A 57,671-nucleotide genomic window follows, 5' to 3' on the forward strand; every position below is an offset into this window, starting at 1 on the left:
CCGTGCAGCGCGCCATCGAGCGCACCGACCGCCTGCCCCGGGACACCGACGGCAGCGTGCCGCCGGTGCTGGTGATCAGCTTCAAGCCGAACGACTGAGCTGCGTCGGGGTCAGGTCTTGCCTGAGTCCTTGGACCGTCGCCCCGGCTCAGGTCTTGAACCGCGACTGCAGCACCTGGTCCGCCGAGAACCGTCCCGCGCCCCACAGCAGCAGGCCCAGCAGCAGACTGCCCCACCACTGATGGCCGGCCAGGGCCGCGGGCGCGATCTCGGCCAGGCTCAGCACGGCCATCACGTTCAGCACCGACAGCCCGGCCGCCGCGAAGCGCGTGGCCAGGCCCACAAGCAGCAGTACCGGCAGCAGCACCTCGCCCGCCGTACCGGCATAGGCCGCCAGCACGGGCGGCAGCAGGGGCACCTTGTATTCGTCCTGGAACAGGGCCAGGGTGGTGTCCCAGTCGCGCAGCTTGGTCAGGCCGGACAGGAAGAACACCCGCGCCACATAGACCCGCGCCAGCAGCAGGGCCAGGGACTGGCCCCAGCGGAACAAGGGCGCCGGCCAGGGCTGCTCGACATCGGGGCCGACGTGGCAGGCGCTAGCGCCCAGGCGGCGCAGGAATTGCTTCAGGGTGTTCATCGTTGTTGTCCTCTTTGCCGTCCTCGGCCTCGACGGGTAGGACGGCCATCAGCCATTGCTCTCGCAGCGCCTGTTGGAGAAAGGAAGTGAAGTCCAGCCCTTCGTTTTCGTCGGCCTGTGAGGCCATCAGGGCGGTCTCCAGGCTGTCACCGGCCAGCACGCTGCGCATGAAGGCGGCCTCGGCCGCCTGCAATTGAGTCGCCCGGCCGCGCCAATCCTTACGCCATACCAGCACCGCCGGCATGCCCGCGGCCACAGGGTGCAGCCAGGCGCGGTGCGAGGCCAGCAGGGACAGGGCTTCGTCCGACACCGACAGCAGGAGCAGCCCGGGGCGCAGGACCAGACGCAGCTGTCGGGGATCGCCATGCAGCAGGGCCAGGGAAGCGGCATCCAGGGCCGCGTCCGGCGCGCGCTCGGCCTGGTGCAGGGACCACTCCAGCGCGGCCATGTCGGCCAGCGCGTCGTCTGCGCTTTGCCTTAGAAAGCCGGGCAGCGCGGCACCCCACTCGCCCAGGTCCCCGCAGGCCGGTGGACAGACCTTCCAGAAGGACCAGGCCAGGCTGCCGAACTGCGACCCCAGCAGGCCAGCCAGCTGAGGAAAGGCGCCGGCCAGCGCCCGCTCGGACAGGGCGATGGCATTGCCGCGATAGGCCTGCAGGCCCTGCCGAAGGGCAGCTTGCGCGTCCGTGGGCAGCACGCCGCGCAGGCCCAGGGCCGCGAGCGAGCCGCCGTCGCCCTGCAGGAGGGCCGTCAGCAGCGCGGCCTGGCGTTCAATTTCAGTGGACATGGCTCGATTGCGGCGCGGAGTTCGCACGGCGAAGGACTTCGGCGGCGATCCCATCGGCACGGCGCGCCTCGGCCAGCAGCAGATCCAGGGCGGGCAGGCGGGTGTCCCATTCGACCAGTGTGGGGATGGCCTGACCGAAATGCCACAGGGTCTGGCGATAGAGCCGCCACACCGGGTCGGCGACCTGGTCGCCGTGGTCGTCCACGATCAGCCCCTGCTGCCGGCTGTGCCCGGCCAGATGGATCTCGCCCGGCACGACATGCAGGGCTTGCACCCAGTCCAGGCAGTCCTGCTGCGCCGCTTCCTTGGCGCCGCCATGCCTGTTGAGGGCGTTGACCATGAGGTTGTTGAGGTCCAGCAGCAGGCCGCAGCCGCTGCGGCGGCACAGGGCGTCCAGGAACTCGACCTCGGCCATGGGACCTTCATCGGCCTCGGGCGTCCATTCGAGGTAGGCGCTGAGGTTCTCGACGAGCAAGGGCTGCCGCAGCCGCTCCTGCACCTGCTGTACATGGCTGACCATGCGGTCCAGCGATCGGCGGCTGAAAGGCACGGGCAGCAGGTCGGCCCCATGCAAGACCTGACCCTCCAGCGGCACGCGGGCGAAGCTGGCATGGTCGGAGATGCGCAGAGGCTGCACCCGCTCGGCCAGGCGCGCCAGACGGTCCAGGTGCCAGGCATCGAGCCCGCAGGCCGAGCCCAGGGAGAGGCCCACGCCGTGCAGGCTCACGGGGTAGTGCTCCCGCGCCAGCATCAGGGTCTGCAGGGCTGCGCCGCCGGGCTGGAAATAGTTCTCCGAGTGCACCTCGATGAAGGGCAGCGGCGGTCGCCGCTCCAGCAACTCGGCCTCATGCCCGTGGCGCCAGCCGATGCCACACAGCGCCGGATCTGCGCCCAGGGTCTGCACGGCTTACTTCTTCATCTTGGCGCGGGCTTCCTCGCTGCTCAGGCCGCCCTGGCTCTTGCAGCTGCCCTTGGCCACATAACGCCACTCCTCCGGGGCATTGTTGGTGGTGGCCTGGCCGGCGCAGCTGTGGCTGCCGTTGAGGTTGGCACAGTCGTTCTGGCCGGCCTTGGCGATGCCGTAGCACTTCTCCTTGGCGCCCTTGTCCTCGGCCTGGGCCTGCTGGACGAGACCCAAGGCGAGGGCGGCGGCGAGGGCGGTGCTGAGAGTCTTGTGATGCGACATGATGCTTCCTTGTTGGCTTGTCGGTTGACGGGATGTCGTGGGACGGACCGCGGGCCACAGCGAGGCTCACCGCGTGGCGGCCATCATCGGCCCACGCGGGGTGTGTCGCAAGAGGGCTGACAGTCCTTACACTGCGCGGCACACATTTCTTGCCCACCCCTGCCCTCGCCCCTCATCCCACCATGAGCATCGCCCCCGCCGAGCTGGAGAGCCTGCGCCCGCAGCTGCTCAAGTACGCCCGCCTGCAACTGCGCAACGAAGCCTGGGCTGAAGACGCCGTGTCCGAGACCCTGCTGGCAGCGCTTGAGCGGCCCGAGGGCTTTGGCGGCCGCTCCCAGCTCAAGACCTGGCTGGTGGGCGTGCTCAAGCACAAGCTGGTGGACCAGATCCGGCGCAACTGCCGCGAGCTTTCGAGCAGCCGCGAGGACGAGGAAGACCTCGACGAGCAGCTCTTCGACAGCACCGGCCATTGGCGCGAGACCCCGGGCGACTGGGGCAGCGACCCAGAGGCCGCCCTGCGCCAGATGGACTTCATGCGCGTGCTGGAGGCCTGCGTGGACAAGCTCCCCGGCCAGCAAGGCCGGCTCTTCATGATGCGCGAATGGCTGGAACTGGACACCGAGGAGATCTGTAAGGTCCTGGCCATCAGCCCGACCAATCTCTGGGTGATGCTTCACCGAGCGCGGCTGCGGCTGCGTGAATGTCTGGAACTCAACTGGTTTGCCGGCGCCGGCCCGGGAGCCGCCGCATGAAACTGCTCAGAACGCTGTTCATTCCCATCCTGCGCCTGGTGCTGCCCAATTGCCGCCAGGTCACCGAGATGCTGCTGCTCGCCCAGGATCGGCCGCCCCGCCTGCGCGAGCGCTTGCTGGTGGCCGTGCACATGCCCCTGTGCGCGGCCTGCCCGCGCTTTCGCCAGCAGGTCCGGCTGATGAAGAAGGCCAGTCAGCGCTGGCGGAGCTACAGCGAGGACGAAGGCCTTGACTGAGGCCCGCCTTGTCCTTCCAGCGAGGACGAAGGCCTTGACCGAGGCCCGCCTTGTCCTTCCAGCGAGGACGAAGGCCTTGACCGAGGCCCGCCTTGTCCTTCCAGCGAGGACGAAGGCCTTGACCGAGGCCCGCCTTGTCCTTCCAGCGAGGACGAAGGCCCCAGCGGCTGCAGCCTGACAAGGGGGGCCAGTTCTTGCCCCCGACCGGCCACGCACGGCGGCAGCAATGCAACAGCCAACCCTGGCGCGGTCTGTTTCGGCTATCCGCCCCCGGCCCTTGCGATTAGCATGCGGCCTAGGTGGGTCCGTCCGGCCATGCCGCCTGTGTGCGCCGCGGCCTCTGCCCCTGGAGTCCCTGAGATGAACGACCTGTCCGCGACGATTGACTGGCCCGAACCCGGGTCCGGATCGGACGCGGGGCTTGATCCCGTGTTTGCCTGGCCCACGCCGCCCTACGCCGCCTACGCACCGATCGCCCCGAGCGAGGCCCCCCAGCCCTGCGAGATCCTGGGCCTCAACAACAGCCGCACCCAGGGCCAACTGCTGCAGATGCAGGCCCGTGAGCGGGTGGCCCAGCTGCTGGTGCCGCCAGCGCGCAGCCCGGTGGGGCTCAAGTTCAGCCAGTTCCGAGCCCTGAAGCTGCTGCAGACCATTCCTGCGGCGCCCAAGCAGCTGGACCAGCCGCCCGCGGCCCTGGACCTGGACCAGCGCCCCCGCGTGGAATTCAAGGTGCACTTCACCGGCGGCGGCGAGCTCAAGGGCATGACCATCGGCCACCACGAGAACACCATGGGGCTGTTCCTCTTCGTGCCGGTCAGCGAGTTCGACGACGGCGTCCGCTGCGTCTTCATCCCCCGCGAATGCATCGCCAGCCACGACATCGGCGAGCGCCTGGGCGATGTGCTGGTGAAGGACCAGCTCGCCAGCGTGGAGGACATCGAGGCCGTGGCCCAGGAGCAGCAGAAGCTGCGCAGCCAGCGCGTGGGCGACATCCTCCTGGCCCGCCAGATCGTCACGCCCGAGCAACTGCTGCAGGCCATCGAGCAGCAGGCCAAGATGCCCATGGTGCGCATCGGCGAGGCCCTGCTGGCCATGGAGCTGATCAGCTACGACCAGCTGGAAGACGCCCTGGCCCAGCAGCGCAGCGACCGCTCCGTGCCGCTGGGTGAACTGCTGGTGCGCAAGGGCATCGTGACCCGCCAGCAGCTGCAGTCCGCCCTGGCGCGCAAGATGGGCTATCCGCTGGTGGATCTGGAACGCTTCCCGGTCGAGCCTGATGCGGTGCGCAAGCTGCCCTTCTCGGTGGCCCGGCGCCTGGAGGTCCTGCCCCTGGTCCTGCGCGACGGGCGTCTGATCGTCGCCATGGAGGACCCGACCCGGCGCGACGCCCTGGACGAGATCGAGTTCGTCACCCAGCTGAAGGTGGCGCCCGCCCTGACCAAGGTCGGCAGCCTGCAGTTCGCCCTGCCCAGCACCTATGACCGCTTCGGCAGCGAGAGCATCTCGCAGCGCGAGATCCCACTGCCGGGCCTGCAGCCCGACTTCGAGTTCGACAACACCGACAAGCTGATCGAGAGCCTGGAGCGCGAGGTTCAGGAGCGCGGCAGCCGGGACGACGAGCCCCAGATCGAGCAGTCTGACAACTCCCTGGTGCGCCTGATCAACACCATGATCATCGAGGCCAGCCAGCAGGGCGTCTCCGACATCCACATCGAGACCCACCCCGGCCGCGAGAAGCTCAAGATCCGCTTCCGCCGGGACGGTCACCTCCAGCCCTACCTGGAGCTGCCGCACACCTACCGCAACGCCATGATCGCCCGCATCAAGATCATGTGCGACCTGGACATCTCCGAGCGCCGCAAGCCCCAGGACGGCAAAATCAACTTCGCCCGCTTCTCGCCGCAGCACCGACTGGAGCTGCGCGTGGCCACCATCCCGACCAACAACGGCCTGGAGGACGTGGTGATGCGCCTGCTGTCCTCGGCCCGGCCCATCCCCATGGAAAGGCTGGGGCTCTCGCCCGACAACATGGCCCGGCTGACGGCGGCCATCGAGCGCCCCTACGGCATGGTGCTGTGCGTGGGCCCCACGGGCTCAGGCAAGACCACCACCCTGCACTCGGTGCTCTCGCGCATCAACACGCCCGAGCGCAAGATCTGGACGGCCGAGGACCCGGTGGAAATCACCCAGGCCGGGCTGCGCCAGGTCCAGGTGAACCCCAAGATCGACTGGACCTTCGCCAAGGCCCTGCGCGCCTTCCTGCGGGCCGACCCGGACGTGATCATGGTGGGCGAGATCCGCGACGAGGAGACAGCCCGGATCGCCATCGAGGCCTCGCTGACAGGCCACCTGGTGCTGTCCACCCTGCACACCAACAGCGCGCCCGAGACCATCACCCGGCTGCTGGACATGGGCATGGATCCCTTCAACTTCGCCGACTCCCTGCTGGCGGTGCTGGCCCAGCGCCTGGTGCGGCGGCTGTGCCCGCACTGCCTCAAGGGCTCGCCCCTGCCGGCGGCCGACCTGGAGGAGCTGCAGGAGGACTATCTGCACGCCTTCGCACCAGACATTCGCCCCGGCCGTGACGATCTGCTCGCCCAGTGGCGCCAGCTTCATGGCAGCGGGGGCCAGCTGATGCACTATCACAGCGCTGGCTGCCCCCAGTGTGAGAACACCGGGTTCCGAGGCCGGGCCGGGCTGCACGAGCTGCTGAGCGTCTCGCGCGAAATCCGCCGCCTGGTCCAGACCGGCAGCCGCGCCGAGGAGATCCAGACCCAGGCCATGAAGGAAGGTATGCGCACCCTGCGCCAGGACGGCATCGTCAAGGTGCTGCAGGGCGTCACCAGCCTGGCCGAGGTCCGCGCCACCAGCAATGCATGAACCCGATGGACAGTCCCCGCACCACACCTGCCTCCGCCAACGCCTCCGACACTGAACGCAACAGCGGCCGCCCGCAGAAACTGCGGTTGGGGGATGTGCTGGTCCAGCAGGAGCTGATCACCGAGGAGCAGCTGAAGCAGGCGCTGGAGATGCAGCGCAGCAGCGGCAAGAAGCTGGGCCGCCTGCTGATCGACGCCGGCCTGATCACCGAGGAAGCCCTGGCCCACGTGCTGGCCCGCCAGCTGCGCATCCCCTTCGTCAACCTCAAGACTTTTCCTCTCAAGACCGAGCTGGTGCGCCTGCTGCCCGAGACGCCGGCCCGCCGCTTCCGGGCCCTGGTGCTGGAGGAGCGCAACGACACCCTGCTGGTGGCACTGGCCGACCCACTGGACCTCTTCGCCTACGACGAGCTCTCGCGCCTGCTGAAGCGCCGCATCGCGATGGCCGTGGTGGCCGAGAGCCAGCTGCCCGCAGCCTTTGACCGCCACTACCGTCGCAGCGAGGAGATCTCCGGCCTGGCCAAGGCCCTGGAGAAGGACATCGGCGATGCCGTCGATTTCGGCGCCCTGCAGGCCAGCGTCGGCCAGGAGGGCGCGCCGGTGGTGCGCCTGCTGCAATCGGTGTTTGAGGACGCCAGCCAGGCCGGCGCCTCCGACGTCCACATCGAGCCCCAGGAGACCGAGCTGCTGATCCGCACCCGCGTCGATGGCCAGTTGCAGATCCAGACCCAGGCCGACAAGCGCATCGCCCCCGCCCTGGCCCAGCGCCTGAAGCTGATGGCCTCGCTGGACATCTCCGAGAAGCGCCTGCCGCAGGACGGCCGCTTCACCCTGCGCCTGCGGGAGCGGACCGTGGACGTGCGCCTCTCCACCCTGCCCGGCCAGTACGGCGAGTCCGTGGTGATGCGCCTGCTGGGGCAAGGCAATGCCGTGCGCCGCCTGCATCAGCTGGACATGCCCGAGGACATGCTGGCCCGCTTCCGCGAGATCCTCTCGCAGCAGGCGGGCATGGTGCTGGTCACCGGGCCCACCGGCTCCGGCAAGACGACCACGCTCTACGCCGCCCTGGCCGAGCTGGACGCCGAGAAGAGCAAGATCATCACCGTGGAAGACCCGGTCGAGTACCGCCTGCCCGGGCTGACCCAGGTCCAGGTGAACGACAAGATCGAGCTGGACTTCGCCCGCGTGCTGCGCGCCTGCCTGCGCCAGGACCCGGACGTGATCCTGGTCGGCGAGATGCGGGACGCCCAGACGGTGGAGATCGGCCTGCGCGCCGCGATCACCGGCCACATGGTGCTGTCCACCCTGCACACGCGAGACAGCCTCAGCACCCCCTTCCGCCTGCTGGACATGGGCGCGCCGCCCTTCATGGTGGCCAGTTCCCTGCAGGCGGTGTTTGCCCAGCGCCTGCTGCGCGCCGTCTGCACGCAGTGCGCCGAGCCGCATGCGCCCAATGCACAGGAACGCGCGTGGCTTGAGGCCGTGGCGGGCGACGAGGCCGGCGCGGTGCGCAGCCTGCGGGGCCATGGCTGCTCCCACTGCAATGGCACGGGCTACCAGGGCCGCAAGGGCATCTACGAGATGCTGGAGATGAACGCCGAAATGGCACTGGCCGTGCAGCGCGGTGACGCCGGCGCCTTCATGGGCGCCGCACGCGAAGCCCTGCGCGGCAAGACCCTGGCGGACCGCAGCCTGGCCCTGGTCAAGGCGGGCAGGACCACCTTGGCCGAGGCTATGCGCATCGGCTTCGACCAGGGCGACTCAGCATGAGGAGCTTTGCCTGGCAGGGGCGCAACAACCGCGGCGAGCTCGTCCAAGGGCACACCGACGCCGACAGCAGCGACGCCGTGGCCGCCCAGCTGATGGCCGGCGGTGTGATTCCCGTCCGCATCGAGGCCAGCGCGCAGAAGAGCCTGTCCGACAACAGCCCATCCTGGTGGGAGCAGCTGCGCCGCGCGCCGGTCAGCATGGACGATTGCCTCATCCTCACTCGCCAGCTCTACACGCTGCAGAAGGCCGGCGTGCCCATCCTTCGCTCCCTGGCCGGCCTGCAGGCCTCGACCGCCCAGGCCAGCCTGATCCATCTGCTGCAGGACCTTCGAGCCAGCCTGGACCAGGGTCGCGAGCTGTCCGCGGCCATGGCGCGACATCCCGGCATCTTCAACTCCTTCTACATCGCCATGATGCAGATCGGCGAGATGACCGGCCGCATGCCCGATGTGCTGCTGCGCCTGGCCCAGCACCTGGAGTACGAGCTGGACACGCGGGCCCGCATCAAGCAGGCGCTGCGCTACCCGATGATGGTGCTGGCGGCCATCGCCATCGCCATCGTGGTGCTCAACATCTTCGTGCTGCCCACTTTCGCCACGGTCTTCGCCGGCTTCAAGGCCGAGCTGCCCCTGATGACCCGCGTGCTGCTGGGATTCTCGGCCTGGATGCTGCGCTGGTGGCCCCTGCTGCTGGCGGGCGCCGTGGGCCTGATGCTGCTGGTCCGGGCCTGGCTGGCCACCGAGGAAGGCCGCTACCGCTGGGACCGCCTCAAGCTGCGCCTGCCCATTGCCGGCCCCATCGTACTCAAGGCCACGCTGGCCCGCTTCGCCCGCAGCTTCGCGCTGGCCACCAAGAGCGGCGTGCCGATCAGCCAGGCCATGAACGTGGTGGCGCAGACGGTGGACAACGCCTTCATCGCCAGCCGCGTGGCGCAGATGCGTGACGGCGTGGAGCGGGGCGAGAGCATCTCGCGCTGCGCCACGGCCGCCGGCGTCTTCACCCCCATCGTGCTGCAGATGATCGCCGTGGGCGAGGAGACCGGCGAGCTGGACCAACTGCTGCTGGAGATCGCCGAGATGTACGAGCGCGAGACCGACTACGCCATCAAGGGCCTTTCGTCCGCCATCGAGCCGCTGCTGCTGCTGGTCATCGGCGTGATGGTCTTCGTGCTGGCGCTGGGCGTGTTCATGCCCTTGTGGAGCCTGGGCCAGGCGGCCATGGGGCGGAGCTGAGGCCCGCGCCCCAGCATCCATCCCGGCCTCCCGGCGCCTTCAGGTCTGCGCCTGCCACTTCGTCAGCACCTGCCCCAGCACCGGGGCATGGTGCGCGCTGATCAGGCCCTCATGCGAGCCCGGCACCTCGAAGACCTGCAGGGCGCCGGCGTGCCGCTGGCCCCAACCATGGTCGGGCGCCGCTGGCCCGTCCTGCTGCTGTGCCTTGAACAGCGCCAGCCGGCCCCGGTAGCGAGGCCCCTGCCCTGCCTGCGCCAGCGTGGCCAGGCAGGCCTCATGCTGCTGGCGCCGCTGGAGATAAGCCCGCACGAAGGCCTGGTCCTGGACCTCGATGATGCGGTGATCCGCCAGCCGCGTGGCCAGGTGGAAGATGCGCTCGGACTCGCTCATCTGCGCCAGCCCTTCGGGCTCCAGGTCCAGGGTGCAGCCCAGGTAGTCCTCGAACTTCGAGAAAATCCGATGCACATGATCGGCATCGAAGGGTGACTGCCCCACCACTGGCGCGGGGATGCGGTCGGGGTGGCTGTCGAGCAGGCCCACGCCTTCGACGGTCTCGCCGGCCTGCTCCAGCAGGGCGGCCAGCCGCAGCGCGATCAGGCCACCGATGGAATGCCCCAGGAGCCGGTAAGGCCCCCGCGGCTGGACCTGACGGATGGCCTGCAGATAGGCCGCGCACAAGGACTCCACGCCATCCAGCGGGGCCAGTTGCCGGGCCTGCAGATCCAGCGGCTCCAGGGCATACAGGGCGTGGCCGGGCATGGCCTGGGCCAGGGCCTGGAAGCCCAGCGCATGGCCATGCACCCCCGGCACGCAGAACACGGGTAGCAGGCCGGCCTGCCCCTTCGGTCCCAGGGCCACCACCGGCGAGGGCAGCCGCCGCTCCAGGCCTTGCTGCCCCTCCAGGTGGCGGGCCAGCTCGCGCACGCTGCGATGCCTGAACAGCGCCTCCACCGGCACGGCCATGTCGAACTCCCGCTGCAGGAAGGCAATCATCCGGATCACACCCAGCGAGTTGCCGCCCAAGCTGAAGAAATCGTCGTCACAGCCGATGGCCTGTGGCGGCAGTCCCAGCAACTGGCACCACTGCGCATGCAGGCGGACCTCGGTGGTGCTCAGCGGGCCTCGCTTCCCCCCGGCCGGTGCCAGGCGACCTGCCCCCTCCTGCTCGCCCAGGCAAGCCAGGGCCTGGCGGTCCACCTTGCCATTGGGGGTCAGGGGCAGCGCAGCCAGCCAGACCAGGGTCTGGGGCACCATGTAGTCCGCCACCCGCTGCGCCAGCAGTGCGCGCAGCGCCGCCAGGTCCGGCTCCACCTCGCAGGCGATGAAGGCCTGCAACTGCTTCTGCGTGGGTTCTCCCTGGGCCAGCACGACGGCATGGCGCACGCCGGGCAACTGGCTCAGCTGCGCCTCGACCTCGCCCAGCTCCACGCGGTAGCCGCGGATCTTGACCTGGAAGTCACAGCGGGCGATGTACTGCAGCTCGCCGTTCTCCAGCCGGCGCACCAGGTCGCCCGTCCTGTACAGGCGCGCGCCCGCCTCGGGGCTGAAGGGATCGGGGATGAAGCTGGCCGCCGTCAGGGTCGGGCGGTTCAGGTAGCCGCGCGCCACCCCCGCTCCGCCGATGTACAGCTCGCCCACGACGCCCAGGGGCACCGGCCGCAGGCGGGCGTCCAGCACATGGGCACGGGTGTTGGCGATGGGCCGGCCGATGGGCGGCGGCCCCGACTGCTCGGGGCGGCAGGCATGGGTCGTGGCGCAGACCGTGATCTCCGTGGGTCCGTAGGCATTGACGAAGCGCCGCCCCTGCGACCAGCGCCGGCTCTGGGCCTCCGGCAGAGCCTCGCCGCCGGCCATCAGGTAGCGCAGGGTCGGCAGCGTGAGATCCTCGGGCAGCGCCGCCAGGAAGGCCGGCGACAGGCAGGCGTGCGTGATCTGCTCCCGCGCCACGTAGCCGGCAAAGGCAGCGCCGGACAGCAGGGCATCCCGCTGCATCACGTGCAGACTGGCGCCGGCGCACAGGGACATGCCGAAGTCCATGGGGAAGACGTCGAAGCTGAAAGACAGCGCCTGCGCCAGCCGGCTGTGCCCGTCCACAGCGCCCCGCGCGATCATGTCGGTGCTGAGGTTGCACCAGCCGCGGTGCTCGATCATCACGCCCTTGGGCACGCCCGTGGAGCCGGAGGTGTAGATGACATAAGCCAGATGCCCGGCCCGCACGGGCACGCCGTGGGGGTTCTCGGGCGAGGCCTGCGCCCATTGCGCCGCATCGCGGTCCAGGTCCAGGCAGGCCGCACCGGGCGGCAGCAGCGAGGCCAGACTGGCGCTGGTTGGCGTGTGCACCAGCACCACGCGGGGCTCGCAGTCCCGCAGGATGTCACCGATGCGGCGGGCCGGGAGATGCGGATCCATGGGCACGAAGGCCCCGCCTGCCTTGAGCGTGGCCAGCACGGCGACGGCCATGTCCGCGCAGCGGTCCAGGCAGACGGCCACGCGCTCATCAGGCCCCACGCCCAGCTGGATCAGCCGGTGAGCCAGTCGGTTGGCCCGGGCGTTGAGCTGCGCATAGCTCAGGCGGACCGCACCGCTGACCACGGCCGGGGCTTGCGGCGTGCGCAGCACCTGCGCTTCGACCAGCGCATGCAGGCAGGCCTCCGAGGGCCAAGCGGCGGCGGTGGCGTTCCAGTCCTGCAGTTGCAGGCGCCGCTCTTCCTCGCCGATCATGTCGAGGTCCTGCAGCAGCGTGCCTGGCGCCGTGGCCAGGGCCTGCACCAGTTGCTCCAGCACCGTCACCAGATAGCCGCACAGGCGCTGGGCATCGATGCCGCCATGGACCTGGGCGCTGAGCCGGAAGCCGTCGCCCAAGTCGTCCACGCACAGGCCCACCGGGTAGTTGCTGCGCTCCGGGCTTGACAGCACCTCGACCCCGGGGCCGAACAGGCTGGTGGCGTCGGCGCTGCGGCTCGAGTGCCGGTAGTTCAGCAATGCCGTGAACAGCGGCGCCGGTGCGGCCACGCCGCTGCAGCGCTGGGCCAGGGCCAGCGAGGCGTGCTCATGGCGCATCAGGCTGTTGAGCAGGCGGTGCACCGCCTGTGCGCCATCCCTGACCGTCTGAGCCCCCAGCTCGACCACCATGGGCAGGGTGTTGATGAAGAGGCCCAGGGCCCGGTCGGCACCCTCGCCGCCCTGCATGCGCCCGAAGAGCACCGTGCCGAAGACCACGCGCTCCTGCTGGGCCAAGCGGCCCAGCACCAGGGCCCAGGCCAGGTGCATCAAGGTGGCGGCCGAGACTCCCAGGCGGCTCGCGCCCTGCCGCAAGCGCTGCGCCAGGTCCGGCGTGAGCTCGCGGACGCCTTCTTGCGCCACGGCGCCCGGCGGGATCTCCAGCAGGCCATAGGGCGCCGTCGCTTCGTTGATGTCCTGGAGCAGGGTCCGGAAGAAGGCCTGGTGCTCGGCCTCCATCACGCCGGCGCGCGACTGGGCCACGAAGTCCCGGAAGGGCCGGGGTCGCGGGAGGGCTTGCCCGCGCATGCAGGCCATCACCTCGGCCACCATCTGTTCCATGGTGGTGTGGTCCACGACCAGGTGGTGCAGCAGGGCCTGCATCAGCCAGCGCCCGTTCGCGGGATCCTCGGCGACGACGGCGCGCATCATCGGGGCCTGGCGGATGTCCAGGCGGCAGTGGGCCGGGTCCAGGTGCGCGCTCAGGCGCCGAGCCACGTCGCGGTCCCCCTCTCCCGCCGCGGGCAGCATCTCCAGCTGCAGGGGCGCCTGGCGCCAGACCACCTGCACCGGCTGCGACGCCTCCTCCCAGAGGATGGACGTACGCAGCACGTCGTGGCGCCGCACCACCTCCGCCATGGCCGCCACAAAGGCGTCCAGGCGCTCGCGGCTGTCGAAGGCCATCAGCATGGGCAGGCCGTAGACATCACCCGCCGTGCGGGACAGGTAATGGAACAGCAGGCCCTCCTGCAGGGGTGCCAGTGGGTAGATGTCCTGCACATTCGCCGCTGCGCCCGGCACGCGGGAGGTGATGCGGTCGATCTCGTCCTGCGACAGGCGCAGCAACGGCAGCATCTCGGGCGTGATGCGGCTGCAACCTTCCGGGATGAGCGGCTCCGGCACAAGCTGCGGGCGGGCGCCGCGGGACACGGCCGCCGCCATCTGTGCAAGGGTGGGTGCGCCCAGCAGTTCGCGGATGTCGATATGAAGGCCGGCCTGGCGCAGGCCCTGCATGAGCGACAGGGCCAGCAACGAATGGCCGCCCAGCTCGAAGAAATTGTCATGGCGGCCCATGGGCGGGCACTGCAGCACTGCAGACCAGAGCTGCTGAAGCAGGATCTCCGTCTCGCCCTGCGGGGCTTCAAAGGCGCGCTGCACGGCGGCCTCGGCCTGAGGGGCCGGCAGGGCCTGGCGGTCGAGCTTGCCATTGCTGCTGAGGGCGAAGGACGCCATGTGCACGAAGGCGCTGGGCACCATGTAGTCGGGCAGCGCGCATGACAGGGCAGCGCGCAGCACAGCGGGGTCCAGCGGTACGCCGCCCGTGCAGGTGTAGTAGGCCACCAGGCGCGGCCCGCCGGCCTGGTCCTCGCGGGCCAGTACCACGGCCTCGCGCACGCCGTCCACGGCGCAGAGGCTGGCCTCGATCTCGCCCAACTCGATGCGCAGGCCGCGCAGCTTCACCTGGAAGTCATTGCGCCCCAGGTACTGGATCCGGCCATCCGGCAGGAAACGCGCCAGGTCGCCCGTCCGGTACATGCGGGCGTCGTCCTGCGGGGCGAACGGGTCCGCCAGGAAGCGCTCGGCACTCAGCTCAGGGCGGTTCCAGTAGCCCCGGCCTACCTGCACCCCACCCAGGTACAACTCGCCGGTCACGCCAATGGGAACGGGCTGCAGGCGGGCATCGAGGATGTAGGTCCGGGTGTTGGCGATGGGCCGCCCGATGGGGATGAAGTCCTGGGTCGCGCCGGGTCTGCAATGCCAGGCCGTGACGTCCACCGCGGCCTCGGTGGGACCGTAGAGATTGTGCAGCTCGACCTCCGCAAAGCGCTCATGGAAGCGGGACACGAGGGCGGCCGGCAGGGCCTCGCCGCTGCAGAAGACGCGCCGCAAGCCGGGATAGTGCCTGCGCTCGGTCTGGTCGAGGAAGACCTGCAGCATGGAGGGCACGAAATGCAGGCAGCTGATGGCCTCCTCGAGCAGCAGCTCGCTCAGGTACAGCGGGTCCTTGTGGCCCCCGGGCCGCGCCAGCACCAGGCGCGCACCGCAGATCAGGGGCAGGAAGAACTCCCACACCGACACGTCGAAGCCATAGGGAGTCTTCTGCAGGATGCGGTCCTGCGGCGTGATGGCATAGGCCTCGCGCATCCACAGCAGGCGGTTCACCACGGCACGGTGCTCGTTCATGGCGCCCTTGGGCCGCCCGGTGGAGCCGGAGGTGTAGATCACATAGGCCAGGTGACGCGAGCCCAGGCCCAGCGCGGCGGGCGGCAGGTCCTGCGTGCCGAGAGCGGCCCAGGCGGCGGCGTCCCGGTCCAGGTCCAGCATCGGACCTTGGGCCTGAGGCGCCAACAGGTCTCGCGTGGCCCCGTGAACCAGGGTCAGCACGGGCTGGCAGTCTTGCCGCATGTAGGCCAGGCGCTCAGCGGGGTAGTCGGGGTCCAGTGGTACATAGGCCCCACCGGCTTTGAGCGTGGCCAACAGGGCCAGCACCAGCTGATGGCCGCGGGCCAGGCACAGGGCGACGCGCTGGTCCGGCCCCACGCCCAGGCTGCGCAGGTGCCGCGCCAGCTGGTTGGCCGCGCCATTGAGGGCTTCGTAGCTGAGCGTCAGGGTGCCATCGACCAGGGCCACGCGCGAGGGTGTCCGCCGGGCCTGCTGCTCGACGAGCTCGTGAATGCACAGCTGCTCGGGGAACGGGGTTTGGGTCGCGTTCCAGTCCTGCAGCAGGAGGCGGCGTTCGTCCTCGCCCAGCAGTGGAAGATTGGCAATCTGCGCCTCGTCGTTGGCCACCATGGCCTGCAGCAGCTGCCGCCAGCAGCGGGCATGCCGCTCCATGGAGCCGGCGTCGAACAGCGCACAGGCGTATTCGAGCTCGCCCACGATGCCGTCCGCCCCGTCCTGCAGCAGCAGGGACAGGTCCAGCTTGGCGCTGCGCGGCCAGTTGGGAGTCAGGGGCGTGGCGCGCACGCCGGTCATGGCCAGGGCCTCGCTGGAGGCCGGCTGCCAGGCGAAGAGGCACTGGAACAGCGGCGTGTGCGCCGTGCTGCGCGGCGGCTGCAGGCGCTCGACCACCTGCTCGAAAGGCAGGTCCTGGTGGGCCTGCGCCTCCAGGACCAGGGTCTGCGTCTCGCGCAACAGAGTCCCCACCGTGGCCGAGCCGTCCAGGCGCAAGCGCAGGGCCAGGGTGTTGACGAAGCAGCCAATGAGGGACTCCGTGTCCCGGTGCTGGCGCCCCGCGACCGGCGTCCCGATGACCAGGTCCGACTGGCCCGACAGGCGGCTCAGCAGCAGCGCCCAGCTTGCGAGCAGGGTCACATACAAGGTACAGCCATGGCGCAGGGCCAGTTCACGCAGCTGCGCGCTAAGCCCTGAGCCCAGGGCAAGGGGCAGCGCCGCGCCCTCGAAGCGTTGTGCATGGGGGCGCGGCCGGTCTGTGGGCAGCTCGATCAGGACCGGGCTGCCCTGCAGCTGCTGCGTCCAGTAGCGGGCCTGCGCTTCAAGTGCCTCGCTGGACACCAGCTGCTGCTGCCAGGCCGCGTAGTCGGCGAACTGCAGAGGCAAGGCCGGGAGGGGATCGCTGCCCAGATCGGCATCGGCCTGCACATAGGCCGCGTAGAGAGCCACCAGCTCGCGCATCAGCAGATCCAGGGACCAGCCGTCGGACACGATGTGGTGTAGGGCCACGATGAGGGTGTGCTCGTACTCGGCCGTCTGGACCAGACTGGCCCGCAGCAGAGGGCCGTTCTCCAGGTCGAAGGCGGCGCAGGCCACGCGGTCCAGCTCCGCCTGCAGCTGGGCCTGGCTCTGTGCCTGGCTCAGTGTCTTTGCGCGCAGGTCCAGGCAGCGCAGCAGTGGGCGTGCTCCGCTTTGCTGGGGCGGCCGGATCTGCTGGACCACGCGCCCCGCGTCCACCACGAAACCGGTGCGCAGGCTCTCGTGGCGCGCCACCACCCGCTCAAAAGCGGCACAGAGGGCCCCGTGGTCGATCTCGCCATGCAGGCTCACACCGCCCACGATGGCATAGGCCCGAGCCACCTCCGGCAGCTGCGAGAGGAACCAGAGCCGCTGCTGGGTGGGCGAGGCAGGCAAGACCTGACCCCGGTCGGCGCAGGGGATGGCCTGCACCAGAGCGCGGGCTGCCCGCCGCACCGCCCCGGCGAAGCTGGCCAGGGTGGGATGGGCGAATAGGTCGTTGATCACGACATGGACGTTCAGGGCCGAGCGCACACGCGACACCAGCTGCACCGCCAGCAGCGAATGGCCGCCGCGCTCGAAGAAGTTGTCATGGCGGCCCAGCTCGGTACAGCGCAGCACCTCGCACCAGAGGCGGCTCAATTGCTGCTCCAGCGCGCCCTGAGGAGCCTGATCCGGCGCCAGGGCCTCGCCTTGCTCATCGGGCACCGGCAGTGCGTGGCGGTCGAGCTTGCCGTTGGGCAGGCGCGGCAAGGCGTCCAGAAGCAGGAAGCGGCCAGGCACCATGTAGTCCGGCAAGTCCTGCGACAGCGCCGCGCGCAGGGCCTCGACGTCCACCGAGGCCCCCGCAGCCGGCACCACATAGGCCAGGAGGCTGGATGCCTCGTGCAGCACCACCAGGGCCTCGCGCAAGCCGGGCTGTGCCAGCAGGCGGTTCTCGATCTCGCCCAACTCGATGCGCAGGCCGCGCAGCTTGACCTGGAAGTCCAGGCGTCCGAGGTACTCGAGCTGTCCGTCAGCGCGCCAGCGCGCGCGGTCTGCGCTGCGGTACAGGCGCGGGGCCGGCTGCCCGGCGGGCGCTGCCACGAAGGGATCGGGCAGGAAGCGCTGGGCCGTCAGCTCGGGCTGGTTCAGGTAGCCCGGGCCAACGCCCTCCCCGGCGATGCACAGCTCGCCCGCGGCCCCCAGTGGCACCGGCTGCTGCCGCTCGTCCAGGACGTAGGCGCGGGTGTTGAGCAGCGGCCGGCCCAGCACCGGCAGCGGGCCGGCATCGCGGATGCGGCACATCACCGTGTCAACCGTCGTTTCCGTAGGGCCGTAGACATTGAAGATATCGCAGCCCTCACAGGCCTGCAGGCGCATCCACAGGGCCTGATCAATGGCCTCGCCGCCCACCAGCAGCACGCGCGGCAGCTTCAGGCCGGGGCGGGCCTCCAGCAGGGCCGCCAGCAGGCCGGGCGTGAAGTCCAGCCCCTGCAACTCCCAGCCGACGATGCACTGCGCCAGGCGGTCCATGTCCAGGCGCTGGTCTTTGGAGAGCAGGTGCAGGCTGGCGCCGTAGCCCAGCATCAGCCACTGCTGCACGGAGGCATCGAAGGCCAGCGAGGCGTTGAGGCCCAGGCGCAGGCCTGCCAAAGCATCGGCGCCACCATAGGCCTGGCAGGCCAGCGCATGCGCCAGGTGGGCGGCCTGGCGGTGCTCGATCGCCACGCCCTTGGGCTGCCCCGTGGAACCCGAGGTGTAGATGAGGTAGGCCAACCGGGACGGGTCCGCGCCGTTGTCGGCCCGGACAGGGTTGGTCTCGGGCCACCGCAGGGCCTGCAGCGCATGGGCATCCAGGTCAATGGCCTGCTCCGCGCCGAGCTGGGCCACCAGGGCCTGGGTCCGCCCGTGGTACAGCAGCACGCCAGCCTGGCTGTCGGCCAGCATGTGGCGCAGGCGCGCCGGCGGGTAGTCGGGATCCAGCGGCACATAGGCTGCGCCGGCCTTGAGCGTGGCCATGAGGGCCACCATCTGGTCCACACCCCGGTCCAGGCACAACGCCACGCGCTGCTGCGGCTTCAGCCCCGCGGCAAGCAGTCGATGAGCCAGGCGGTTGGCCGCCGAATTGAAGGAGGCGAAGTCCAGCGCCCGGACCTCATCGCGCAAGGCCAGGGCCTTCGGGCTGCGCGCGACCTGCCGCTCGAACAGCTCATGGATGCAGGCGTCCCGCTCATGCGGCGAGGCCGTGGCGTTCCAGTCGAACAGCACTCGCTGGCGCTGCGCCGGGCTGAGCGCGCTGTAGGACGCCAGCGGAGCGGCCGGGCGGCCGGTGCACTCGTCCAGCAGCGCGTCCCAGGCCTCCAGCCAGGCCTCTGCGGTCTCGCGGGCAAAGAGGGCCGTGGCATGGCTGAGCGTGGCCTGCAGGGTCTTGCGCCCGGCGGCGTCCATGCGCTCGCGCAGGCTCAGCATCAGGTCCATCTTGACGCTGGGGTTCTCCAGCACCAGGCGCTGCAGGCGCAGGCCGCCCATGGCCAGGACGGGCGGCTCGGCCAGCTGCAGGTCCAGCAGACAGTCGAAAATCGGGTTGCGCGACAGCTCGCGCGGCGCCACGCGGCTGGCGATGTCCTCCAGCTGGAAATGCGGATGCTCCAGGGCCTCCAGGCAGGTCTGGCGCACGGCTTGCGCGTACACGTCCAGAGGCATCTGCGCCTGCGGCCGGCAGCGGATGGGCAGCGTGCCCACGAACATGCCCACGGTCTGGTGCCAGGCTTCATCGCCGCGGCCGGCATGGGGCGTACCGACCACGAGGTCCTCCTGGCCAGAGAGCTTGGCCAGCAGCAGGCTGAACACCACCAGATGGCCCATGTGCGGCGTCAAGCCCTGCTGCCGGCACCAGGCGTCGAAGCGGGCCAGGCGGTCCGCGTCCAGCGTGCGGTGGACTTCGGCGCCGGCGTAGGAGGCCTGCGCGGTGCGGGAAAAGTCGGTGCTCAGCGCTAGGCGCGGAGCATCGGCCAGTTGGGCAAGCCAGTGCGCGGTGTCCGCCTCACGCCGGGGGTGCTCGGCGGCCCAGGCAGAGAAGTCCCTGTATTGCAGCGGTTCCGGCCCCAGGGACTGCCCGTCCATCAGCTGGGCGAGTTCGGCCAGCAGGAGCCCCAAGGACAGGCCATCGCAGACGCTGTGGTGGATGTCGATGCACAGCAGCCCACCCTCCCCCTCCTCGAACTCAAGCAGTTGGGCCCGCAGGAGCAGGTCTTGCTGCAGGTCGAAGGGCCGGATGAAGCGATGCACGGCGTCCAGCACCGCCTCGCGCCGCACGCGCCCCAGGCCCAGCTCGAAGGCGGAGGCCTCCACGGGCACTTGCATCAGCAGGCCCTCCTCCAGGCGGAAACGGGTGCGCAGGGCCTCGTGCCGCTCCAGCAGGCGGGTGATGGCCAGGCGCCAGGCCGGCACGTCCACGGGCCCGTCGAAGACAAAGGCCTGCGGCATGTTGTAGGCGATGCCGGGGGACGGCAGCATCTGATCGACGAAGAACAGGCGCTGCTGCGCCGCGGAGGCCGGGAAGCTAGCCAGCCGCGGCTGGCGCACGATGCCTGCCGGGAGTGCGGCCTGGGACGAGGCCTGGGTCAGGGCTTCCACATGCTCGGCCAGCGCCTGCAGCCGGGTGTGGGTGAACAAGGCATCCAGCCCGACTTGCTTGCCGAAGGCTCTTTTCAGCTGCAGGGACATCTCGATCGCCAGCAGGGAATGACCGCCCAGCTCGAAGAAGTCATGCTCGCGACCGATCGGGCCCGCCGCGGGGAAGAAGCCCTGCCAGATGCGGGCGATGGCCGCCTCGGTCGCATCGACCGGCTCGACGTAGCAGCTGGCGGGCGCCAGGCGGTCCAGGTGCTCGGCCAGCTTGCGGCGGTCCAGCTTGCCGTTGACCGTCATGGGAATCTCGTCGATCACGGCGATCAGCGCAGGGACCATGTAGGCCGGCAGGAAGGCGGACAGCGCCTGCCTGAGCTGCGCGATCCCGGCCTCGCCGAAGTGCTCGGCGCCGTGCTCGGGCTGGACCACGGCGCATAGGGTCTTGTCGCCCCGCGCATCGACCCGGTCGAAGACGGACACCGCCTTGACCGGCGCCTTCTTGAGGATCCAGCTCTCGACCTCCCCGCATTCGATGCGGTGGCCGCGGATCTTCACCTGGTGGTCCGTGCGCCCCAGGTACTCCAGCTCGCCCCGCGAGGTCCAGCGGGCCAGGTCGCCCGAGCGATACATGCGCGGTCCGGCGCCGAAGGGGTTGTCCAGGTAGCGCTGGGCATTGAGCTCCGGCCGGTTCAGGTAGCCGCGGGTCACGCCCCAGCCGCCCACGTAGATCTCGCCGATCACGCCAGGCGGGCACAGCTGCTGGTGCGGGTCCAGCAGGTAGATGGTGTGGCTGTCCAGCGAGACACCGATGTTGGAGCACTGGCCGTTGGCGATGTCCTCGTCGCTCAGGCGCTTGTAGCTGGTGTGCACCGTGGTCTCGGTGATGCCGTACATATTGATCAGCACGGTCTCGGGGTACTTCTCGCGCCACCGGGCCAGGCGCCCCGGCAGCAGGGCTTCCCCGGCGAAGTTCACCCAGCGCAGGGCCAGTCGGTCCTCGCAGTCGGCATCGACATCGATGAAGCGATAGAAGGCCGTGGGCGTCTGGTTCAGCACCGTGATGCCTTCGTCGCGCACCAGGCGGCGAACGGCCAGGGTGTCGCGCGTGGTCTTCTTCGGGATGATCAGCAGGCTGCTGCCATTGAGCAGGGCGCCGAAGATCTCCCAGACCGACACATCGAAGGCATAGGAGTGGAACAGGGCCCAGCGGTCCTCGGGCGAGAAGTCCAGCTTGGGGTTGCCGTACAGCAGGGCGTAGAGGCAACGGTGCTCGACCATCACGCCCTTGGGGCTGCCCGTGGTCCCCGAGGTGTAGATCAGGTAAAGCAGGTCCGAGGGCTCGTTGCATTCCGCCAGCACCGCGTCAGCGGGGCCATGAGCGCCGATGTCCTCGATCAGCGGCAGACCCTTGGCACGCAGTGCCTCGAACAGGGCGGCCTTGTCCTGAACCACAGGAGGCTGAGTGATCAGGCAGCGGGGCTGGCAATCCGAGAGGATGAAGTCCAGGCGCTCGTCGGGGCAGTCCGGCTCTATGGGCACATAGGCCGCGCCCGCCTTGATGACGGCCAGCAGGGCCACCACCATGTCGAAGGATCGATCCATCAGCAGCGCCACGAACTCGTTGCGGCCGACGCCCTGCTCGCGCAGATGCGCCGCCAGCCCGTTCACCCGACGCGCCAGCTCGTGGTAGCTCAGGCGCCGGCCCTCGTGGACCAGGGCGGTGCGTTCGCCCATGCGAGCTGCCGTCTCTTCGAAGACGCTGCCGATGGGGCGCATGTCCTGCAAGCCTATCGTGGCCGGCCAGGCGCAAAGCTGCGCCGCCTGGGCGGCACTCAGCAGGGACATCTCGCGCAGCCGCGCCTGCGGCTTGGCCACGATGTGGGTGATGAGCTGCAGCAGCTGATCGCGCCAGCGCTCCAGCGTCTCGCGCCGGAACAAGGCCGTGGCGTAGTCCAGCTTGAAGACAATGTCCTCGCCGCGCTCGAGCGCCTCCAGGGACAGGTCGAACTGGGAGCGCGCACGATCGAAGGCCTGGGGCGTGAACTGCAGCGCATGCTCGCCGAAGCTGTCCAGCGTGCGCACCTGCAGCACGAACAGGGTGTCGAACAGGGGATTGCGCGCAGCATTACGCCGGATGCCCAGCTTCTCCACCAGATGCGAGACATCGCAGTCGGCATGCTCGATGCAGGCATGGGTCGCCGCCTTCACCTCGTGCATGAAGTCCGTGAAGCGCAGCTCGGCCCGCGGCCGCGTGACGACCGGCAGCGTGTTGACGAACATGCCCGGGACCTCGCGCAGCTCCGGCAGCGGCCGGCCCAGCACGGGCGTGGCGATGGTGATGTCCTCCTGCCCGCTGAGCTTGGACAGAAACAGGGCATAGACCGCCATCAGCCCGGCATGCAGGGTCAGCTTCTCCGCACGGACCAGGGACTTCAACGGCGCGGCCAGGGCGCCCAGCGAGAACTCCAGCGTAGCGCCGAGGAAGTCCTTGCGCTCCGGCCGGTCGAAGTCCAGGGGCAGCTCCAGCAGGGGCGAAGGCTGGGCCAGGGCCTGCAGCCAGTACTGCTCATGCGCCTTGAAGGCCGGCAATTCCTGCTGGCGGCGGGCCCAGGCCACGTAGTCGAGATACTGAAAGCGCGGCGCAGGCAAGACCTGACCCTGGTAGAGCCGGGCCAGCTCGCTGTTGATGAGGCCGGCCGAGAAGCCGTCGCCGATGAGGTGGTGGCTGTCGAAGACGACGAAGCTCCCCTCCTCCGTCGTCACCAGCGCGCAGCGCATCTGGCAGGGCTGGGTCAGGTCGAAAGGCCGGATGAAGTGCCGCAGCCAGGCGTCCAGGTCGGCGTGGGCCAGCTGCGCCTGCTCCAGCTCGAAGTTCACCGCTTCGGGCGCATGCACGCGCTGCACGATGTCGCCCTCCTCCATCACGAAGGAGGTGCGCAGGATGTCATGCCGCCGGACCAGCTGCCGCAGGCAGGCCTGCACCTTGTCTGGCGACAGCTCGCCCTCCACCCGCAGGACCTCGGGCAGGTTGTAGGCGATGTCCTTCTGCCCGTTCATCTGGCACAGCAAGTAGATGCGGCGCTGCGCCGCCGACAGCGGACCGCTGCGCGCCCGCGAGGCCTGCAGGCCTGCCGGCATGCCAGCCCCCTCGCCCATCGGGCGGCCTCCCTGCGCCTCCTTCTTGCGCAGGATCTTGCTGATCAGGTCTTTCTTGCTGACATCCATGGGTTGACTCGTGGGCGGTGGTCGAGCCGCCGGGCGGCGGCGGGCGAAGGGCGGCACGGTAGACCTTGCAGGCAAGGCAGGCCGTGAGGCCTCCGGGGCAGGACGAAGGAAGAGGCGGAAGGCGGCGGGCGTGCCGTCTTCCGCCGGGGCGTGGGCCCGGGCTTGGGGCTGAGCGCAGGCCTAGGCGAAGGACCGTGCCGGCGGCTCCTGCGCCAGGGCTTGGCCCGGTGCTTCGGGCACGGCCGGCGCAGGATCGTCCGCGGCGGCGTCCTCAATGAGAGCCTCGATCTGCGCCAGGATTCGCTCCGCAAGGCTCACGATGCTGGGGCCGCTGAGCATGTCGATGAGCGCAATCTCCACCCCCAGCTCGGCCCGCAGGGCCATGGTGATCTCCGCGGCGATCAGAGAGTCCACGCCCAGCTCGATGATGCTGGCGTGCACATTGATCTGGGCGGGATCCATCTTGAAGATCTGCCCGAAGCGCGCGCTGAGCTGTGCCTGCACATACTGGCGACGCTGCTCGGGACCAGCGTCGATGACGGCCAGCAGGAGCTGCTGCAGCGGATCCTCCTCATCAGCCTGCCCGGACGAATCCAGCACCTCGCTGTACAGGCCTGAGGCGGACTGCGAGGGATTGGCCGCCTTCCACTGCGTCCAGTCCATGCGGAAGACGCCCACCTGCGCGCGCGCCTCGCCGAGCACCTGCTCCAGGGCCTGCATCGCCAGCTCGTTGCCCACACCCTGGATGCCCGCCAGGGCCAGCATCCGGGTCAGCTCGGCGTCCTGTGCCAGCACGCCGCTGTCGCTGAGCACGCCCCAGTTGATGGTCCGGGCCGGTACGCCGCGTGCGCTCAGGTGGCTGGCGTAGCCATCCAGGAAGCTGTTGGCCGCCACGTAATTGGCCTGCCCCGCGTTGCCGATCAGCGAGGAGATGGACGAGAACATCAGGAAGAAGCGCAGCTCGGCCTGCCCCAGGGCGGCGGCGAGGTTGAGGGCGCCCTGCATCTTGGGCCGCATGACCTTGCGGTAGCGGGCCTCGTTCATCTGGCTGACGAAGCCGTCGTCCAGCACCATGGCGGCATGCATCACGCCGCGCACCGGCGGCATGCCAACGAGCACCTCGTCCAGCGCCGCCTGGAGCGCGCCGGCGTCGGCGATGTCCAACGCGCTGACCTGCACGCTGGCGCCCTGCTCCCGCATCGCCTCGACGGCTTGCTCGGCCTCAGCGCTGCCGACGCCCGAGCGGCTGATCAGCACCAGATGCCGGGCCCCCTGCTGCACAAGCCAGCGCGCGCACTGCAGGCCGAAGCCGCGGGTGCCCCCCGTCACCAGGTAGCTGCCATCCCAGGCCTGGCCGGCCAGCCGGGCCTGGCGGGCGACCGGCACGGGGGCCTGCACCTCCAGCAGCCGCACGGCGGCATGGCCTGGCGTCTTCAGCTCGCGCAGTGCCGCGGCGATGTCCCGCCAGGGATGGGCCGGGACCGGCGCCACGGGCAGCCGGCCCTCCGCCAGAGCCTGCAGCAGCTCGCGCAGGCAGTCCTCCAGGGTGGGGAAGTGATCGCGGAACAGCTCGTCGATCTCGATGGCCTGGTAGCTGGCATTGGCGCGCAGCGGCAGCAACAGACCGCCCTTGCACGGCAGCTGCGCCGAGCGGCAGTCCAGCACACGCGCAAAGGGCTGCAGGCGGGGCAGCTGCTCGATGTCCTGCCAGCCGTGGTTGATGAAGACATCGACCCCGGCGACCAGCCCGTCCAACTGATCCTTCCAATGTCCGCCCTCGGCGGCGAGGTAGCGGGCGCCGGCATGCCGGGCCAGGCCCTCGCGCGCCAGCGGCGAGGACTCCTCGTCCACGAAGCTCGGCGCATAGCCTCGCTGCTGGGCCTCATGCAGCACCGTCTGCACGAAGGCGCCCCAGCGCCCCTTCACCACCAGTCGGCCACCACGGGCCGGCGTGCCCAGGGTCTTCATCAGGTAGTGGGCGCGCAGGCATTCGTACATGTCCGGCAGGGCTGAGGGGTCCAGGGACTCGGGCAGGCGCAACAGCCCCTGCGCTGGCACGACCGCGTAGTTGCCCAGGCCATTGGCCTGCAGGGACAGCACGCGCTCGCCCAGGGCCACTCGGTTCACGGCGGCGCCCTTCTTCACGACGACGCCCACGCACTGCATGCCGGGCTGGTAGCGGAAGTAGTGCCGGGCGGGATCGTCCGGCAGGACGCTCAGCTGGCTGTTGTGCAGGTCGAAGCCATTCAGCAGACGCTGCTCGACCGCGATCTCCACCTCGTCATCGCCCAGCACCCGCTGGCCCGACCCTTGCGGGCAGGCCGCGAGCAGCACCCGGGGCTGCAGGCTGAACGGCAGAGGCGAACCCAGCGCCGCGGCCAGGTCCTCCAGCTGCACGCCCTCGCCCGGCGCGCTGTCCTGAACGGCCTCCTGGGCCGCCGTCTCGCTGGCACAAGGCAGCAGCACGTGGCGGTACAGGAGCTCGCCGCGCACGGCCAGCTCCTGCACGCCGGGGTCCTGGACGATCAACGCCTCAATGGCCCGGCGCAGCTGCCCATCCGGCGCGCTGGCGTCCGCGCCGCCCAGGTCGATGCTGGCGCAGCGCAGCTGGCGGAACTCGGTGTTGAGCGTGCGTGCCAGGCCGGGCAGCGCCAGCTGGGCCAGGCCCTCGACGCGGTCGCCGGGCTGCACGGCGCAGGCCTCCTGCGTGATCAGCACCAAGCGGCAGCCTGGCGCCGGTCCGCGCTGGGCGGCGCCAGGCTCGATCCCCTGCGCGATCCCCTGCGCAATCTGCCCCAGGCGGACGCAATGGGCGATGCTGGCTTCCAGCGCCTGCGCCTCGGTCGAGGCTGCCTGGGCGTGATAGGCCACCACACCAATCGGTTGGCTCCGCAGCAGCGCAGTGAAAGCCTCTTCGCTCCAGCGAGAGGCATGCAGTGTCAGCACCGGCTGGCGCGAGTCGAGGCGGGCGGCGATGAGGGAAGCGACATGCGCACCGCCGTCCGCGCTGTCGGTGACCAGCAGCACGGCACCGCTGGCGGGCTGTGCCTGGGCCAGCAGCTCGGGCTCGCAGGGCAGCCAGGAGCTGCGGTACAGGGCCTCCTCCACGCGCGCGCCGCCGGGACCGAAGCTGGGCAGGGCCTGGCAAGTCACCCCGAGGATCTCGACGATGGGGTTGTCCTGCTCGTCAAAGACCATGAAATCGGCCTTGAGCGACTTGGCCGAGCGCCAGCTCAGGCGACCCAGCACCTTGTTGCGCGCCGTGACCGGGCCATGCACGCTCAGGCGCTCGATCCGAACCGGCACGAAGGGCACGCCCTGCGAGCCGCCGAACAGCAGCAGGGTCTGGAACACACTGTCCAGCACGGTGGGTGGCAGGATGTAGGCCGGCTCGTGCGCCAGGGTGTTGTCGAGCTCGGCATACACCTTATCGCCCTGGGACTTCAGGCTGCGGATGGGACGGAAGCTGGGGCCGTACTGCAGCCCGGTGCCTGCAATGGCGCGGTAGAAGGCGTCCACGTCGTGCGAGCGGAAGCTGTCCAGGTCCTGATCCAGCATGTCCAGCTCGCGGTCCAGCGGCGCAAGGGCGGCGAACTCGCCGCGCGCATGGCACTCCCAGCTCTCCTTCAGCGCCGTGCGGGTGCTGTGGATGCGAAAGTCCTGCGCCTCCTCGGAAAATGACGACACGATGCGCGTCTCCTGGGCCTCCATCTCGTCGGCCAGGGCCAGGAAGCGCTCGAAGGCCAGGCCCTGCAGGCTGCCCGTGCGGGCGCCGGTGCGCTGCTCCATGAGGGCCAGGGCGGCCTCCACGTAGAAGGCGCCGGGCACGACCGTCTTGTCGTCGATGCGGTGATCGACCAGGTAGGGGAACAGGGCATCGGCCAGCTCCACCTCCCAGGCCGGGCGCGGCAGCTCCAGGTCCCGCTTCAGGATGGGATGGCCGCGGCTGCCGAACTTGTCCTGGTGGAACCTGGGCGAGCCGTTGTCGTAATGTTGCCGCTGCCAGGGGTAGACGGGCAGGACGACGCGCGGGCCGCCCGCCTGTGGCTGCAGGGCCTCCCAGTCCAGGCGATGACCTTGCGAGTACAGGGTCCCCAGGGATTCGATGAGCGTGGCCTGTTCGGGCATCTGGCGCCTGAGGCTGCTGTAGACCTGCCCGCTGAGCTTGCGCTCCTGCAGGATCTCCCGGACCGAGTTGCCCAACACCGGGTGCGGGCCGACTTCAAGAAAGCTGCGCAAGCCGTCGTCGGCGAGGGCCTCCACGGTGCGGGCGAAGCTGACGGTCTCGCGCACGTTGTGCCACCAGTAGCGGGCGCCGAAGTCTCCCGGGCCGGCCTGGCGGGCGGTGACTGTCGAGTAGCAGGGAATGGCGGCGGTGCGCGGCTGGATCTGGCGCAGGCAGTCCTGGATCTCGTGCTCGATGGGGTCCATGAGCGGGCTGTGGTAGGGCACCTCAACCTGCAGGGCGCGATGGAAGACGCCCGCCTGTTGCAGCGTCCCCGCCAGCGCCTGAAGGGCCTCCGTGTGCCCGGCCAGGGTCACGGCGCGCGGGGAATTCACGGCCGCGATGGAGACCTTGCCCTCATGCTCGCGCAGATAGTCCTGCACGGCCGCCTCGGACAGGCCCACGGCCATCATGCCGCCAGTATGGGCCAGTGTGCCCTGTAGGCGGCTGCGGTGGTAGCTCACCAGGAGGGAATCTTCCAGGCTCAGGATGCCGGACACATAGGCGGCGGTGACCTCGCCCACGCTGTGGCCCACCACGGCCGCGGGCTCGATGCCCCAGGAGCGCCAGAGCGCGGTGAGGCCGGCCTGGATCGCGAAATTGGCAGGCTGGGCGACCTCCGTCCGGGCCATGCGCGAGCTGGCCTCGGGGCGTGTCATCTCCTCCAGCAGGGACCAGCCGGCAATGCCCTGAAACACCCGGTCATACTCACGCAGCGTCTGCGCGAACAGGGCGCTGCTGGCCAGCAGCTCCTGGCCCATGCCCCACCACTGCGGCCCCATGCCCGAGTAGACAAAAACCAGGGGCTGGGCACCGCTGGGCTGCGCCACCTGGCTGAAGCCCTCGGTGGCCGCGCCCTCTGCGACCTGTCGAAGGCGGGCGATCAGCTCCTGCTTGTCGCGGGCCCAGACCAGGCCGCGGCGCTCGTAGTGCGTGCGGCGCGTCGAGACATGACGCAGCAGGGGCCGCACACCGACCTTGTCCTGCGCCAGCAGCTCGCCGTACTGCGCGGCCAGCGCGCGCAGGGCGTCCTGGCTCTGGGCCGACAGGGGCAGCAGCAGCGGGCCTTGCCCGGCCTCGTCGCCGCCTGGCGCGGCCTCATGCACCGACGCCACGGCCGGCGCCTGGCTCAGGATGGCGTGGGCATTGGTGCCGCCGTAGCCGAAGGAATTGACGCCGGCATAGCGCTTGTCGCCGCGTTGCGGCCAGTCCTGCATGTCAGTGGCGACCTGCAGGCACATGCTGTCGAAGGGGATGGCTGGATTGGGCGTCTCGAAGTGCAGATTGGCGGGAATCCTTCCGCGCGACAGGGACAGCACGGTCTTGATCAGGCCGGACATGCCCGCCGCAGCCTCCAGGTGGCCGATATTGGTCTTCACCGAGCCGATGCGCAGCTTGTCCCTGCGGCCGGGGGCGAATACCTCGTTGAGAGCCGAGGTCTCGGCCTTGTCGCCGGCCTGCGTGCCGGTGCCGTGGGCCTCGACGTAGTCGATATGGGCGGGCGTCAGCCCCGCCTTGTCCAGGACTGAGCGGATCAGCGCCGCCTGGGCCTTCGGGTTGGGCAGACTGATGCCCTGGGTCGTGCCGTCCTGGTTGACGCCGGTGGCCTCGACAACGGCGTAGATGTGGTCGCCGTCGCGCTGGGCCTGCGACAGGCGCTTGAGCAGGACCATGCCCGCCCCCTCGCCGCGGGCATAGCCGTTGGCGCGTTCATCCCAGGTGAAACAGCGGCCGTCCTTGGAAAGCAGGCGGCCCTTGCACATCTCCAGGAAATGCTCGGGCTGGGTCATGGCGTTCACGCCGCCGACCAGGGCCGCCTCGCATTCGCCTGCCAGCAGGCTCTGCACCGCGAGATGCAGGGCAACCAGGGAGGACGAGCAGGCTGTGTCCACCGTCAGACTCGGCCCCTTGAGGTCGAAAACATAGGACAGGCGGTTGGACAGCAGGGTGGCCGTCGAGCCGGTCACGGACTGCGAGACATACCAGTTCCGGTTGTGGACGCTGGCGGCCTCGATGCTGGCGTCCATGCAGAACCCGCCGACGAAAACCCCCATGCGGCTGCCCAGGTAGCGTTCCTCGGGCATGCCGGCGTCCTGCAGAGCCTTGGCCGCCACCTCCAGCAGCAGGCGCTGCTGGACATCGATCACCGGCGCCTCGCGGGGGGAGATTCCGAAATACAGGGGATCAAATGCGCGGATATCTCCCTGCAGAAATCCCCCGCGCCGCACATACATCTTCCCCGGCTTTTCAGAGCCATAGGGCGAATAAAAACGCCGCCAATCCCAACGGTCCTCTGGAATATCCACAGTTGCATCGGTCTTGTTTTGTAGCAACTGCCAGAATGAATCCGGATCCACCGCCCCGCCTGGAAAACTCAGGCCAATACCGACGATAGCCACCCGATCCCGGTTGAATCCCTCACTCGACATATCATGCACCTCGTTTTATTTCACGCAGCTGGAGTTGGTAGAAGAGCTTCTCTGCGACAGTGATCAACATGAATGGCAGGGCCCCTGCCAGGTTTTCGTTGCCTTTGAAGGTCCAGGCAATGGGCAGGCAGGCTGCGTAGACCAGCAGCAATAGCCAGGAATAGCGCTTGTGTTTGATCCCGGCCGCCGTGCTGGGATGGAAAAGGCCAGCATCCTGGCTCAGCAGCCAGATGAAGCCGACCAGAAGAATGGTCACGAACATCCCCACCTCACCGAGATAGAGGAAGAAGGCGCTGAGCCCGTCAAAAGGTGACAGCAGCAGCGAGGCCGCAAAGACGAAGAAAACGTTTGTAGCGAAGAAAAGCGGCGTGTAGGCCACCCGCAGCGCTCTCAGCAGCAGCAGGGCCGCCAGGGCGCATGCGCCCGCCACCAGGATGCGCTGCGTCATGTCCAGACCCAGAGCCCGGATGGCAACGAACACCAGCAGCGGCACGATTTCAAGAAGAAACAGGAATCGCGACAATTTGCGCATGATTCACCCATTCAATAGTTCATTGGGCAGGGGCCCTCTTACAGAATGCGGCAGGCCTTTGTTAAGCTCTACCTATCCGGCGGCAAGAACGAGTGAGCCGGGATGCGCAACATTATTCCGCGCGAGCAATGGGGGATTTAAAAAACCACACTGTTCTTCCGGACGGCTTGTCAAATCCGGCCTTTCAAAGCTGAAGCCCTTGAAAACCGAGAATTAGCGCCCCACCCCTGCCTGTTTCAGGCGGACGACCGCCGCATCCCGGGAGCGACAGCAGCGGGCGAACCGGCCGTCCTGGCAGCGTTTTCCCTGCCCCGGTTTTTGAGCTGGATCGCAGGAATGCGTTGGCAGGGCAACACCTTGCGAGACTTCGTGAAAGAAGTCCTTCACCCTGAAGGTCGAAAGCCGATACCGTGAGCACACATCCGGTCTAGGAGTGGAGGCGTGGGCCGTCACGCCGGATGTCAGGCCTGGCCTGAATCACGGAGCTATCCGCATGCGCAAGAACAATCAAGCTGGTTTCACCCTCATCGAGCTGGTGATGGTGATCGTCATCCTGGGCGCCCTGGCAGCCATCGCCCTACCCAAGTTCGTCGATTTCGGCAGCGATGCCAAGGCCGCCGCCGTGCAGGGTGTCGCCGGCGCCCTGAGCTCGGCCTCCGCCATCAACTACGCCGAGCGCAAGGCCAAGGGCACTGGTGCGGGCGTCAAGATCGTGGACTGCGACGACGTCAAGAAGGCCCTGCAGGCCGGCGATGTGCCGTCCGGCTACACCATCACCACGCCGGCCCCCGTGGGCGCCGATGCCACCAAGGCCGACTGCGTGGTGAACGGCCCCAGTGGCGCCAGCGCCGCCTTCACGGCGACCGGCATCCTCTGATGAGCTCAGCGGCCCGCCGTGCCGCGGCGGGCTTCACGCTGGTCGAGCTGATCATCACCCTGGTGCTGGTCGCTGCACTGGCGGTCTATGCCGCACCGAAGTTCGCCGATCTCGACGGCTGGCGGCTGCGGGCCTTTGGCGACGACCTGCGCTCCCGCTGCCTGGAAGTGCAAAGCCTGGCCATCAACCAGCGCCGGGCCATCGTCGCCACTTTCAGCAGCACGGGCGCCACATTCGCCTATGGTGACGGCACGCCGCTGACCCCGGTCAGTTGCCCGGCCCGCAACAGTCCCTGCCTGAGCCTGGGCAGCCCCGTGAGCGCGACGTTCTTTGCGACCAGCACCGGGCTCACCAGCACCTCCAGCGGCAGTGCCCTTGATCTCACGGTCAGCCACGGCAGCCACAGCAAGCGCTACCGTCTTGAAAACGAAACGGGCCTCTTTCACGCGCTTCCTTGAAGCGCCGCGACAGGCCCGCCTGCACTAGCATGCCGGCCATGCCCAACCGTCCTGCATTCACCGCCACCCTGCGGCCCCAGGCCGGCCTGACCCTGGTGGAGCTCTTGGTCTTCATCATGGTCCTGGGCCTGGCCCTGGCCGGCGTGCTGCAGGTATTTGCCATGGCAACGCGCGCCAGTGCCAACCCACAGGCCCAGCGGCAGGCCCTGGCCATCGCCGAATCCCTGCTGCAGGAAGTGCAGCTGCAGCCCTTCACCTTCTGCGATCCGGACGATGCGGCCGCCACCACCGCCGCCTCCGCGGCAGGTTGCGCCACAACGGCCGAGGCTCTGGGCCCCGAGGCCGGCGAGACGCGCTACACCGCCCCGCAGTTCGACAATGTCAACGACTACCACGGCTTCAGCATGAGCGGCATCGTTGACATCACCAACTCCCCCGTCGCAGGCCTGTCCGGCTACAGCGCCAGCGTGCAGATCGCGCCTGCGGCGCTGATGACCGTCCCGGCCGGAGATGCCCTGCGCATCACCGTGCAGGTCAGCGGCCCCGGCAATACCTCGGTCACCCTGCAGGGTTACCGGACCCGCCAGGCTCCCAATGCGGGCTGAACGCCACCCCGCCGCAGGCCAGCGTGGCTTCACGCTGATCGAGGCCGTCATGGTCATCGTGGTGATGGGCGGCATCATCGCGGGCGTGTCCGTCTTCATCGCGCCGGCCATACGTGGCTACCTGGACAGCGCCGCCCGCGCGGACCTGGCCGCCCGCACCGACCTCGCCCTGCGGCGCATCGCGCGGGACCTTGCGGAGTCCCTGCCCAACAGCGTGCGCATCAACGCCGCCGGCACCACCCTGGAGCTGGTGCCCACCACCGGCGCCGCGCGTTACCAGACGGAGGGTGCCGGTGCCCTGGTCTTCGGCACGCCTGCCGCCAGCTTCAAGCTGGTGGGGCCAGGTCTTGCCATGGAGGCCAGCCAGCAGTTGGTCTGGTACAACCTCGGCGTCAACGTGCCTGATGCCAATGCCTACGCGGGCATCAGCAGCGCGAGCAATCGGCGCATTGCCAGCAACGCCGCCGGCACCGCCACCACCATCAACCTGGCCAGCAATCCGGGCCTGCCGGTGAGCCTGATGGCGCCACCCTATCGTGTCTACGCCGTCAGCTCGCCCATCACCTATCGCTGCGACCCCACGGCCCGCACGCTGACGCGCTACAGCGGCTACGGCTTCCAGCCGGCCCTGCCGGACCCGCCCACGGGCGGCAGCAGCGCCCTGCTGGCCGAGGGCGTCAAGTCCTGCAACTTCGTCTACGAGGCCGCCGTCGTGGCCTACCGGGCCGGCACGGTCAACCTGAGGCTGGAACTGCAGGCCGACACGGTGCTGGGCAATGAGTCCGTCCAGCTCTTCCGGGCCGTGCACGTGGAGAACCTGCCATGAGCCCCAGGTCGCAAGCCGGTTTCACCACGGCCTCCCTGGTCTTCATCCTGGTGGTGCTGGGCGCGCTCGGCGCCGCCATGGCCCTGTTCACGCAACGCCAGCACATGGGCTCGGCGGCCGAGCTGTCCGCGGCGCGCGCCTACCAGGCCGCCCATGCCGGGCTGGAGTGGGCCAGCTTTGAAGTCCTGCGCAAGCCGCTCCCGCCGGCGGCCGCGCCCGCCTGCTTTGGCACCACGCAGCTGAGCTTTGCGCCGGCCACAGACGCCACGCTCTCCGATTTCACAGTCACGGTGTTCTGCGCGCGCACGCCGGCCAGCGGCACGGTCAGCGATGGTGCCACCACTCTCGTGTTCTACGAACTGACGGCAGTAGCCTGCAACCAACCGGTGGGCGGCGCCTGCCCAGCGGGCGCGACGCCGTCGGCGACCTATGTGGAACGCAGCCTCAGCAGGCGGGTGGCACGATGAAGAGGTCCTCCACGCTCCATGCATCCCGCATGCTGCCGCCCTTGCTGGCGCTGCTGTGGCTGGTCCTGGGCCTGCTGTGGACCCTACCGGCCCGCGCCCAATGCGGCCCGCTGCCCACCGCCAATGCTCTGACCGCCGGCAGCGGCGGCTCGCTGAGCCTGCCCAGCGACTTCCTGGTCAACGGCCTCAGCACCAGCGGTTCAGGCCCCAACCTGCCCACCACCGGCGTACGCAACAACAACGCGACCACCTTCCCGCCCCTGGTGCCCGCCAGCTTTCCCAGCTTCAGCAGCAGCACCAACGCCAGCAGCGGCCCGCTGGCGGCCGGCACCTACAGCACCGTCAGCGTCGTGGACGGCTTCTCGACCAGCGGCGGCACCTACTACATCATCAACTTCAACGTGGCCTCGGGCAGCACCATCACCCTGGGCGCAGGCACCTACTACCTCTACAACTGGAGCATGGGCAACAACGTCACCGTGCTCCTGTCCGGCGCCGTCAAGATCTACATGGGCAACTATCTGTCGGTCGGCAACAGCTTCCTCTTCAACACCGCGGGCCCAACAGCCAACGGGCTGATCGAACTCGGGCCGAGTGCCAATGCCGCCTTCGGCAACTACAACACCTTCCGTGGCGTGATCTACGGCACTGGTACCAACAGCGTCATCATGGGCAACAACGCCGTGCTGACCGGCATGATCGCCATCAAGGGCTCGCTGAGCTTCTCGGGGGGCTCCAGCATCACGCTCAGCGCCGCGGACCAGGCCGCCATCGGCGGGATCAGCAGCTGTGACGCCAGCAGCGTGGGCTTGATCGCCGACTACCACTTCGACGAGTGCAGCTACAACGGCAGCGCGGGCGAGGCCCGCGACAGCCGGGGCAGCTTCCACGCCACCTCCTCCGGCGCCAAGCCCAGCACCGCGGCCGGCGGCGTGGTGGGCCGCTACCTCAACAGCAACGCGCTCAATACCTACCTCACCACCAGCAGCAAGGTGCCGCTCTCAGGCGCCTACACCATCGCGACCTGGTACCTCACGCCCTTCGCGATCGACAACAGCAACAGCATCCATTCCCTGGCCGCGCTGGACCCCGTCGGCGGCAGCTGCATCGGCGACTTCATGTACACCCGCGACAACGACGCCTACCGCTGGCGGGTCTACACCAACGTCAGCGGGCCCAGCATCGGCTCGCAGGTGCTGAACCTGGCCAGCGGCTGGCACCACATCGCCCTGGTCGGCAGCGGCAGCAGCACCCTGCTCTACCTCGACGGCAGCTACCGCGAGACCCTGGGCCAGCGCATCAACAGCGCCAGCAGCAGCTACGGCCTGCGCTACATCGGCAGCTCCTGCGACAGCCTGAACCTGCAGGCCTTCCGCGCGCCGCTGGACGAGTTCATGGTCTTCAACACGGCCCTCAGTGCCAGCGACGTCAGCGCCATCTACAACTACCAGAGGGCCGGCAAAAACTGGGACGGCACGACGCGCAACCTCAACAGCTGCGTGCCCGCCATCGCCAGCTTCGTGATCACCGGCACGGGCTCGGCCTCCACCTGCGCGCCGCAGACCATCACCGTCACCGCCAAAGACGGCAGCGGCAACACCATCACGGGCTATACAGGCACCATCACGCTCAAGACCTCCAGCGGCATGGGCACCTGGGCCAAGGGCAGCCCGGCCCCGGGGGGCACGTTCTCCGCGGGAAGCAACAACGGCCAGGCCACCTACACCTTCGTCAGCGGCGATGCCGGCGTGGCCCGCTTCACCCTGAGCCACGCGGCCGCCCGAGACCTCACCGTGCTGGTGACCGACACCGGCACCGGAGCCAACACCAACTCGGCCACGGTGCAGTTCCGCGACAACGCCTTCGTCTGGCAGGAAGACCCGAACGACAAGATCTCCGGCAGCGGGATGGCCGTGGCTGGCCGCCCGCACGACATGCTGCTCACGCTGGTGAAGAAGGACGCGGTCACCGGCGCCTGCGGTCCCGCGACCGACTACGCCGGCAACCGCAGCCTCAAGCTCTGGCGCACGGACAGCGGCGGCTCCTGGACGGCGCCAAGCGTGGGCTCTCCTGTGGTGAGCATCCCCACCGCCAAGCCGGCCAGCGGCAACGTCACCCTGAACTTTGTCAACGGCGTCAGCAGCTTCAACCTCGACACCAGTGACGTCGGCCAATACACGCTCAGCGTGGCCGACGAGACCGGCAGCTATGCCTCCGGCACGCTCAGCGCCAGCCTCGGGCCGCTGACGGTGCGCCCCTTCGCCATCGTCATCAGCGGGGTCAAGATGGGCAGCACGGACAATCCCGCCCGCTATGGCTCCGGCGATCCCGTTTTCGGCGCGGCCGGCGCCAACTTCAGCGCGACGGTGGCGGCCTACCGCTGGAGTGCCAGCGCCGACAGCGGCAGCGACGGCGTTCCGGACAGCGGCGCCACCTTCAGCGCCATGACGGCCGGCGGCGTGGCGCCCAGCTTCGCCCACACCGTGACCCTGCAGGCCACCGGCGGCAGCGGCCCGGTCAGGCTGGGCACCCTCAACAATGGCTCCGTGGCCGTGACCGGAGGCACGAAGACCGTCAGCAACCTCCAGTACACCGAAGTGGGCGGCTTCGATTTCGTCACCAGCAACGTGGTCACAGGCTACCTCGGGCTGAACATGCAGGGCTACTTCTTCAATGCCAGCGGAGTTCAGGACACGAAGGTGGGCCGTTTCATCCCCGCCAGCTTCGCCGTCTCCAATGGCGCCGTCAGCCATCGCAGCACGGCCGCCTGCTCGCCGGCCTCGGCCTTCAGCTACCTCGGCGAGAACTTCCAGCTGAGCTTCAACCTGAGCGCCCTCAACGCGCTCGGCGCCATCACCCAGAACTACCACGGCGCCTACGCCAAGCTGAGCCTGACGGCACCCGCCGGCCTCGGCCCGGCCGGCATCGCCGGCAGCACGACCTTCAAGACGGGCGGCGGTCGGCTGAGCGCCGTCAGCGCCAGCGGCACCTGGGAGAACGGCGTCGCACGCGACGCCGGCGGCAGCTCGCCGGCCGGCCCCGTCACCCTGGTCCTCAACGCCGCGCGAGCCACCGGCGCCGGCGGCGCCAGCAGCCCCGACGGCCCCTTCAACGCCAGCTTCGGCCTGCTGCCCTCGGACGGCGAGGTCAGCGGCGTGAACCTGCCCAATCTGGACACGGACTATCCGGCCAACGGCAACGAGCGCGGCTTGGTCGCGACAGTCGCCCTGCGCTATGGTCGCCTGCGCCTGCAAAATGCAATAGGCTCCCAGCAGCGCAACCTGAACCTGCCCCTGCAGGCCCAGTACTGGGACGGCAGCGTCTACCAGGTCAACACCCTCGACAGCTGCTCCATGATCAGCGGCAACCAGATCAGCTTCGGAAACTTTCGCAACATGGTCCCAGCGGATGCCGTCGTGCTCAACAGCCCCATCACCCTCAACCAGGGCCAGGCCTTGATCACACTGCGCAAACCCACCCTCGCGCGCAGCGGCAGCTATGACCTCGCCCTGGCCCTGGGCAGCTCGGCCACGGATGCCAGCTGCCTCAGCTGGAGCCCCTCGCCCGCCGCCAGCAGCGGCGCCAACCTCAGCCACCTGCGCTGGTCCTGGTGCGGCACGGCCGCAGACAAGGACCCCAGCGCCCGCGCCAGCTTCGGGCTCTACACAGGCACCGACTCCATCATCTACCAGCGGGAGAACTGAGTTGATCCGCACACAGCGCCTTCTGCCTGGAGGCCGCCCATGAAGACACTGCTGCAAAAGCTGGGCAGCCCCTGGCGCAAGGCCCTGGGCCAGGGCGGCGTGCTGGCCTTCCGCGCCTCGGCCGGGCATTTCAGCTGGGTCGAGCTGGCGCCAGGCAAGACCTGGCCCCGCGAGGTCCTGAGCCTGGGCGAACTGGCCCGGGGCGAGGCGGACGACGCGCAGTGGCTGCAGAAGCTCGGCAGCCTGGGCCTGGGCAGCAGCCAGGTCATCGCTCTGCTGGAGCTGGACGACTACGCCGTCTACAAGCTGCCCGCGCCCAATGTGCCGCCCGACGAGCTCAAGGCGGCGGCACGCTGGCAGCTCAAGGAACTGGTTGAGGGCAAGCTGGAGCAGCTGACGATCGACGTGCTGCAGGCCGGGGACGACTCCCGCAGCCAGAAGGAAATGCTGGTCTTCGCGGCCCGCAACGCGGCCATCGAGCGCGTCTGCCTGGCGGGCGCGGCGAGCGCGCAGGAAACCCGGGTGGTCGATGTCTGGGAGACCGCGCAGCGCAATCTGCAGACGGCCCAGGCGGCCATGGATGGTCTGTCCGACAAGGCCACGGCAGCCCTCATGCTGCTGCCCGGCCAGTGCCTGCTGACCATCTCGGCCGGCGAGGAGCTCTACTACACCCGCCGGCTCGACGCTGACGAGCGCCTCTTCGAGCGCGCCACGAGCACGGCCAAGGAGGCCGTCCGCGAGGAGGTGCCCCTGGGCTTCGAGTACATGCCCGGCGACGAGCTCAGCTTCGGCAGCATGGAGGCCGAGGAGTCCAGCCTCGTCATCGAGCTGCAGCGCTCCATCGACGTCTGGGAGCGCTCCTGGCCCGGCCTGCCGCTCGCCCGCCTCTATGTGCTCAGCGCCGACCACGCGGAAGCGGTGGCCCGCCTGTTTCAGAAGGAGCTCGGGCTGCGCACCCTGGCCCTGCTGCCGCAGCAGCTGTTCAAGGGCGAGCCCCTGGGCCAGGGTCAGGTCATGCCCGCCGCCTGCCTGCCCCTGCTGGGCGCGGCCCTGCGCGACGAAACGGCCAGCCCCTAGACCGCCATGGCACAACAGATCAACCTCCTCACCCCCATCCTGCTGAAGCCGCGGCGGCATTTCACGGCCACAGCCATGGCGCAGGCGCTGGGGCTCATCCTGGTCGGCAGCCTGCTACTGGCCGGCTGGATCCAAGGGCGCTCCGAGCAGCGTCGGGCGGAGTTCCGGCAGCGCCAGCAGGCCCTGCAGGCCGAGCAGCAGGCCCTCAGCCGCAGCCTGGCCGGACTGCCGGCCACCACCGACATCAAGGCCCTGGAAGCCCAGATCAAGGTGCTGAAGGAACAGCAGCAGGGTCAGGCCGAGCTGCTGCAGTCGCTGCGCAGCGGCCATCAGGTCGCTGGTGAACGGCACAGCGACCTCCTGGCCCTCATCGCCGGCACCGTGCCCGCCTCGGTGTGGCTGCAGGGGCTGCGCTGGCAATCCGGTCAGCTGGAGATCAGCGGCGGCACGCTGGACCCCGCAGCCCTGCGTGCCTGGCTGGTCCAGCTGCAGGGCCAAGCGCTGCTGCATCGGCTGGCCCTGGCCGATGTCCGGCTGGAGATGATCTCTTCGGCCCAGGCAGGGAGTGCCGGCACGCCGGCACCGGCCGCGCGCCTGCAACTGCCGGCGGGCGCGGGCGGGGCCGCACTGCCCGTCTGGGCCTTTCAGGTCCGCGGTGTAGAACCCGGACTGAAGCTCGCGGCCGGCAAGGCGATCGGAGGAGGCCAGCCATGAGCGCACAGACCTTCCTCCAGGACGCCTGGACGCGCTGGGGCCGCATCGCCGGCCGCATCGACACGCTGAGCCTGCGCGAGCGCATCTTCCTGTTCCTGTGCCTGGCCATGGTGCTGGTGCTGGCCGTGGACACCTTGGTGCTGGACCCGATGACGCGGGAGCAGCGCGAACAGCAGGGCCTGGTGCGGCGCCAGGAGCAGGACCTGCAGCGCCTGCGCGACCAGATCAACCAGCTCAACGCACTCAGCCAGGGCGACTCCGAGCTGGCGCGCCGGCGCCGCGAGCTGGGCCAGCTGAACGACAGCCTGCAGGCCCAGGCTCAGCAGCTGGATCAGTTGCGCCAGGGCAGCGGCAGCCTGCCGCAGCTGCCCCAGCTGCTCACCAGCCTGCTGCAGAAGCAGGAGCGCCTTCAGCTCACGCGCCTGGACAGCGGTGCCCGCCCGGCCCCCGAGATGGCCGGCCGGCTCGTCGCGCCGCAGGGCCTGCAGTGGCAGGCCGTGGACCTGGAGATGCGTGGCGACTACCTCGAACTCATGCGCTACCTCGCGCGGCTCGAGCAGGCCCTGCCCGAGCTGCGCTGGGGCCCGTTGCAGATCCAGGGCGATGCGCAGGAAGGCGCTCACCGCATGAGCGTGCAGATGTACGTGCTGAGGCCGCAGCCATGAGCCGATCAAAGCGCCAACTCCTCAAGCCGGCCCTTCTCCTCACCCTGGTGCTGGCCGGGCAGGCCGGTGCGCAGGCGCCCCAAAGCCTGCCCCAGGGTCCCCTCCTTCGCGACCCCATGCAGCCGCCCGCGGCCTTGCGAGCACCGGCCGCGTCAGGCGCCATCACGAGCGCCCCCGCCCTGCCGGAGAGCGCGCAGGTCCTGATCACTGAGGGCAAAGCCTATGCGCTGATCGGCAGCCGCCGCTATGCGCAGGGGGCTCGCATCGGCAGCGGCCCCGAGGCCCTGACGGTGGAACGTGTCAACGAGCATGGGGTCTGGCTGCGCAGCCGCGAGGGGCTTCACGCCCTGCCCATGGTCAGCGGCGTCAACAGGACGCCCAGCCCCGAATCCGGTTCGCCCGACAAGTCTCAAGAGAAAAGGGATCGCCCATGAAACGCCCCGCCCAGTCCGCCCTCCGGCCCGCCCCGCGCCCGGGCCCGCAGCGCCTTGGCAGCACCGCCCTGCTGCTGGGCTTGGGCCTGCTGAGTGCCTGCGCCGAAAAGCCCCTGCAGTTGGCCCAGCCGGTGGCAGCCCTGCGTGCCGAGCTGGACGCCGCCCGTGCACGCGCCGCGCAGGCCGAGGCTCAGTCTGCGGCCGCCAGCGCACCGGCTCCTGCAGCGCAGGCACCGGCCCCCGAGCCAGCGCAACCACGCTTCGACCTGGTCGTCAACGGCGCGCAGGCCCGTGACGTCTACCTGTCCCTGGTGGCCGACACCCGCTACAGCATGATCGTCCACCCCGGCGTCAGCGGCCAGCTGTCCCTGACCCTCAAAGGCATCACTCTGCGCGAGGCCCTGGAGTCGCTGCGCGATGTCTACGGCTACGACTTCCGCATCGAGGGCCGCCGGGTCACGGTCTATCCGGCCACGATGCAGACCCGGGTGTTCAGCATCAACTACCTGCCCGGCCAGCGCGTGGGCCGCAGCGACCTGCGCGTCAGTGCCGGGGCGGCTATGGTCCCCAGCCAATCAGGCACCGCCTCGGGCAACGCCAACACCACAGCCAGCGGCAGAAGCGGATCCGGTCAACAGCAGCAGCCCGAGAGCAGCCATGTGAGCACGGTCACCAACTCCGATTTCTGGGCGGAGACCCAGGAGGCCCTGCGCCAGCTCGTCGGAACCGGCGAGGGGCGCAGCGTGATCGTGAGCCCGCAGGCCAGCACCGTGGCCGTGCGCGCCATGCCGGAGGAACTGCGCACCGTCGAGGCCTTCCTGCGGGCCACGCGCGCCGCCGTGGAGCGCCAAGTCATGCTGGAGGCCAAGATCGTCGAGGTGGAACTGCGCGAGGGCTACCAGAGCGGCATCGACTGGTCCATCCTCGGCAAGCGCGGGGCCCTGGGCCAGACCAGCGTCAATCCCTCCATCCCGACGGGGGTCAACACCCTCATCAACCCCCTGGTCAGCAACCTGAACAACCTGCCGGTGCTGTCCACGGCCAACCAGAGTCCGGCCTGGCCCGATCTCATCCCCCTGCCCTCTGCCGGCAATGGAACCCTAGGCCTTGCGCTGAGCAAGGGCGGCTTCCAGGGTCTGATCAGCTTCCTGGAAAGCCATGGCGACACGCAGATCCTGTCCAGCCCGCGCGTGGCCACGCTCAACAACCAGAAGGCCGTGCTGAAGGTCGGCTCGGACGACTACTTCGTCACCGGCATCTCCGGCGGCAATGCCAACACCACCACCGGCAACACCACCAACAACGGCGGGGTGGTCATGCCCACATTGACGCTGACGCCCTTCTTCTCCGGCATCGCGCTGGACGTGACGCCACAGATCGACGACGGCGACACGATCACCCTGCACGTGCACCCCTCCGTCACCAGCGTGACCGAACGGACCAAGCAGGTGGACCTGGGCGCCGCGGGCAACTACCGCCTGCCCCTGGCCTCCAGCACCGTCAACGAGACCGACACCGTGGTGCGCGTGCCCGATGGGGCCATCGTCGCCATCGGCGGCCTGATGCAGCAGGAGAGCAGCCGGCGCGGCTCGGGCTTGCCCGGGGCGGACCAGACGCCGCTCACGGCCACCCTCTTCGGCAACCGCGCCAACAGTGGCCGCAAGCGCGAACTGGTGGTACTGATCAAGTCCACCATCATCCGCAGCGCCCAGGACTGGGAGCAGGAGACCGCCCGCAGCGCCCAACTGTTGGAAGAAGCGGACAGCAAGGGCCGCCGGGTTATCCGCGTCGGCACGCCCTGAGCCTGCGGCCCGGCCTGCGCCGGACAGGCTCCCCGCCTGCTCGCCCAGCGCACAAGCCTGCGCCGAAGCTGTCCCTGCTAGGGGGGCCAAGTCCCCCTGTTCACCAGAGTTTCCCGCTTGTCAGGTGACAGGGCTTCCGTGATAGTCGCCCGTGATGAAAGTCAGGGGGAACGACTTGTCCACAGCCTTTGTGTCCCAGGGCCAGGCCGGCGCAACAGCAGCCAGTGCCTCCATGCTGGTCGCGCAGCAACTGCACCAGCAGACCATCCAGCACTCCCATGAGCGCAGCCAGGCCTTCGGCCTGCAGCCGGGACAGGCCCCGGACCTGCACCGCCTGAGCGAGGCCGCGTTGCAGGAGGTGCAGCACCGCAATGCACGCCTTTGCACCCAGGCCCTGCCCGTGATGGAAATGCTTTACGAGCAGTTGGCGCATGCCCAGAGCATGGTCGTGCTCAGCGACGCTAGCGGCACCGTGCTCCACGCCCTGGGCGACCCCAGCTTCCTGGCCCGCGCCCAGCGCGTAGCCCTGAGCCCCGGCGCCCGCTGGGCCGAGGCGGACAAAGGCACCAATGCCATCGGCACCGCCCTGATGACCGAAGCCCCCACCCTGGTCCATGGCGCGGAGCACTACCTGCGCTCCATGCACTTCCTGACCTGCTCGGCCGCCCCCATCTTCGACCACAAGGGCGCCCTGCTGGGGGTGCTGGACGTCTCCGGCGACCGCCGCTCCTACCATCCCCACACCCTGGCCCTGGCCAGCCTGGCGGCGCGGCTGATCGAGTCCCAGTGGTTCGCCGACCGCTTCCGCCAGTCCCCTCAACTGCAGATGCACGGCCAGGCGGAGGGTCTGGGCACGCTGCAAGAAGGCGTGCTCGCCCTTGCCGAGGACGGCCATGTGCTGGGCATCAACCGCCGCGGGCTGGACCTTCTAGGCGGCGGCACGGCCACGCTGCACCGGGAGTCCGTGCAGAGCCTCTTCGGCCTGACCATGGACCAACTGATCGCTGCCGCCCAGCACGACCAGCCCTTGCCCGTGCAAATCCCCAGCCGCCAGGAGCAGGCCCCGCAGACTCTGCACCTGAAGCTGCGCTGGCCAGCCCAGCGGCTATTGAGCTGGGCCTGCCCGGGTGCAGGCATGGGCACAGGGCTGGGCGATGGGGCGGGCAGCAGCCCGCTGCCCGGCAGCTACCTGAACATGCCTGCGCCGGCTGCCAGCAGTCCCCTGCTCAGCGCCGCGGCCTCGCGCGGCAGCAGCATGGGCCTGCAGCCGCCACCGCTGCGCGAGACCGAGGCCCTGGCCATCCGCGATGCCATCCGGGCGGCGGGAGGCAATCTGTCGCTGGCGGCTCGTCAACTGGGCATCGGCCGCAGCACCCTCTACCGCAAGCTGCGCCAGGACGGCCTGCTGGTGCCCAAGGGCTGAGCGCCCGCCCGCCGTCGGGGCGAGCAAGACCTGACCCTCCGGATTCGGGTCCCCTTCGGCGCCCTTTCAGGATCCATTCAGCGGCGGTTTGGTGCCAGTTGGCTCAGCTCATTGGCTGCAACTCAAGCAGCGCGCACGCCATGCGCTGCGCGGCGCCGCGATGCTCGGCCGCGAAATCCCGCGCCCGCGCAGCCTGGTCCGCCAGAGCGTCGGGCTCAGCCAGCAGGCCGGATGCCAGGGCCACGGCCTCGGCCAGGCCGGCCACACGCCGTGCCGCGCCGGCCTGCTCGGCCAGCGTCGCAGCCTCACTGAAGTTGAACGTGTGCGGGCCCATCAGCAGCGGGCAGCCGCAGGCCGCCGCCTCGATCAGGTTCTGGCCGCCCAGAGGCTCGAAGCTGCCGCCCAGCAGGGCCAGCTGCGCCAGGCTGTAGTAGAGCGGCATCTCGCGCAGGGAATCGCCCAGCCAGACCTCGGCCGCCCAGGCCTCGGGCGGGGGCAGGTCTTGCCCCGTCCAGGCACTGCGTCGGGCCAGGCTGAAGCCGGCCTCGCGCACCAGGGTCGCCACCTCGTCGAAACGCTGCGGATGCCGTGGAACGATCAGCAGCAGCGGCCTCACCCCGCCCGCCTCCGGCCACTGACGCCAGGCCCTCAGCAGAGCCGCCTCCTCGCCCTCGCGACTGACTGCCATCAGCAGCACCGGCCGGCGGGGCTGGGGCTGGGCAGCCGCCCAGGCTTGGCCGCGGGCCAGCACCTGGCCATCCGGCTGAAGGTCGTACTTCAGGTTGCCGCAGACGCGGACCTCGCCCACGCCAGCCTCGCGCAGGCGCCTGGCATCGTCTTGGGTCTGAGCCAGGGCCAGTCGCAGGCGCGCTGCGGCGGGATGCAGCAGGATGCGCAGGCGCTGCCCCTGACGGGCGCTCTTGGCGGAAAGCCGCGCATTGGCCAGCACCATGGGCAGGCCGCGGCGCGCGGCCTCGGCCATCAGGCTGGGCCAGATCTCGGTTTCCATCAGCACGCCAGCGGCGGGCCGGTGGCGGTCCAGGAAGCGGCGCACCGCCCCCGGCGTGTCCAGAGGCAACCAGCGCTGGGCGTCACACTCGCGCAGCAGCTCTCGCCCGGTCTCGCGGCCGGTGGCCGTCGAATGGGTCAGCAGCAGGCGCAAGTCCGGCTGCTGGGCACGCAAGGCGGCGATCAGGGGCGCGGCGGCCCGCGTCTCCCCCATGGACACCGCATGCAACCACAGCGCCCCATGCCTCGTGGGCGCACCGAAACCCAGCCGTTCGTTCCAATGCGCGCGATACAGGGGCTCGGCCCCGCCGCGCCGCCACAGCTTCAGGAAGTACAGGGGCGTGGCCAGGCGCAGGGCCGTCGCGTAGGCCCAGCGCGCGAGGCGCTCGGCCCAGGCGGCCGGCGGACTGGAAGGCTGTGGCGACGAGCTCAAGCCGTCAGTGGCCGGCGGCGAAGGTGGCGTCTGGCTTCACGCGCTTGAGCTGGGCCAGCACCGCATGCTCGATGCGGGCCAGGGCCTCAGGCGTGTGGCCCTCGAAGCGAAGCACCAGCACGGGCGTGGTGTTGGAGGCTCGGATGAGGCCGAAGCCGTCTTCGTATTCGACGCGCAGGCCGTCGATGGTGACGATCTCCTTGGCATCGGGGAACTGTGCCACCTCCTTGAGCGTGGCGACCACGCTGTGGTGCTCGCCCTCGGCACAGGGTACGTTCAGCTCGGGCGTGGCGAAGCTGGTGGGCAGGGCGTTGAGCACGGCGCTGGGATCGGCATGGCGGGACAGGATCTCCAGCATGCGGCCGGCCGTGTACATGGCGTCGTCGAAGCCATACCAGCGCTCATTGAAGAAGATGTGGCCCGAGAGCTCGCCGGCCATGGGTGCGCCGGTCTCCTTCAGCTTGGCCTTGGCCAGGGAGTGGCCCGTCATCCACATCAGCGGCTTGCCGCCGTGCTCGCGGATCCAGGGGGCCAGGCGCTGCGTGCACTTGACGTCGAAGATGATCTCGGCGCCGGGATTGCGCTGGAGGATGTCGGCGGCCAGCAGCATGATCTGGCGGTCCGGCATGATCATCTGGCCGTCCTTGGTGACGATGCCCAGACGGTCGCCATCGCCGTCGAAGGCCAGGCCCAGCTCGGCGTCGCAGGCGTGGACGATGCGCTTGAGGTCCTCGAGGTTTTCGGGGCGCGAGGGATCCGGGTGGTGGTTGGGGAAGTCGCCATCGACCTTGGAGTAGATATCGACCACCTCGCAGCCCAGGGCGCGCAGGATGGCCGGCGCGCTGGCGCCGGGGATGCCGTTGCCGCTGTCCACCACAATCTTCATCGGGCGTGCCAGCTTGCAGTCCTTGACGATGCGGTGGCTGTACTCGGCCCCGATGTCCATGGTGCCGACGCGGCCCTGGCCGCTGGTGTAGTCCTCGGCCTCGATGCGGCGGCGGATGTCCTGGATCTGCTCGCCATACACGGCGGCGCCCTTGAGCACCATCTTGAAGCCGTTGTAGTCCTTGGGATTGTGGCTGCCGGTGACCTGGATGCCCGAGTTGCAGCCATGCTTGCCACGCGTCGCGGCCACGTAGTACAGCATGGGCGTGGTCACGGCGCCGATGTCCACCACGTCGATGCCGGTGGACTGCAGGCCGCGCACCAGCGCCGCCACCAGGCCGGGACCCGACAGTCGGCCGTCACGGCCCACGGCCACGGCCTTCTCGCCCAGCTTCAGGGCTTCGGTGCCGAAGGCCCGGCCCAGGTGCTCTGCCAGGGTCTCGTCCAGGGTTTGGCCCACGACGCCACGGATGTCATAAGCCTTGAAGATGGAAGCGTGAACTTGCATGCGTTGTGCCTCGGCAGCGGGGGCTGCGTTGTCCTTGTAGATTTGTTTCAGCGCGATTGTAGGCATGGCTGAAACCGGGCTCCGTGACCGTGATGTAACCCGGAGGCAGGGCAATCCGGCGCTGCAGTTCGGCGCCGCGCCTCGTCGATTCGCGCGACGGCCTGCCGCCCCGTCGCAGGCGGCTTCAAGGGACGCCCCTGCCCTGCCTACACTGCGCCCATGATTTCGACCCCCGGCCACCGCTGGCGCGCTGCATTCACCGACACCTGGCGCCTCAGAAAGACGCATGAGCACCCCTGGTGGCTGGGCCTGCTGGCCTGCGTGATCACGGGCATGGCCGTGGGCGCCGCCATTGTGATGCTGGCGGCGCTGCTCTCGGCCAACCTCCTGAACTACCGGTGGTGGGCGCGCGGCCTTGCGATGTCCATGCAGCTGGGCGCGGTCATCGCGCCGCTGAGCAGTGGGGGCCTGCGCCTGCTGGAACACCTGCTGACCGAGGCTCAGCTGGAGCGGCTCAACAAAGGCGAGGACCTGCCGGGCCTGCTGGTCTTCATCGGCATCCCCACGCTGTGCAGCGGCCTGGGCCTGTGGCTGGTCGAGGTTCTGCAGCGCTGGCGCCTGCAGGGCGAGTTGCAGCTGCTGATGCTGCCGCACAAAGGCAGCCTGATCACCTTCCTGGTCTGCGGCGCCGGCTTCGCCTGCCTGAGCCTGTGGCGCGCACGCATGCAGCTGCGCGCCCAGAAGGCCCGCAGCCAGCTCAGCGAGGCCCAGCTGCGCCTGCTGCAGGCGCAGATCGAGCCGCACTTCCTGTTCAACACCCTGGCCAATGTGCAGGGCCTGATCGACTACGACCCCGCCCAGGCCAAGCACATGCTGGACGCCTTCACTGACTACCTGCGCGCCAGCCTGCAGCAGATGCGGGCCCAGGACGTGAGCCTCGCGCAGGAACTGGCCCTGGTACAGAACTACCTTGCAGTGATGCAATGCCGCATGGGCGATCGACTGCAGACCCGACTGGACGTGCCCGAGTCAGTGCGCGAGGCCCGCATTCCGCCCCTGCTGCTGCAGCCCCTGATAGAGAACGCCATCCACCACGGCCTGGAGCCCCAGCTGGGCGGTGGTCTGCTGCAGTTGCGCGCTCGGGCGCAGGGCGGCGGCCTGCAGATCGACATCGAGGACAGCGGTGTCGGCTTGGCCCGCAGCCGTGAGCGCCCGCGCCGCGGCCATGGCCTGGCCCTGCAGAACATTCGCGAGCGCCTGTGGGCGGTCTATGGGCCCGCAGCCTCGCTGGAGCTGGCCGATGCGCCGGACGGCGGCACCATCGCCCGCATCAGCCTGCCCCGGCTGCGCCCCTTCGCACCGCATGACCATGACTGACCACCCCGCCCCCACCGCCCTGCTGGCCGACGACGAGCCGCACCTCAACCGCGTGCTGAAGGACCGCCTTCGCGAGCTCTGGCCGGCCCTGCGCATCGTGGCCATCGCCTCCAACGGCGCGGAGGCCGCCGAGCAGATCGCCCGCCTTCAGCCCGACATCGCCTTCCTGGACATCCAGATGCCCGGCCTCAGCGGCCTGGAGGTAGCCCAGGGCATCGAGGGGCACACGCGGGTGGTCTTCGTCACCGCCTATGACCAGCATGCGCTTGACGCCTTCGAGCAGGAAGCCGTGGACTATGTGCTCAAGCCGGTCCGCGCGGAGCGGTTGCACAAGACCGTGGAGCGGCTGCAGCGCGTCCTCGCCCAGGAAACCGGCGACGCGGCGGCGATGCCCGGCGAGCAGCTCCACCGCCTCCTGCAGCAGCTGCTGCCCGCCGTCCCGGCCGGAGCGCGTGGCAGCCCGCCGCTGCTGCGCCACCTGCGCGCGAGCCAGGGTCAGCTGACCCACCATATCGCGGTGGAGGACATCCTCTACTGCCAGGCGGACGACAAGTACACCGTCGTGCGCACCGCCGCGGCCGAGTTCCTGATCCGCACGCCTATCAGCGAGCTGCTGCCCCAGCTGGACCCGCAGCGCTTCTGGCAGGTTCACCGGGCCACCCTGGTCAATGTCGATCAGCTCCAGTGCACCCGGCGTGAGGCCAACGGCAAGCTCCTGCTGCGCCTGCGGGGACTTGACACCGAACTGCCGGTCAGCCGCGCCTACGTGCATCTCTTCAAGGCCATGTGAACGGGCACCGCCACTCGCCATCCGGCGCTCGTGCACGCCGTTCGTCGCAGTGCCTGCACTTGAGGGACACTCGCCGCCTACGCTGCGTCCGTGTCCCCTCCCGCGCCCCGACATGAGCACCCCGCCCCGCTTCGCCGATGATCTCCAACTGGCCTTCAGGCGCTACTTCCGCCTCAGCAAGGTGCGCAGCGAGTCCCTGCTGGCGCGCCTGTTGATCACCGGCGGCTTTGCCCTGGCCTTTCCCACGGGCATCCTGGCCGTCACCCTGGTCTTCAGCGCACAGACGCTGAATCTTTCCAGCGTGCTCGCCAGCTATGCCTGCGGCTTCCTGATCGCCTTCATGATCCACGGCGGCTACCGCCTCAGCGAGCGGCTGCTGCCTCAGCCCACCCTGGACCGACTCAATGCCGGCGGCTGGCGGGCCGGCCTCTTCTTCACCTTGATGCCCATCCTGTGCATCGCCTCTGGCCTGCTGCTCTTCGGCCAGCTGCTGGGCTGGTGGATGCAGGCCCATGTGGAGACGCCCTTCGACAGCGCCCAGGGCCTGAGCCGTTTCCTTTTCCTGTCCCTCCTGTTTGCCCTGGTCGGCTGGTACCTGGACCACCAGCACCGCCGCCGCCAGGCCCTGCAGCTGCTGGCCACCGAGGCCCAGCTGCTGCGCCTGCAGGCCCAGATCGAGCCACACTTCCTCTTCAACAGCCTGGCGGCGGTACAGAGCCTGATCAAGCCGGCCCCGGACCGCGCGCTGGAAATGCTGGAGCACTTCACCGACTACCTCCGCGCCAGCCTCTCGGCCCTGCGCGAGGACAGCTGCCCCCTGTCCGCCGAGCTGCAGCTGGCCCGCAGCTACCTGGGCCTGATGCAGATCCGCATGGGCGAGCGGCTGCGCTTCCACATCGAGGCGACGCCCCAGGCCGAGGTGCTGCGCCTGCCGCCCCTGCTGCTGCAGCCCCTGGTCGAGAATGCCATCGTCCACGGCCTGGAGGGCAAGGACGAAGGAGGCGAGGTGCGCGTGCGGGCCGCCGTGCAGGATCGCCACCTCGTGCTGGAAGTGCGCGACGACGGCCTGGGCTCGCAGTCCCGCCCGCGTCGCGCCCGCCCGGGCCATGGCCTGGCCCTGAAGAACATCCGTGAACGCATTGCCACCCGCTACGGCGAGCGCGCCGAACTGCAGCTGACACTGGACGAGCAGGGCTGCCAGGCCCTGCTGCGTCTGCCCCTGGACCTACTCGAACCCAAGCCATGAGCCTGCGCGCCCTGATCGCCGACGACGAAATCCATCTGGCCGAGCACCTGAAATCCGAACTCGCCCAACTGTGGCCCGAGCTGGAGATCGTGGCCCTGGCCCGCACGGGCCGCGAGGCCGCTGCGCAGATCGAGGCCCTGCAGCCCGACATCGCCTTCCTGGACATCCAGATGCCCGGCCTCACCGGCCTGGAGGTGGCCGAGGGCATCGAGGGGCCGACCCGCGTGGTCTTCGTGACCGCCTTCGACGAATTCGCCTGCCAGGCCTTCGAACAGGCGGCGCTGGACTATGTGCTCAAGCCGGTCAAGACCGAGCGCCTCCACAAGACGGTGCAGCGCCTGCAGGCCAGCCTCCTGACGTCGCAGCCCGGCGACGAGGGCGCCCTGGCCGAGGCCCTGGGCCGGCTGCAGGCGCCTGGTGGTGCCGGCTCCGCCGCGCCCGCCCTTCGCTATGTGCGGGCGAGCCAGGGCGAGCTCATGCACCAGATCCCCATCGGCGAGGTCATCTACTTCCATGCGGACGACAAGTACACCTGCGTGCGCACCGCCGAGGGCGAGTACCTGATCCGCACGCCCATCGCCGAGCTGGCCCAGCAGTTGGACCCGCAGGATTTCTGTCGCGTGCACCGAGCCACCCTGGTCAACCTGGCCCACCTGGCCGGCACCCGGCGCGACGAGCTGAGCCGCCTCTTCCTGCGCTTCCGGGGCCTCAGCCAGGAGCTGCCGGTGAGCCGGGCCTACGTCCATCTCTTCAAGGCCATGTGAGCGTTGCGCCGGGAATGGCCCCTCGGAATTCACGGGTCCGATTTCATCCGGCCCGGGAGGGGCGTGCCGCCTAAGATGGGCCCATGTCCAGCCCTGCCATCAGCCCAACACTCAGCGCCGATCACTGCTACCCCGCCCTGCTGGCGCGCGATGCGCGCTTCGACGGGCTCTGGTTCGTGGGCGTCAGCTCCACCGGCATCTACTGCCGGCCGGTGTGCCGGGTCAAGACACCGCGGCGCGAAAACTGCAGTTTCTTTGCCAATGCCGCGCAGGCAGAGGCCGCCGGCTACCGCCCCTGCCTGCGCTGCCGCCCCGAGACCGCCCCGGCCCAGGACCTGCGCTGGAGCGTGACTGACGCCAGCCGCACCCTGGCCCGCCAGGCCGCGCAGCTGATCGAGGCCGATCCGCGCCAGAACGTTGGCGCGCTGGCCGACCGGCTGGGCATCAGCAGCCGTCATCTTCAGCGCATCTTCGAGGCCGAGCATGGCGTCTCGCCCCTGGCCTTCCTGCATACGCGGCGCCTGCTGCTGGCCAAGCAGCTGCTGATGGACAGCCCCCTGGCCATGGCCGAGGTGGCCGAGGCTGCGGGCTTCGGCAGCCTGCGGCGCTTCAACGCCCTCTTCCTGCAGCACTACCGACTGCAGCCCGGCAGCCTGCGCAAGGCGGGCGAGCCGCCGCCCTCCGTCACCGCCTGCGGCGAGCCGGGCCTGCGCCTGGCCTACCGCCCGCCCCTGGCCGTCGATGCGCTGCTGGCTTTCCTGGAGGCCCGTGCCGTGCCCGGCGTGGAGCAGGTGGACCGCTCGCAGCGCCTGGTCAGCCGCAGCCTGCGCCTGCAGCACCAGGGCCGCTTGGCCGTGGGCCGCCTGGTCGTCCGTTTCCAGCCGGAGCGCGACGCCGTGACGCTCTCGCCCTGCTCCTCACTGTGGATGGCCGCCGGCAGCCTGATTCCGCTCGTGCGACGCTGGCTGGACCTCGACGCCGCGCCCGCCGCCATCCAGCAGCAACTGACCGGCCTGCCCGCCCTGGAGCCAGGCCTGCGCCTGCCCGGCTGCCTGGACCGCTACGAGCTGGCCGTACGCGCGGTGCTGGGCCAGCAGGTGACGGTGGCCGCGGCCCGCACCCTGGCCTTGCGCTTCGTCGAGCGCTTCGGAGCGCTGCTGCCCGAAGGCCATCGCACGCCCGAGGTGCAGCGCCTCTTTCCCAGCCCCGAGGCCATTGCCGGACTGCCGGTGGAGGCCATCGCCGAGCTGGGCATCATCCGCACCCGCGCCCACGCCCTGATCACCCTGGCACAGCGCTGGCCCGAGCTCGGCTACGCCCAACAGCAAGGCAGCCAGGAGCAGGCCCTGACCGAGCTGCAGGCTCTGCCCGGCATCGGCCCCTGGACCGCGCAGTACATGCTGATGCGGGGCTGGAGCGCGCCGGACCTCTTCCCGCCGGGCGACGTGGTGCTCAAGCAGCAGCTGACCGAGCCCGGCGAGCCAGCGCCCTCGCCCAAGGCCCTGGCCCAGCGCGCCCAGGCCTTCAGCCCCTATCGTTCCTACGCCGTGCTGCAGCTGTGGCACCGCGCGGCTCAATCTCCGCGAAGCAAGACCTGACACCATGCAAGACCATGCCCAGCTCGACGTAGCTGAATTGACCCTGCTGGCGGCCATCTGGGGTGCCTCCTTCCTCTTCCTGCGCCTGGGCGCGCCAGCCTTCGGACCGCTGGCCCTGGCCTTCGTGCGAGTAGCCGGCGCGGGCCTCTTCCTGCTGCCCCTGCTGGCCTGGCAGGGCGGCCGCGAAGGGCTGCTGGAGCTGCGCCGCGACTGGCGCCCGCTGATGCTGGTGGCCCTGCTCAACAGCGCCCTGCCCTTTGCCTTCTTCAGCTATGCGGCCTTGTCCATCACGGCTGGCCTGTCCAGCATCCTCAACGCCACCACGCCCATCTGGGGCGCCCTGGTGGCCTCGATCTGGCTGGGCCAGCGTCTGGACCCGGGCCGGCGCCTGGGCCTGCTGGTGGGCTTTGGCGGCGTGGTCTTCCTGGCCTGGGAGCATGCCAGCTTCAAGCCCGGCGGCAGTGGCTGGGCCGTGCTGGCCTGCCTGGCCGCGACATGCTGCTACGGGCTGGCCGCCAGCGCCACCAAGAAATACCTCGGCCAGACCCGCCCCCTGGCGGTGGCCACAGGCAGCCAGGCCTTCGCGGCCCTGCTGCTGGCCCTGCCGGCCGCCGCGCAGTGGCCCGCGCAGATGCCCGGCCAGACGGCCTGGCTGAGCGCCCTCGCCCTGGCCCTGCTGTGCTCGGGCCTGGCCTACATCCTCTATTTCCGGCTGATGAAGCGGGCGGGGCCCAGCTATGCGCTATCGGTCACCTTCCTGATCCCGGTCTTCGCGGTGCTGTGGGGTGCCGTGTTCCTGGGTGAGTCCTTCACCCTGCACATGGCGGCGGGCTGCGCCATCGTGCTGCTGGGCACGGCCCTGGCGATCGGCGTGCTCAAACTTCCGCAACGGCAGGCCGCCTGAGCCCCTGTGCTCAGAGCGGACGCAGCAGGGCGATGGCGGCCGTGTTGAGCCGCTCCAGCACCCAGCTGCTGCCGTCGGCGCGCAGTCCGAAGGTGTTGCTGAAAGCGAAGAGGTGCTGACTGCCGTCCTGGGCCAGGGCCACCATGCTCATGAAGCCCGCATTAGCACCGGTGTGGATCAGCAGGCTGCGGCCCTCGAACGAGTTGCCCATCCATCCCAGGGCATAGTCGCCGGGTCGCAGGGCCTGCAGGCGGCTGACGTAGCCGCGCGGCAGCGCGGTGCTGCGCCCCTGGAGGGCCAACTGGTGAAGCTGCAGCCAGCGGCCATAGGCGGGTGCAGCCAGATTGGCCTCGCCGGCCGGCGCCAGCACGGCCAGCCAGGCCAGTTGCTCGTCCGGCACGGTGGGCAGCGCACTCAGCTGCCGAGGCGAAGCCCCCTCATGGCCCTGAGGCTGGCCGGCACCGACGGGTGCCCCCCATGCCACCGCCAGCTGCAGGGGATCGGACAGCTCGCGGGCGAACAGCGCCTTGAAGTCCAGCCCGCTGGCCGCTTCCAGGAGGGCCGCCGCCGTCGCATAGCCGGCGTTGGAGTAGAGGAAGTCCTGCCCGGGCCGGGCCGCCGGCGCCTGGGTCAGCAGCCAATCGACGAAGAAGCGCCTGCGGCCGGTCTCCGTGGCCGGCAGCGTGCCGGCGTAGGCCTGCAGATAGGCGGCGAAACGCTCCAGATCAACGCCATCCGTGAAGGCGGCGAGGCCTCCGCGGTGGTCCAGCAGCATGGCCAGGGTCAGGTCTTGATAGTCCGGATGCTGGACTGCGGCCAGGCCCGGCAACAGCTCGGCCGGGCGGCTGTCCCAGCGCAGCAGGCCTTTGTCAACGCAGCGGGCGGCCAGGGCCGCGGTCATGGCCTTGGTGTTGGAGCCGATGATGAAGCGCTCGTCGCCCTTCAGCGCCTGGCCGGCGCCCAGCTGCGTGCGTCCAGCGGCGGCACGCAGGCCCTCGGCATCGATGCCATCCTGCCGCCCCATCACCACGCCCACCAGCCCGTCCTTCACACAGGCCTCTGCCTGGGCCTGCAGGCGCTGGGCCTGGCGCTGGCGCTCGGTCGGCACGGCGGGCGCGCTCGCATCCGAGCCGGAACCGCAGGCCTGCAGGCCGAGGCCCGCGCCGGCCATGCCCAACCATGCCAGCAGCTGGCGGCGTGTCTGGAATCCTGTGCTGTCCATCCTGGTCTCCCTCTTTTCAATGGATGGACAGATTCTTGGCGGCCGGACCTTAAGAAGAGCCAAAGGCCGGTGGCGCGCCGGGCACGCGCAGGGTGAAGGCACAGCCGCGGCCACCGAGCCCCGCGGTCAGACTGACCTGCCCGCCCAGCCGGCGGGCGGCCTGCCGCACGATGGCCAGGCCCAGGCCGCTGCCAGGCGTTTCCACCTCCGGGCCGCGCCAGAAGCGCTCGAAGACCAGCTCGCGGTCCGCCTCCGCGATGCCGGGGCCGTCATCAGACACCGTCAACGTCCAGCCCTCGCCACCCTCAGGGCCATCAGCGGCCAGCGTCAGCAGGACCTGGCCGCCAGCCTGGACGTAGCGCAGGGCGTTGTCCAGCAGGTTGTGCAGCACGGACAGGAAGGCCGCTGCATCCAGCTCACGAGGCAGCTGCTCCGGTGCCTCCAGCGCCAGCGCCAGCCCACGCTCGCGGGCGCGACCATGCAGGTCAGCCAGCAGCTGGGCGCTCGACAGCACCAGGTCCAGGCGCTGGCGCTGGCGTTCAGCCTTGCCGTCCAGCGCTGCCAGATCCAGCAACTGTTGGGAGAGGTGCGAGGTCCTACGGATGGCGGCCAGCAAGCGCTCGCCCGCCTCCTGCCGCACCGGTTCGTGCGCAGCCTGGACCAGCACATGGGTCTGCGCCGCGATCACGGCCAGGGGCGTCCGCAGCTCATGCGCCGCGTCCTGGACAAAGGCCCGCTCGCGCGCCATGCGCAGGCGAAGGCGCTCCTGCAGGGCGTCGAAGGCCCGCCCCAGGGGCTGAAGTTCGGCGTAGCGCAAGTTCATGGCCAGGGGCGCGGGCTCGGACTCGACCTGGTCCAGCCGGTGGGCAAACTGCCGCAGGGGCCGCAGGCCGCTGTAGACCGCCAGCAGCACCGGCAGCAGCACGAAGGGAAAGGCCAGCAGCATCTGCGGTCCCAGTTCCCCGGCCATCCAGGCCAGCATGGTCAGCTCCGGCAGTGTCGGCTCGGCCAGGCGCACCGACCAGCGCGGTCCGTCGCCGCGCCACGTCCAGTGCTGGCGCCCTGCCATCGACTGCTCCGAGACGCCCAGGCGCTGGATGGGGTCGGCCGCCAGGTTGGCATACACCAGCCGCCCCTGGGCATCGAAGAGCTGGACCACCACCTCGCCAGGCAGGCGCCGCGCCTGCCGGCGCATGCCATTGATGTGATCAGCCAGGCCGGCCACGGCCTGTGCTGCCAGGGGGCCCTCGTCGAGCTGGGCCACCGTCGCGGCCATCAGCTCACCCAGCTGGCGGATGCCCGGATTCGTGGCCATCTGCTGCCTGGTTTCGACATAGGACTGGCCCAGCAGGGTCAGCGCGACCAGCGCAAAGGCCAGCAGCAAGGCCGTCACCAGGCGCCGGGCCAGGCTGGGCCGCAGCCAGTGCCAGGCCGGGTACCTCACAGGGACTCCAGCCAGTAGCCGACACCACGCTGCGTGCCGATGCGCTGAGCACCGATCTTGCGCCGCAGATTGGAGAGGTGGACCTCCAATGCACTGAAGTCCAGGGCTTCGCCCAGCGGCGCCAGGCGCTGGGCCAGCAGCGGCTTGGCGACGACGCCTCCACGCTCCCGCGCCAGCTCGAACAGCAGCTGGTACTCGCGGGGCGACAGGGCCAGCTCCCCGCCGTCCAGCCAGGCGCGGTGACGCCGCGGCTCCAGCATCAGCGCGCCGAAATGCCACCGGTCCCCCGCTTGCTGGGCCGCGCGGCGCAGCACGGCGCGCAGCCGCGCGAGCAGCTCGGGGATCTCGAAGGGCTTGACCACGTAGTCGTCAGCCCCGTCGTCGAAGCTGGCCAGCTTGTCATCCAGGGCCGACCGCGCCGTCATCACCACGACAGGCAAGACCTGACCCTGCGACCGCCAGCGGCGCAGCAGCTCCATCCCACTGCCGTCGGGCAGGCCCAGGTCCAGGAGCACGGCGTCGTGCTCTGCTGCTTCAAGTTTCAGCGGGGCATCGGCCGCGCGGCGCAGCCAGACGCTGCTGTGGCCCTCCAGGCGCAATGCGGCCTGCAGTGCCGCGCCCAAGTCCAGATCGTCTTCAATCAGCAGGATGTGCATGGGCGCGATTGTCTACAGCAACACCGCGCGCAGGGAGTGCCTCCAGACAGGCAGGACTCAGCCCGCCAGCAGGGCCAGCAGGCCGGCCTCGTCCAGCACGGTGACGCCCAGTTCCCGGGCCTTGTCCAGCTTGGAGCCGGCTTCCTCGCCCGCGACCACGTAATGCGTCTTCTTGGAGACCGACCCGCTCACCTTCCCACCCGCGGCCTCGATCAGCGCCTTGGCGGCATCGCGGGAGAGCGTGGGCAGCGTGCCCGTGAGCACGAAGGTGAGCCCGGCCACGCCGGCCTGCCCCTCGGGCTGGGCGGGGGTGGTGTCCCAGACGTTGCCCAGCCGGTCCAGCTCCGCCATCGTCGCGGCCCAGGACGGTTGCACCAGGAGTTCTCCGAAAGCCAGGCGGGCCGACTCCAGCGTGGCGTCCGCCTGTGGCGTCTGCAGCAGGGCATGCGGCGTGACGCAGGCCTCGGCCAGGCGCTCGATGGTGCCGCCGCCGATGCCCTTGAGCCGCCGCCCGCCCTCCTCCCCATCCACCGCCTTCACCAAGGCCAGCAGCTGCTTGAGCGGCACGCGCACGCAAGGCGCCAGCACCGAAGGCTGCACCTGGGCCTCAGGCCCGGTCATGGCCGTCACCACCTCGCGGTTGTGCGGCTCGGCGTTGAAGGCGGCGATGGAGTCGGCCACCTCCTTGCCGATGTCCGCGATAAGGCGCGGCGTATGGCGGCCGGTATCGAGGAAGGCCTGCCAGCTGCCATGGAACTTGGCGATGGCGGCCGCCGTGCTCTCGCCCACGTGCCGGATGCCCAAGGCGAAGAGAAAGCGGCCCAGGGCCGGCGTGCGCGCGGCCTGCAGGGCGGCCAGCAGGTTGTCGGCGCTGAGCGCCTGCAGGGTGCTGCCGCCGGCCAGGCGCAGGCCGATCAGCTGCTCGCGCTTGAGCAGGAAGAGGTCGGCCGGGGTCTTGACCAGGCCGCCGTCCACCAGTGCCGAGACGATCTCGTCGCCAAAGCCTTCGATGTCCATGGCTCGGCGGCTGGCGAAGTGCAGCAGGGCCTGCTTGCGCTGGGCTGGGCAGAAGAGGCCGGCGGTGCAGCGCCAGTCGGCCTCCCCTTCCTCGCGGGCGATGCCGCTGCCGCATACGGGGCAATGGCCGCCCAGGCGCTGGTAGAGGTCGAAGGGCGCACTGGCGTCGGCCGGGCGGCGCTCCAGCACCACGCCCACCACCTCGGGGATCACGTCGCCGGCGCGGCGCACGATGACGGTGTCCCCCACGCGCACGTCCTTGCGCCGGGCTTCGTCCTCGTTGTGCAGAGTGGCGTTGCTGACCGTGGTGCCGCCCACGAAGACGGGCTCCAGCTTGGCCACGGGCGTGAGCTT

37 protein-coding genes (2 of these 37 only partly in view) are annotated in these 57,671 nt (G+C 69.7%); 24 read left to right on the top strand and 13 right to left on the bottom strand.

Annotation, left to right across the window (positions count from 1 at the left end):
* Positions 1-98: the end of a cell envelope integrity protein TolA gene (gene tolA / locus H5407_RS14385; protein WP_183105147.1), read on the top strand. Its footprint begins 781 nt before the window's first position; only the last 98 of its 879 coding nucleotides appear in the window; its start codon lies beyond the left edge, outside the window; its stop codon occupies positions 96-98.
* A gap of 49 nt (positions 99-147) precedes the next feature.
* Here the strand turns inward: tolA and H5407_RS14390 are convergent, their stop codons facing one another.
* From H5407_RS14390 to H5407_RS14405, 4 genes are read right to left on the bottom strand one after another with little or no spacing between them, the layout of a single operon-like run.
* Positions 148-636, bottom strand: a complete 489-nt coding sequence (locus H5407_RS14390; RefSeq protein ID WP_183105148.1) for a DoxX family protein — start codon at positions 634-636, stop codon at positions 148-150.
* Positions 596-1,423: a putative DNA-binding domain-containing protein gene (locus tag H5407_RS14395; protein WP_183105149.1), complete on the bottom strand. Its 828-nt coding sequence runs from the start codon at positions 1,421-1,423 to the stop codon at positions 596-598. The genes H5407_RS14390 and H5407_RS14395 overlap by 41 nt, the downstream gene beginning before the upstream one ends.
* A complete protein-coding gene (locus tag H5407_RS14400; RefSeq protein ID WP_183105150.1) occupies positions 1,413-2,327 on the bottom strand; it encodes a DUF692 domain-containing protein in 915 nt (304 codons plus the stop codon). The genes H5407_RS14395 and H5407_RS14400 overlap by 11 nt, the downstream gene beginning before the upstream one ends.
* Positions 2,328-2,330: 3 nt before the next feature.
* Positions 2,331-2,609: a DUF2282 domain-containing protein gene (locus tag H5407_RS14405; protein ID WP_183105151.1), complete on the bottom strand. Its 279-nt coding sequence runs from the start codon at positions 2,607-2,609 to the stop codon at positions 2,331-2,333.
* A gap of 182 nt (positions 2,610-2,791) precedes the next feature.
* Here H5407_RS14405 and H5407_RS14410 point away from each other — a divergent pair, with 182 nt between their 5' ends.
* The 5 genes from H5407_RS14410 to H5407_RS14430 all read left to right on the top strand — a co-directional run bounded on the left by H5407_RS14410 (position 2,792) and on the right by H5407_RS14430 (position 9,478).
* Entirely contained in the window at positions 2,792-3,361 is a 570-nt protein-coding gene (locus H5407_RS14410) for a sigma-70 family RNA polymerase sigma factor (RefSeq protein WP_183105152.1), read from the top strand.
* Positions 3,358-3,597, top strand: coding sequence for a zf-HC2 domain-containing protein (locus H5407_RS14415; protein WP_183105153.1), 240 nt, complete (start codon positions 3,358-3,360; stop codon positions 3,595-3,597). The genes H5407_RS14410 and H5407_RS14415 overlap by 4 nt, the downstream gene beginning before the upstream one ends.
* Before the next feature lie 360 nt (positions 3,598-3,957).
* Positions 3,958-6,477: a GspE/PulE family protein gene (locus tag H5407_RS14420; RefSeq protein ID WP_183105154.1), complete on the top strand. Its 2,520-nt coding sequence runs from the start codon at positions 3,958-3,960 to the stop codon at positions 6,475-6,477.
* 5 nt (positions 6,478-6,482) lie between these two features.
* Positions 6,483-8,246 carry a GspE/PulE family protein gene (locus H5407_RS14425; RefSeq protein WP_183105203.1) on the top strand — a complete coding sequence of 588 codons (1,764 nt, stop codon included), beginning with the start codon at positions 6,483-6,485 and terminating at the stop codon, positions 8,244-8,246.
* A complete protein-coding gene (locus H5407_RS14430; RefSeq protein ID WP_183105155.1) occupies positions 8,243-9,478 on the top strand; it encodes a type II secretion system F family protein in 1,236 nt (411 codons plus the stop codon). Before H5407_RS14425 ends, H5407_RS14430 begins: the two co-directional genes overlap by 4 nt.
* A gap of 39 nt (positions 9,479-9,517) precedes the next feature.
* On the opposite strand, the gene H5407_RS14435 is transcribed toward H5407_RS14430, so the two are convergent.
* The 3 genes from H5407_RS14435 to H5407_RS14445 form a co-directional block, all read right to left on the bottom strand.
* Entirely contained in the window at positions 9,518-23,227 is a 13,710-nt protein-coding gene (locus tag H5407_RS14435; RefSeq protein ID WP_183105156.1) for a non-ribosomal peptide synthetase, read from the bottom strand.
* Positions 23,228-23,407: 180 nt separating this feature from the next.
* The gene (locus H5407_RS14440; RefSeq protein ID WP_183105157.1) at positions 23,408-29,881 is read right to left on the bottom strand and encodes a type I polyketide synthase; all 6,474 of its coding nucleotides are present in this window, start codon (positions 29,879-29,881) and stop codon (positions 23,408-23,410) included.
* Position 29,882: 1 nt separating this feature from the next.
* Positions 29,883-30,413, bottom strand: coding sequence for a hypothetical protein (locus H5407_RS14445; protein ID WP_183105158.1), 531 nt, complete (start codon positions 30,411-30,413; stop codon positions 29,883-29,885).
* Between the two features lie 493 nt (positions 30,414-30,906).
* On the opposite strand from H5407_RS14445, the gene H5407_RS24675 reads away from it, so the two are divergent.
* The 12 genes from H5407_RS24675 to H5407_RS14505 all read left to right on the top strand — a co-directional run bounded on the left by H5407_RS24675 (position 30,907) and on the right by H5407_RS14505 (position 43,465).
* Positions 30,907-31,290 carry a type II secretion system protein gene (locus H5407_RS24675; RefSeq protein ID WP_183105159.1) on the top strand — a complete coding sequence of 128 codons (384 nt, stop codon included), beginning with the start codon at positions 30,907-30,909 and terminating at the stop codon, positions 31,288-31,290.
* On the top strand, positions 31,290-31,748 hold the full coding sequence (locus tag H5407_RS14455; protein ID WP_183105160.1) for a prepilin-type N-terminal cleavage/methylation domain-containing protein: 459 nt from the start codon (positions 31,290-31,292) through the stop codon (positions 31,746-31,748). The genes H5407_RS24675 and H5407_RS14455 overlap by 1 nt, the downstream gene beginning before the upstream one ends.
* A 38-nt stretch (positions 31,749-31,786) precedes the next feature.
* A complete protein-coding gene (locus H5407_RS14460) occupies positions 31,787-32,353 on the top strand; it encodes a prepilin-type N-terminal cleavage/methylation domain-containing protein (protein WP_183105161.1) in 567 nt (188 codons plus the stop codon).
* Positions 32,343-33,179 (top strand): type II secretion system protein J, encoded by an 837-nt coding sequence (locus tag H5407_RS14465; RefSeq protein ID WP_183105162.1) that lies wholly within the window; start codon positions 32,343-32,345, stop codon positions 33,177-33,179. The genes H5407_RS14460 and H5407_RS14465 overlap by 11 nt, the downstream gene beginning before the upstream one ends.
* Positions 33,176-33,646, top strand: a complete 471-nt coding sequence (locus H5407_RS14470) for a hypothetical protein (RefSeq protein WP_183105163.1) — start codon at positions 33,176-33,178, stop codon at positions 33,644-33,646. Before H5407_RS14465 ends, H5407_RS14470 begins: the two co-directional genes overlap by 4 nt.
* Positions 33,647-33,675: 29 nt before the next feature.
* Positions 33,676-37,350: a LamG domain-containing protein gene (locus tag H5407_RS14475; protein WP_183105164.1), complete on the top strand. Its 3,675-nt coding sequence runs from the start codon at positions 33,676-33,678 to the stop codon at positions 37,348-37,350.
* A 39-nt stretch (positions 37,351-37,389) separates the two neighbouring features.
* Complete coding sequence (locus tag H5407_RS14480; RefSeq protein WP_183105165.1) at positions 37,390-38,427, top strand: hypothetical protein; 1,038 nt, start codon at positions 37,390-37,392, stop codon at positions 38,425-38,427.
* 6 nt (positions 38,428-38,433) lie between these two features.
* Positions 38,434-39,141 carry a PilN domain-containing protein gene (locus H5407_RS14485; protein WP_183105166.1) on the top strand — a complete coding sequence of 236 codons (708 nt, stop codon included), beginning with the start codon at positions 38,434-38,436 and terminating at the stop codon, positions 39,139-39,141.
* Positions 39,138-39,806, top strand: a complete 669-nt coding sequence (locus H5407_RS14490) for a type II secretion system protein GspM (protein WP_183105167.1) — start codon at positions 39,138-39,140, stop codon at positions 39,804-39,806. The genes H5407_RS14485 and H5407_RS14490 overlap by 4 nt, the downstream gene beginning before the upstream one ends.
* The gene (locus H5407_RS14495) at positions 39,803-40,240 is read left to right on the top strand and encodes a hypothetical protein (RefSeq protein ID WP_183105168.1); all 438 of its coding nucleotides are present in this window, start codon (positions 39,803-39,805) and stop codon (positions 40,238-40,240) included. Before H5407_RS14490 ends, H5407_RS14495 begins: the two co-directional genes overlap by 4 nt.
* Positions 40,237-42,042 (top strand): pilus (MSHA type) biogenesis protein MshL, encoded by a 1,806-nt coding sequence (locus tag H5407_RS14500; RefSeq protein WP_183105169.1) that lies wholly within the window; start codon positions 40,237-40,239, stop codon positions 42,040-42,042. Before H5407_RS14495 ends, H5407_RS14500 begins: the two co-directional genes overlap by 4 nt.
* A 175-nt stretch (positions 42,043-42,217) precedes the next feature.
* Positions 42,218-43,465: a sigma-54-dependent Fis family transcriptional regulator gene (locus tag H5407_RS14505; RefSeq protein WP_183105170.1), complete on the top strand. Its 1,248-nt coding sequence runs from the start codon at positions 42,218-42,220 to the stop codon at positions 43,463-43,465.
* A gap of 103 nt (positions 43,466-43,568) precedes the next feature.
* On the opposite strand, the gene H5407_RS14510 is transcribed toward H5407_RS14505, so the two are convergent.
* Positions 43,569-44,906 carry a 3-deoxy-D-manno-octulosonic acid transferase gene (locus H5407_RS14510; protein ID WP_183105171.1) on the bottom strand — a complete coding sequence of 446 codons (1,338 nt, stop codon included), beginning with the start codon at positions 44,904-44,906 and terminating at the stop codon, positions 43,569-43,571.
* A gap of 4 nt (positions 44,907-44,910) precedes the next feature.
* Positions 44,911-46,299, bottom strand: coding sequence for a phosphomannomutase/phosphoglucomutase (locus H5407_RS14515; protein ID WP_183105172.1), 1,389 nt, complete (start codon positions 46,297-46,299; stop codon positions 44,911-44,913).
* Between the two features lie 219 nt (positions 46,300-46,518).
* Between H5407_RS14515 and H5407_RS14520 the strand changes: the two genes are divergently transcribed.
* From H5407_RS14520 to H5407_RS14545, 6 genes are all read left to right on the top strand, one after another.
* The gene (locus H5407_RS14520; RefSeq protein WP_183105173.1) at positions 46,519-47,676 is read left to right on the top strand and encodes a sensor histidine kinase; all 1,158 of its coding nucleotides are present in this window, start codon (positions 46,519-46,521) and stop codon (positions 47,674-47,676) included.
* Positions 47,669-48,466, top strand: a complete 798-nt coding sequence (locus H5407_RS14525) for a LytTR family DNA-binding domain-containing protein (RefSeq protein WP_183105174.1) — start codon at positions 47,669-47,671, stop codon at positions 48,464-48,466. Before H5407_RS14520 ends, H5407_RS14525 begins: the two co-directional genes overlap by 8 nt.
* A 112-nt stretch (positions 48,467-48,578) precedes the next feature.
* Positions 48,579-49,712 (top strand): sensor histidine kinase, encoded by a 1,134-nt coding sequence (locus H5407_RS14530; protein ID WP_183105175.1) that lies wholly within the window; start codon positions 48,579-48,581, stop codon positions 49,710-49,712.
* Entirely contained in the window at positions 49,709-50,476 is a 768-nt protein-coding gene (locus H5407_RS14535; protein ID WP_183105176.1) for a LytTR family DNA-binding domain-containing protein, read from the top strand. The genes H5407_RS14530 and H5407_RS14535 overlap by 4 nt, the downstream gene beginning before the upstream one ends.
* Positions 50,477-50,559: 83 nt before the next feature.
* Positions 50,560-52,074 carry an Ada metal-binding domain-containing protein gene (locus H5407_RS14540; RefSeq protein WP_183105177.1) on the top strand — a complete coding sequence of 505 codons (1,515 nt, stop codon included), beginning with the start codon at positions 50,560-50,562 and terminating at the stop codon, positions 52,072-52,074.
* Positions 52,075-52,078: 4 nt separating this feature from the next.
* Positions 52,079-52,978 (top strand): DMT family transporter, encoded by a 900-nt coding sequence (locus tag H5407_RS14545; RefSeq protein WP_183105178.1) that lies wholly within the window; start codon positions 52,079-52,081, stop codon positions 52,976-52,978.
* A gap of 10 nt (positions 52,979-52,988) precedes the next feature.
* Here the strand turns inward: H5407_RS14545 and H5407_RS14550 are convergent, their stop codons facing one another.
* The 4 genes in view from H5407_RS14550 to ligA are tightly spaced (at most 57 nt apart) and all read right to left on the bottom strand, a layout consistent with a single transcriptional unit that may run on beyond the window.
* On the bottom strand, positions 52,989-54,200 hold the full coding sequence (locus tag H5407_RS14550; RefSeq protein WP_183105179.1) for a serine hydrolase: 1,212 nt from the start codon (positions 54,198-54,200) through the stop codon (positions 52,989-52,991).
* A gap of 49 nt (positions 54,201-54,249) precedes the next feature.
* A complete protein-coding gene (locus tag H5407_RS24680; RefSeq protein ID WP_183105180.1) occupies positions 54,250-55,644 on the bottom strand; it encodes a HAMP domain-containing sensor histidine kinase in 1,395 nt (464 codons plus the stop codon).
* The gene (locus tag H5407_RS14560) at positions 55,641-56,300 is read right to left on the bottom strand and encodes a response regulator transcription factor (RefSeq protein WP_183105181.1); all 660 of its coding nucleotides are present in this window, start codon (positions 56,298-56,300) and stop codon (positions 55,641-55,643) included. The genes H5407_RS24680 and H5407_RS14560 overlap by 4 nt, the downstream gene beginning before the upstream one ends.
* 57 nt (positions 56,301-56,357) lie before the next feature.
* Positions 56,358-57,671, bottom strand: the 3' portion of a protein-coding gene (ligA, locus tag H5407_RS14565; protein WP_183105182.1) for an NAD-dependent DNA ligase LigA. Its footprint extends 1,056 nt past the window's final position; only the last 1,314 of its 2,370 coding nucleotides appear in the window; the start codon falls outside the window, past its right edge — the gene reads right to left on this strand; its stop codon occupies positions 56,358-56,360.

Source organism: Mitsuaria sp. WAJ17, from assembly GCF_014174515.1.
GTDB lineage: Bacteria > Pseudomonadota > Gammaproteobacteria > Burkholderiales > Burkholderiaceae_C > Roseateles_B.

Excerpts from the sequence above, each read along its gene's own strand:
- H5407_RS14530 (WP_183105175.1), top strand. The coding sequence starts at position 48,579 with ATGAGCACCCCGCCCCGCTTCGCCGATGATCTCCAACTGGCCTTCAGG.
- H5407_RS14410 (WP_183105152.1), top strand. The coding sequence starts at position 2,792 with ATGAGCATCGCCCCCGCCGAGCTGGAGAGCCTGCGCCCGCAGCTGCTC.
- H5407_RS14445 (WP_183105158.1), bottom strand. The coding sequence starts at position 30,413 with ATGCGCAAATTGTCGCGATTCCTGTTTCTTCTTGAAATCGTGCCGCTG.
- H5407_RS14440 (WP_183105157.1), bottom strand. The coding sequence starts at position 29,881 with ATGTCGAGTGAGGGATTCAACCGGGATCGGGTGGCTATCGTCGGTATT.
- H5407_RS14485 (WP_183105166.1), top strand. The coding sequence starts at position 38,434 with ATGGCACAACAGATCAACCTCCTCACCCCCATCCTGCTGAAGCCGCGG.
- H5407_RS14560 (WP_183105181.1), bottom strand. The coding sequence starts at position 56,300 with ATGCACATCCTGCTGATTGAAGACGATCTGGACTTGGGCGCGGCACTG.
- H5407_RS14470 (WP_183105163.1), top strand. The coding sequence starts at position 33,176 with ATGAGCCCCAGGTCGCAAGCCGGTTTCACCACGGCCTCCCTGGTCTTC.
- H5407_RS14545 (WP_183105178.1), top strand. The coding sequence starts at position 52,079 with ATGCAAGACCATGCCCAGCTCGACGTAGCTGAATTGACCCTGCTGGCG.
- H5407_RS14390 (WP_183105148.1), bottom strand. The coding sequence starts at position 636 with ATGAACACCCTGAAGCAATTCCTGCGCCGCCTGGGCGCTAGCGCCTGC.
- H5407_RS14435 (WP_183105156.1), bottom strand. The coding sequence starts at position 23,227 with ATGGATGTCAGCAAGAAAGACCTGATCAGCAAGATCCTGCGCAAGAAG.
- H5407_RS14430 (WP_183105155.1), top strand. The coding sequence starts at position 8,243 with ATGAGGAGCTTTGCCTGGCAGGGGCGCAACAACCGCGGCGAGCTCGTC.
- H5407_RS14465 (WP_183105162.1), top strand. The coding sequence starts at position 32,343 with ATGCGGGCTGAACGCCACCCCGCCGCAGGCCAGCGTGGCTTCACGCTG.
- H5407_RS14460 (WP_183105161.1), top strand. The coding sequence starts at position 31,787 with ATGCCCAACCGTCCTGCATTCACCGCCACCCTGCGGCCCCAGGCCGGC.
- H5407_RS14535 (WP_183105176.1), top strand. The coding sequence starts at position 49,709 with ATGAGCCTGCGCGCCCTGATCGCCGACGACGAAATCCATCTGGCCGAG.
- H5407_RS14500 (WP_183105169.1), top strand. The coding sequence starts at position 40,237 with ATGAAACGCCCCGCCCAGTCCGCCCTCCGGCCCGCCCCGCGCCCGGGC.
- H5407_RS14495 (WP_183105168.1), top strand. The coding sequence starts at position 39,803 with ATGAGCCGATCAAAGCGCCAACTCCTCAAGCCGGCCCTTCTCCTCACC.
- H5407_RS14520 (WP_183105173.1), top strand. The coding sequence starts at position 46,519 with ATGATTTCGACCCCCGGCCACCGCTGGCGCGCTGCATTCACCGACACC.
- H5407_RS14525 (WP_183105174.1), top strand. The coding sequence starts at position 47,669 with ATGACTGACCACCCCGCCCCCACCGCCCTGCTGGCCGACGACGAGCCG.
- H5407_RS14515 (WP_183105172.1), bottom strand. The coding sequence starts at position 46,299 with ATGCAAGTTCACGCTTCCATCTTCAAGGCTTATGACATCCGTGGCGTC.
- H5407_RS14425 (WP_183105203.1), top strand. The coding sequence starts at position 6,483 with ATGGACAGTCCCCGCACCACACCTGCCTCCGCCAACGCCTCCGACACT.
- H5407_RS14405 (WP_183105151.1), bottom strand. The coding sequence starts at position 2,609 with ATGTCGCATCACAAGACTCTCAGCACCGCCCTCGCCGCCGCCCTCGCC.
- H5407_RS14415 (WP_183105153.1), top strand. The coding sequence starts at position 3,358 with ATGAAACTGCTCAGAACGCTGTTCATTCCCATCCTGCGCCTGGTGCTG.
- H5407_RS14455 (WP_183105160.1), top strand. The coding sequence starts at position 31,290 with ATGAGCTCAGCGGCCCGCCGTGCCGCGGCGGGCTTCACGCTGGTCGAG.
- H5407_RS14490 (WP_183105167.1), top strand. The coding sequence starts at position 39,138 with ATGAGCGCACAGACCTTCCTCCAGGACGCCTGGACGCGCTGGGGCCGC.
- H5407_RS14420 (WP_183105154.1), top strand. The coding sequence starts at position 3,958 with ATGAACGACCTGTCCGCGACGATTGACTGGCCCGAACCCGGGTCCGGA.
- H5407_RS14480 (WP_183105165.1), top strand. The coding sequence starts at position 37,390 with ATGAAGACACTGCTGCAAAAGCTGGGCAGCCCCTGGCGCAAGGCCCTG.
- H5407_RS14540 (WP_183105177.1), top strand. The coding sequence starts at position 50,560 with ATGTCCAGCCCTGCCATCAGCCCAACACTCAGCGCCGATCACTGCTAC.
- H5407_RS14395 (WP_183105149.1), bottom strand. The coding sequence starts at position 1,423 with ATGTCCACTGAAATTGAACGCCAGGCCGCGCTGCTGACGGCCCTCCTG.
- H5407_RS24675 (WP_183105159.1), top strand. The coding sequence starts at position 30,907 with ATGCGCAAGAACAATCAAGCTGGTTTCACCCTCATCGAGCTGGTGATG.
- H5407_RS14475 (WP_183105164.1), top strand. The coding sequence starts at position 33,676 with ATGCTGCCGCCCTTGCTGGCGCTGCTGTGGCTGGTCCTGGGCCTGCTG.
- H5407_RS14550 (WP_183105179.1), bottom strand. The coding sequence starts at position 54,200 with ATGGACAGCACAGGATTCCAGACACGCCGCCAGCTGCTGGCATGGTTG.